The organism is Paracoccus saliphilus (assembly GCF_028553805.1).
Lineage (GTDB): Bacteria > Pseudomonadota > Alphaproteobacteria > Rhodobacterales > Rhodobacteraceae > Paracoccus > Paracoccus saliphilus.
In genome coordinates this window covers 284,627-340,940 of the sequence record NZ_CP067140.1, presented here as the reverse complement: position 1 = coordinate 340,940, position 56,314 = coordinate 284,627, and the positions used below count along the sequence as shown (strand labels likewise).

The window sequence follows — 56,314 nt, the reverse complement described above, 5'->3', positions numbered from 1 at the left end:
GCGCCTGAAGCGATAGCCTCATTCGCGCGGCCCAGGCTCGTCAGCGCATAGGCATCCTGTGCCTCGCGATCGAAACGAAACTCGGTAGCGCAGTCTTCGGCAAAGGTACCCATCAGGCGGCCCCTGTCATAAGCGTCCTCGAGCCCATCGAGAAACATGTGATCAGCCACTTCCCCATGACCCAACCTTGCGCCCGACCTCATCTTGGGCAACAGATATGGCGCATTCGTCATGCTCTCCATACCTCCGGCAACGATCAGATCGGCGCTCCCCGCCCGGATCGCATCCCCTGCCATCATCACTGCCTGCATTCCCGAGCCGCACATCTTGTTCAGCGTCGTGGCCGGTACGGATTGTGGCAGCCCGGCCCTGAACCCCGCCTGCCGTGCCGGAGCCTGTCCCTGACCTGCGGGTAATACACAGCCCATGAACAGCGCGTCAGGCCGATCCGATGCAATTCCCGCACGATCCAGTGCGGCACGGATTGCCGTGCCCCCCAGCTCCGCGGCTGTCAGGCTGGACAAAGCTCCCTGAAATCCACCCATCGGAGTGCGCGCGGCCCCCAAAATGAATACGTTTCGAACAGCCATGATCTTCCCCCTTGTTCGACAGATAGTCGCTTACTTGATCGTAACCTTTCCCGTCTAGTCAATCTGTCGGAATTATCAGATGGGGTTTCGATGGAACTTACCACCACGGAAGACGGAAAAACGACCATCATCACTACGTGCGAATCCAGGATCGACGCTGTCAATGCGACGCGTTTCAAGGACGTGGTGCGCGAGATCATTACCGACCGCGGCAAACCGGCATTGCTTGATCTGCAACATGTCGATTTCATGGACAGTTCGGGCTTGGGCGCGTTGATCGCAGTACACAAAGCCATGCCGCCCGGGCTGTCACTGACGCTTGCCAACATAACGCCCAATGTCGAACGGGTTTTCAAGCTGACACGAATGGATTCCGTGTTTCATATCCTGCCCCCTCAGCGACAGCAGGAGAACGGATAGTGAATTCGATTGACCGGCAGAAGGCCGACCCCGGCAAATTCGCCGCTTGCAAGGCATGGCCGCTATTTCATCGGGTCCTGACAGCCAACCCATTCGCTATCCGCGAAGCGCTCTCAGACGTCCGAAACCGTTTCACGAAATCAGCCAATCCCGACACCATCGGGCGGCTCGAACTTGTTCTGGCAGAGGTGTTGAACAATGTCGCGGAACACGCTGTTCCACGACATGGCAACCTTCCTGCGAAGGACGTGCCGACGATTCACCTGTCCATCGTCCGGACCGAGCGAGGGTTCGTCTGCGCTGTCGCGGATGATGGCATTTCTCTCCCGGACAAATGCCTGCAGCCGCACAGCTTGCCAAAGACCGAAAATTCGGGGCTTTCCGAAAGCGGGTTCGGCTGGTTCCTCATCCAGGATTTGACCCAAACGCTGTGCTATTACCGAGAGGAACAGAAGAACTATCTGGCCTTCAGCGTCCCTCTCACGCAGAGCGCTTAATTCAGCAATTCCTGCAGCGGATAGCGGCCATCCTCGAAATCACCGAACATCTCGATCACCTCGGGATGATCCAATGGCTCGCCCGAGGAATCAGGAACCAGGTTCTGCTCTGATACATAGGCGATATAATAGGTCGCCTCGGTTTCGGCATAGAGATGGTAGAACGGCTGATCCTTGGATGGCCGCACGTCTTCGGGAATGGAATCATACCATTCCTCGGTGTTCGCGAATTCCGGGTCGACATCGAAAATGACCCCGCGGAACGGCCGGTCCTTGTGCCGGACAACCTGTCCAAGACAATATTTCGCGACGCGGTTTTGCACCTGCATGCGTAACGATCCCTTAGTATTCATGGCATTTCGCCGAATTGGAGGGGTTCTAATGCCGCAAGTCGATTCTGTCCACCGCAGCGCCACTTGTCTCCGTCGAAAACACCAGACGCCCGGGCTGACCGCTTAACGATCAATCGGGGCTGGTGGGACGCGTTGTGTCACCAAATGCTTCTTGCGCTTCTCGTAGAATGCATTGCCGCCCGCAACGAGGACATAGTGCATGTTATTGTAGGGAAAACTGTAGCCGGCGGTATGGAAGAACCTGGCGTTGCGCACACCGGGTTGCCGCTCGCCGTTCAGCACCGCCCGCGCGGCCTCCTGCACATCGGGTAAAGCCTTGGAGTTCATCGGCCTGGTCATCACACCCGGTGCGAACTGATTTTTCTGCCCCACCACACCGCAGACGGTGTTCGGAAATTCATCCGACGCGACACGATTCATGACAACCGTACCAACGGCGATCATTCCCTGCCGGCTCGATCTGTTGGCCTCGAAGAATATGGCACGTTCCATGCATTCCACATCCTTCTTTGTGTGTCCGTGCCGACTGCGACTGCTGTCACCGCCCATTGAACAACCCGCAAGTATGGAAGCCGCCACTAAAAGGCCCGAGACGAGCCACGTCTTGGATGCACTGTCGATCATGTTCCGCCTTATCGTTTTTTTGCCCTGGCCGTGTTCGACGCAGGATCTGTTATTCACTGCCACATTCCCATTTTGCCATTTCAGCCTCTCACGCACAAGGATGACCGATGATGGCCGGCATCGGGTCGCCGTTCCCCAACAGATGCGGTGGTGTCATGGAGAGATGGCTGCATCGCAACGACAGCACATTCTCACGCGCCCGACCGAAACTAGTTGACCTTGCACCTCCCATGCGGCATCCCGGTCGATGATGGTTCCCGGGACGGTCAGGCCGCCGGGTGAAAAGGGAACGTGGTGAGGTGCGTAGCACCAATTCCGCGACTGCCCCCGCAACTGTAGGCGGAGAGCATAGCCCGACAGCCACTGGCGCAGCCGAGCGCCGGGAAGGCGGGATATGCAGCGACCCGCAAGTCAGGAGACCTGCCATCGTCATGTCAACCAACCCGGGCGGGGTGCCCCGGAAGGAGCAGCGATGACTGGATACAGCTTGTGGCGGAAATGCCGCCAAATCATCTCTTGTCAGCAAGAGCGCTGCCTTGCCGCGAGTTTGCGCGGGCTTCCTACCCCGTTCTTCTCATCCCAGAAGGACGCTTCCAGATGAACCTGCCTTTCCTTTCGCTGATCGCGATCAGCGCATTGATCACGAACGGCGCACTCGCCGCAGAGACCGAATATCCACTGACCATCGACAATTGCGGTGTCGAGATCACTTTCGATGGCCCTCCGGAGAATATCGTGTCGATCGGGCAAGCCGCCACCGAGACACTCTACGCGCTCGGTGCAGAGGACCAGATGGCAGGCACCGCGCTTTGGTTTAACGCGGTGCTGCCGGAATTCGCGGATGCCAATGCGGCAGTAGAGCGTATCTCGGACAACGCCCCGAGCTTTGAAGGGGTGGTAAACAAGCGTCCCGGCTTCGTGCCGACGATGTTCGAATGGATGATCGGCCCGAAAGGGGTCGTCGGAACGCGCGAGCAATTCGCCGATCTGGGCATTCCGGCCTATGTGATGCCCCCCGATTGCGAAGGTAAGGATAATCTTGTCGGTGCGGATGGGACGCGCTTGGCACCTTTCGACATCGCAACGCTCTACAAGAGCATTAAGCAGATGGCCGCAATCATGGATAGGCAGGATCGCGGAAGTGAGCTGATCGTGGATCTGCAGGCCCGCGAAGCGGCTGCGGTCGAGCGTGCCCGCGCAATGGACCTGCTGGACGCCTCTGCGGTGGTCTGGTTTTCCTCTGCTGAAATGGAACGCGATCCCTTCGTGGCCGGGCAAAAGGGCATTCCGGCATGGATGTTCGAGAGGTTGGGGCTACGCAACGTGATCGAATCCGACGAGGAATGGCCGACCGTGGGCTGGGAGAGCATCGCGAAGGCCGATCCCTCGGTCATCGTGATTGCCCGAATGGATCGTCGGCGCTTCCCGGCCGACGATCACGAGAAGAAGCTGGAGTTTCTCAAATCGGACCCGGTGACCAGCCGGATGACCGCCGTGAAGGAAGATCGCATCGTCATTCTTGATGCCGAGGCAATGCATGCCTCGATCCGCCTAATCGACGGCCTGGAAACCCTGACTGATGCGATGGAAGCGTTGACGAAATGACTTTGGCGCTGACCGGAACACAGACGGTTATACGCGGCCGGCAGGCGATGCGCTGGATCGGTGTCGCGGCGATTCCGGTCGCCGCGCTGTTTGCCGGAGTCTGTATCGGCGAAACGCGAATTCCGCTGAGCACGGTATTGCAAGTATTGGCCAACCGGCTGTGGGACGCGGGCTATGCCGTCGATCCCATCGACGAGGGTATCATCTGGGCCTATCGGTTGACCCGTGCTCTGGTCGCCGGGGCCTGTGGCGCGGCGCTGGCGATCTGCGGGGTGATCCTGCAATCGCTGTTGCGCAACGCGCTGGCCGATCCTTATCTGTTGGGCATATCGGCCGGAGCCTCGACAGGCGCGGTACTGATCGCCGTGGCAGGCGTGGGCGCCGGCATGGTGCCGATGTCGGCAGGTGCCCTGCTGGGAGCGTTACTGGCTTTCGGCCTCGTCACGCTGCTGGCGCAACTCTCGGGCGGCGGAACGGGACTGCGAGGAGCCGGGCAAATCATTCTGGCTGGCATTGCCGGATCACAGTTGTTCAATGCCCTGACCTCTTTCATCATCGCACGCTCGGCCAATGCCGAGCAGGCCCGCGGGATCATGTTCTGGCTGCTGGGCAATCTGTCAGGCGTGCGATGGGACGACGTGTGGCTGGCGCTCCCCGCTGCCGCGATGGTGCTGTTGATCGGGCTGTGGCATCTTCGCGCACTGGACGCCTTTACCTTCGGCTCGGAATCGGCGGCATCCCTGGGCATACCGGTCCGGCAAGTGCAGGCGGTTCTGATCCTCGGAGCGGCGATTGCAACGGCCGTGATGGTCTCGATCGTCGGCTCGATCGGCTTCGTGGGGCTTGTCGTCCCCCATGCCGCACGGTTCCTGGTCGGTGTCCGTCATTCACGGCTGGTGCCCGCCTCTGCACTGATAGGCATGGTATTCCTGATCGCCGCAGACATCCTGTCGCGCGTCATGATCCCCGGTCAGGTGTTGCCCATCGGGGTCGTCACCGCCCTGGTCGGGGCCCCTGCCTTTGCCCTGATCCTGATCCGCGGAAGGGCTTCATCGTGATGATCCGAGCGAGTGATCTGGGCTGGCGCACACGCGGCAAGACCATCCTGCAGGGCGCTACCCTGGAGGTCGAAAAAGGCGAAGTTCTGGGGCTGATCGGCCCGAACGGTTCCGGCAAATCGACATTGCTGCGTATGCTGGCAGGATTGCTGAAACCGTCCCAGGGTCATATCGAACTGGCTGGACAGGAACTCGCCCGTATGCGCCAGCGCGACATTGCCCGCATCATCGCCTTCGTCGCACAGCAGGCCGACACCTCGGACCGCATAACCGTCCGGGACGCGGTCGAACTGGGCCGCACCCCGTGGCTGGACGCGTTACGTCCATGGTCGGAGGAGGACAGCCGGCATGTCGCCAACGCGCTGGCGACGGTCGAGATGCAGGGCTTCGAAACCCGCGACTGGATCACCCTGTCGGGCGGCGAGCGTCAGCGCGTTCATATCGCCCGCGCCCTTGCGCAATCCCCGCAACTTCTGCTGCTGGACGAGCCGACCAATCACCTCGACATCCATCATCAGCTTTCGATCATGCGGCTGATCGGCCAATTGGGCCTGACCACCGTTGTCGCATTGCATGATCTCAATCAGGCGATGTCCTGCGACCGGTTAGGAGTCCTGCATCAAGGCAGGCTGATCGCGCTCGGCTCTCCGGCCGAGATCCTGACACCAGACCTGCTGCATTGCGTTTTCGCTGTGCGCGCGACCGAATTGATCGATCCTGCGGACGGGACGCGCGTGCTGCGCTTTCTGTCCATGACCTCTTGATCCGGCAAATACGCGACGGAAACCATGTCTTCACCCGCGATGCGCCGGTTTTCCTGCTCTCGGCAAGGCCGATATACAGCACGGCCCTGCTGGACCGAATTCTTTTCTGTTGCAGTAATTTCAGGGTTTGGGTATGTCCGACAGCGGGACACCCCTCCCCAACGAGGGGCTTTTAGCTGGAAGGCTGAGTTACATGACCGATCATCCGATCCCGGCCACGCGGCCGGCTAATCCGCGTTTTTCCTCTGGCCCTTGTGCCAAATTCCCCGAATATGATCTGAACCTGCTGGTGGATGCTCCGCTTGGCCGTTCGCATCGTGCCGCTGTCGGTAAGGCGAAGCTGGCCGAGGCGATCGATCTGACCCGCGAAGTTCTGAACGTGCCAGCCGATTACCGGATCGGCATCGTGCCTGCCTCGGATACCGGGGCGGTCGAAATGGCGATGTGGACCATGTTGGGTGAGCGCCCGGTCGAGATGCTGGCATGGGAAAGCTTTGGCGAAGGCTGGGTGACCGATGCCGTCAAGCAGCTCAAGCTGGATGCGACCGTGCGCAAGGCCGATTACGGCCAGATCGTCGATTTCGCGCAGGTCGATTTCTCCCGCGACGTGGTATTCACCTGGAACGGCACCACCTCGGGCGTGCGGGTTCCGAATGGCGACGCGATCCCGGCGGAGCGTGAGGGGCTGACGATCTGCGACGCAACCAGTGCCGCCTTCGCGATGGAGCTTCCCTGGGACAAGCTGGATGTGGTGACCTTCAGCTGGCAGAAGGTGCTGGGCGGCGAGGCCGCGCATGGCATGCTGATCCTCTCGCCCCGCGCCGTCGAGCGGCTGGAAGGTTTCACACCGGACCGTCCCTTGCCGAAGATTTTCCGGCTGACCAAGGGCGGCAAGCTGAACGAAGGTATTTTCCGGGGCGAGACGATCAACACCCCCTCGATGCTGGCGGTAGAGGACTATCTTGCCGCGCTGAAATGGGCGCAAAAGATCGGCGGGTTGCAGGGGCTGATCGCCCGCGCCGATGCCAATGCCGCCGCCGTGCGTGACTTCATCGCCGACAAGAACTGGATCGCCGACCTCGCCGACGACCCGGCGACGGCTTCGACGACTTCTGTCTGTCTCAAGTTCACCGATCCCGCGATCAAGGATGGTGCGAGCTTCGCAAAGGCGGTCGCGAAACGGCTGGAAAAGGAAGGTGTGGCCCTGGATGCAGGGGCATATCGCGATGCGCCTCCGGGGCTGCGGATCTGGTGCGGCTCGACCGTCGAGGCATCCGATGTCGCGGCGCTGATGCCGTGGATCGAATGGGCCTATCGTGCCGAACTGACGGCGCAGGACTGATCAACGTCGCGCGATTTCCGGAGAGGGCTTTCTGCTCTCCCCGGACCCTCCCGAAGGTATTTGTACAAAGAAGAAGATGCGACCGGCAAAGAAAACACGCGGCGCATCAACTCAAGAGGATGACAGACATGCCGAAGGTTCTCGTATCCGACAAGCTGTCGGAAACCGCCGTTCAGATTTTCCGCGATCGCGGAGTCGAGGTGGATTACATGCCCGATTTGGGCAAGGACAAGGAAAAGCTGGCCGAAGTGATCGGGCAGTATGACGGGCTGGCCATTCGTTCGGCCACAAAGGTGACAGAGAAACTGTTGGAACGCGCGACCAATCTGAAGGTCGTGGGCCGTGCCGGGATCGGGGTCGACAATGTCGATATTCCCGCTGCCTCGAAGAAGGGCGTGATCGTGATGAACACGCCTTTCGGCAACAGCGTGACGACAGCCGAGCATGCCATCGCGATGATGTTCGCCGTCGCCCGGCAACTGCCCGAGGCAAGCGCCTCGACTCATGCCGGGAAATGGGAGAAGAGCCGTTTCATGGGTGTCGAGCTGTTCAACAAGACGCTTGGCGTGATCGGTGCGGGCAATATCGGATCGATCGTCATCGACCGAGCCCTGGGGCTGCATATGAAGGTGCTGGCCTATGATCCCTTCCTGTCGGAAGAGCGGGCCAAGGAGATCGGTGTGACCAAGGTCGAGCTGGATGATCTGTTGGGACGCGCCGATTTCATCACCTTCCACGTGCCGCTGACTGACAAGACCCGCAACATCCTGTCGCGCGAGGCCATCGCCAAACTGAAGCCGGGTGTGCGGATCATCAACTGCGCGCGTGGCGGGCTGGTTGACGAAGAAGCATTGGCCGAGGCCTTGAAGGATGGCCGGGTCGCCGGGGCGGCCCTGGACGTTTTCGCGGTCGAGCCGGCCAAGGAAAGCCCGCTTTTCAACCTGCCGAATGTCGTGGTGACACCGCATCTGGGGGCCTCGACCACCGAGGCGCAGGAAAATGTCGCCCTTCAGGTGGCCGAGCAGATGTCGGACTACCTGCTGACCGGAGCGGTGCAGAACGCGCTGAACATGCCTTCGGTGACAGCCGAAGAAGCCTCTGTCATGGGACCATGGATCAAGCTAGCCGGGCATCTGGGCGCCTTTGTCGGGCAGATGACGGATGAGCCGATCCGGGCGATCAACGTGCTTTACGATGGCTGCGTTTCGGAGATGAACCTGAACGCGCTGAACGCGTCGGTGATTGCCGGAGTGATGAAGGCAACCAATCCGGATGTGAACACGGTTTCCGCCCCCGTCATCGCCAAGGATCGCGGTATCCAGGTCGCGACCACGCGGCAGGATCAGGCCGGGGTATTCGAGGGCTATATCAAACTGACCGTGGTGACTTCGGAGCGCGAAAGATCCATCGCCGGCACGGTGTTCAGCGATGGCAAGCCGCGCTTCATCCAGATCCGCGGGATCAATGTGGATGCAGAGATCGGCGAGCATATGCTTTACACCCGCAACAAGGACGTGCCCGGCGTGATCGGCGCCCTTGGGGCAACACTTGGAGATCTGGGCGTGAATATCGCGAATTTCACGCTTGGCCGTTCCGCGAATGGCGAAGATGCCATCGCGATCCTGTATCTGGACGAAGCGATCAGCGACGCGGCATTGGCGGCGCTGCAAAATACCGGTAAGTTCCTGCAGGCTCGCAGGCTGAAATTCGAGGTCTGATTGCCCTATGCGCGCCGTCCCTCGGGACGGCGCGATACATGTCCATTTCCACAGCCGCCGGGAGGCCGCATGCGATTTTATGCAATCGGGGACATTCACGGCCAGTTGGAGTTGCTGAAAAACGCACATGCGCGGATCATGCGCGATGGCGGGCAGGATGCGCTGATCATCCATGTCGGCGACCTGATCGATCGTGGTCCGGATTCCAGGGGCGTCGTGGAATACCTGTCCAGGGGACAGCGTGATGGCCGGCCATGGATCGTGACCCAAGGCAATCATGATCGCTTCCTGCCGAATTTCCTGCGCGACCCCGACTGGATCGATCCCGGACTGAGTTCGCCAGAGCATTGGGTCGATCATCCGGGCTTGGGGGCGGAGGCAACGCTTGCCTCTTACGGCGTCGATCCCACGCTACCGCGACACCGCCTCCATGCCGAGGCCGTGCAGGCGGTGCCCCCGGCCCACGCCGATTTCCTGGCATCCTTGCCGCTATGGTTCCTGCATCCCCTGGCCTTGGTCGTTCATGCCGGGATCAGGCCGGGTATCGACCTGCAGGATCAAGCCGAGCTTGACCTGGTCTGGATTCGCAAGGGCTTTCTGGAGAGCGGCGCGGATCATGGCCCGCTAATCGTCCACGGACATACGGCGATCCGCAGCGCCACCCATTACGGTAACCGCCTGAATATCGATGGGGGCGCCGCATATGGCAGGCCCCTCTGTGCTGTCGTGATCGAACCCGCGGGGACATGGCTTCTGACCGATGAGGGCCGTACTCCATTGCTGCCAGAGCAGGTCGGCGTGACGGGCTAATGCCCGTGCAAGCCGACCGAGATGCTCCGCATTTACGGCATCAGACCCATACAATGCGGTTCAGTACTCGTCATGCAGCCGTACCCAGTTCATCGTGCCACCGGTCTCGTTCCGCCCCTTGGGCGTCAGGTCGAGCCAGTTGAACGCGCCCATGAGCAATTCGGTGCCACGGTGATAGGTCGAGTAGGTGTGAAAGATGCTACCATCCTCGTCCTTCACGAAGATGCTGATGCCGAACATTTCCTCGCTGTTCTCGATCATCGTGCCGTAATTATAGATCGCACGACCGGCGGCGCGATCTTCGGCAGTGAATGACACGCCGAAATCATAGTTGAAATCGCTCTCTCCCGAGGAAACCCAGGGGAAGGTCCAGCCCATCCGGGTTTTGACCTCGTCGATCCGCCGAATCGGAGCGCGCGAAACCGCGGCGAATGCGAGATCGGCCTGTTCGAAATGCTGCCGCGCCGCATCGACGTGATCGACGGTATAGGAGCAGCCGGGGCAGATGTGATCCGAGCCCGGCGCCAGCATGAAATGATAGATCGCAAGCTGACTGCGGTCGCCGAACAGGTCGCCAAGGGAGCATTTCCCCTCGGGTCCTTCGAAAATATAGGGCTTCTCGACCCTGACCCAGGGCAGTTTTCGGCGTTCGGCGCGCAGGGCGTCAAGCTGGTGGGTCATGTCGCGCTCCCTGGCAAGCAGCGCCTTGCGGGCTTCCAGCCATTCTTCGTGTGAAACGATTGCATGAGTCATGGTTCAGTCTCCTTCCGTTGTCGGTTGACGATTTGTCCTCGACCCGTGAGGGTCGCGTCTTAACCAGGCCGGCAGGTGAAACAGGCTCATCAGCAGATACATCATGCTCATGCTGCCGATGCCCGTACCCGGCGAACACAGGGCAGCCATGCCCTCCGCCTCGACCCATGCCATGAAGGCAAAGGTCGGCGAAGCGGCGAGGGCAAGCCAGTTCCGGGCTTGCGGGGCGCGCGCAGCTGTTCTGTCTGTGACTGTAGAGCTTGTCATTTTCCGGCTCCCGATCAAATCTCGTGTAGGACCACTTCGAAGGCTACGACAAAGCGGAGGCCGGGTGAGAGTAACAAGCGTGACGGGATTCCGATGGACCCGCTGATCGCAACCGCGGCGCGGGCACTGGCAGCGGGCGATCCGCTGGCCGCGATGAAGCGGGTCGCCTTGCGCGAGGACCCGCCGGCACTCGCCTTGCGCGGTATCGCGATGGCCCAGATCGGCGATTTTCCCCATGCGCGGGATCTGCTCAGGCGTGCTGTCCGCGCCTTCGGACCGAAAGAGCCGATGGCGCGAGCCCGCTGCATCCTTGCCGAGACCGAGATCGCGCTGGTATTGCGTGATCTCGGCGGGACCCTGCAAACCCTCGACACCGCGCGAAAGGCGCTCGAAACGCATGGGGATCGGGTGAATGCCGCACATGCGGCCTATCTTGAAGCGCGCCGGTTTCTTCTGATCGGACGGCTCGACGAGGCGGAGCAGATGCTTTCCATGCTCGATTCCGACGCGCTGCCGATCGCCTCACGCTGCGGATATTGGCTGGTCGCCACCGGCATCGCCATGCGGCGCATCAGAACGGCAGACGCCCGGTCAGCCCTTGATCACGCGCGAAACGCCGCACAGGAAACCGGTATCCCCTCGCTTCTGGCCGAAACCGAGCGCGCGGCTTCAGCCCTGGCAGCGCCTGCCGCACGCCAGATCTCGGAAGGGCGGGAAAGACTGCTCGGGCTTGCGGAAGTCGAAGCGCTGATCGCCTCGGACACCCTGATTGTCGACGCGTGCCGCAATGCCCTCCGCAGACGCAACACCGTGATCCCGCTTGCCGGCAGGCCGGTGCTGTTCGCATTGGCTCGCGCACTGGCAGAGGCATGGCCACGGGACGTCTCGCGGCAAACGCTACTCGCGCACGCATTTCGCGCACGAGAGGCCGACGAATCGCACCGGGCGAGGCTGCGTGTCGAGATGGGCAGGCTTCGCAAGCTCATCGAACCGCTTGCCGGATTGAACGCAACGGATCGGGGCTTTCGGCTTGAGCCGCATGACACGACGGCAGTTGCCGTTCTGGCGCCTCCGGTCGATGGGGATCATGCCGAATTGCTGGCACTGCTTGCCGATGGCGCAGCATGGTCCAGCTCTGCACTCGCCCTCGCGCTGGATGTCAGCTCCCGCACAGTTCAGCGGGCGCTTGAAGCATTGGCCGAAGAAGGTAAGGTCGAATGGTTCGGTCGTGGGCGGGCACGCCGCTGGATCGCATCGAACGTGCCGGGTTTCCCGACGAGCTTGTTACTCCCGGCACCACTGCCGACAGGTTAGGATCAGGCCATGAAACATAGCTCTGCAGAAATCATTCGCGAATATGGTCCATTTCCGGGCACCGATACCGTGCACGGGGTCAGTTTCGACGGACGGAAAGTCTGGTTCGCCAGCAATGAAGGCTTGCGCGCCTTCGATCCCGATAACGGAGAGATTACGCAGGAACTGGCGATTGCCGCCGATGCGGGAACGGCGTTTGACGGGAAATACTTGTTCCAGATCGCCGACGCGGTGATCCGCAAGATCGACCCGGATACCGGCGACGTCCTCCACACGATTCCGGCGCCCGGCAATGGCGGGGATTCCGGTCTTGCCTGGGCAGAGGGCTCACTATGGGTTGGTCAGCATCGCGGCCGCAAGATCCACCAGGTCGATCCGGAAACCGGGACCGTGCTTCGCACGATTGAATCCGATCGCTTCGTCACTGGCGTCACCTGGGTTGACGACGAGCTTTGGCACGGCACATGGGAGGGCGAGCAAAGCGACCTTCGGCGCATCGATCCCGAAACGGGCGAGGTATTCGAGCGCATCGAGATGCCGGAAGGAACCGGCGTCTCCGGGCTTGAATCGGATGGTCGTGAAAGGCTGTTCTGCGGTGGCGGAAACAGCGGAACGATCCGGGTGATCCACCGATAGACCGAACAACCAGCCTGGAATGTTTTGTTCGGGAGAAGCCCATTTACACCCCGGCATGTCCAGTGTCCGCCATCAGGTGGCCTTTCTTTGCCGATCCATGGCCTGCCAAAGCCCCCCGATCAGCGGATATCCGCACTGAAGCCATATCCTCGGCGAGTCGCCCGAACCATTCCCCAGGGACGGTGTTAGGGCGATGTGCGCGTCACGGCACGCGCATCCAAATGACGGAAAAGGAGTTACACATGTTCCGCCAAATCGCATTCGCTCTGGGCGTTACTCTCGCCGCATCCGCCGCCTTCGCGCAGGACGCGGCCGAGACGCAGGAGGCACCGGCAGCGGGTGCTACCGATCCGGCTGTCGCCTATGAGGCGGCGCGCAACCAACTGGGCATCCTGAAATTCTGCGAAGCGCAGGGGTTCACCGGAGCCGAGGCGGTCGCCGCCCAGGAAAAGATGGTCGGCATGTTGCCCGAGGGCGATACCGAGGCCGGTGCCACAGCCGAACAGAAAGGTGGCGAAGGGATGGTTGCAGCCGGAGGCGCAGAGATATCGCTGGAAGATGCCGCAAGCCAGCAGGACACCACGGTCGAGGCCCAGTGCCAGCAGATCGAGGCTGCGGTCAATCAGGTCGCGGCGCAACTGCCCGAAGGGTAAGTCCCTCCCCTACCTCCCTGATTGAACGTAAAGGAGCGGGCCGGTGCATGCACCGGCCCGCTCGATATTCACGAGATCCTGCGGATCAGATCGCGTGATCGCCCTTGGCATCGATGACCCGCGTGGGCAGTCCCATCTCGCCCAGAAGCTCGAGGAAGGGCCGCGCGGGCAATTCCTCGACATTGGCCATCTTCTTCACGTCCCAGTCACCCCGCGCGATCAGGATCGCCGCCGCGACCGGGGGCACTCCGGCCGTATAGCTGATGCCCTGGCTACCTACCTCGGTATAGGCGTGCTTGTGATCGGCGACGTTATAGACGAAAACCTCGCCCTCCTTGCCGTTCAGGCTGCCCTTGACCAGGTCGCCGATGCAGGTATTGCCCTCGTAAGCTGGTGCAAGGCTGGCAGGATCGGGCAACACCGCCTTGACCACCTTGAGCGGCACAACCTCCTGCCCCTCGGCGGTCTTGACCGGATGCTCCGAGAGCAGACCAAGATTCTGCAGCACGGTGAACACGTTGATATAGTGATCGCCGAACCCCATCCAGAAACGGACATCCGAGTCCTTATAGCGAGCAGAGAGGCTGTGCACTTCGTCATGCCCCGACAGATAGGCGGTGCGCTTGCCGACGACGGGCAAGTCCCATTCACGACCCACCTCGAACATCCTGTTCTCTTTCCACTCGCCGCCTTGCCAGGAATAGACCGTGCCGGTGAATTCGCGGAAATTGATCTCGGGATCGAAATTTGTGGCGAACCATTTGCCGTGGCTGCCGGCATTGATATCGACGATGTCGATGGAATCGATCCTGTCGAAATATTCATCCTCGGCAAAACGGGCATAGGCGTTCACCACGCCCGGATCGAAACCGGCGCCAAGGATGGCGGTGATCCCCGCCTTGGCAACATCCTCGCGGCGCTTCCATTCGTAATTGGCATACCAGGGCGGCGTTTCGCAGACCTTGTCGGGCTCTTCATGGATGGCGGTGTCGATATAGGCTGCACCCGCGCGGATACAGCCCTCGAGCACATGCATGTTGATGAAGGCAGTCCCGACATTGATGACGATCTTGGCGTCGATCTTCTTCAGCAGCGCCTCGACATTGTCGGGGTTCATCGCGTCCAGCGCGTGGCTGGTAAAGGGCATCTCGTGACCCTTCTCGCGCAAGCTGGAGATGATCGCATCGGCCTTGGCCTTGGTGCGGTTGGCGATATGCAACTCGCCGAATTCGGGCGCCCATTGCGCAAGCTTGTGCGCGGATACCTGGGCTACGCCCCCGGCTCCGATGATGAGGATGTTCTGCTTGGCCAATTCTGTCTCCTTTTCCCGGTGGCAGAGGTTGGGTCGCCTCAGGAGAGGCTGCCTTTGTAATCGTCGTAACCGAAGCTGCGGACGCTGCGGATGCTGCCATCCTCTTCACGGATGGCAATGGCGGGCATGGCCACGCCGTTGAACCAGTTCTTCTTGACCATGGTATAGCCCGCCGCGTCGGCAATGCTGATCCGGTCACCGATCTTCAGCGGTTGCGCGAAACGCGCCTCTCCGAAGATATCGCCCGCAAGGCAGGTCTTGCCCGCGACCTGGTATTCGTGCTCGCCATGCTGCGGCAGCTTCGCGGTCTCGCGATAGATCAGCAAATCCAGCATATGCGCCTCGATACTGCTGTCCACGATAGCCACATTCTTGCCATTGTCGATCAGATCAAGGACCGAAACCTCCAGCGTGGTGGATTCGGTGATGCTGGCCTCGCCCGGCTCCAGATAAACCTGCACACCGAATTTCTGGCTGAACGCCGCCAGCCGGTCCGCAAGGCGATCCAGCGGATAACCTTCGCCAGTGAAATGGATTCCGCCACCAAGGCTGACCCATTCCAGCTTGTGCAGGATATCCCCAAACTCGGTCTCGATCCGCGAAAGCTGGTGGTCGAACAGCTCGTAATCCCCGTTCTCGCAATTGTAATGGATCATCACGCCACTGATCCGGCTCATCGCGGCCTCCAGCCGGGCGGTATCCCATTCGCCGAGACGCGAGAAGGGCCGCGCCGGGTCGGCCAGATCGAAGCCGCTGGTCGAGAAACGCGGATTCAGCCGCAAACCCGTGGTGATGCCCTTCGCCCGGTCGCCGAAACGATCAAGCTGCCCCAGACTGTTGAAGATGATCTTGTCGGCATAGCCGATCGCCTCATCGATCTCGTGATCGGCCCATGCCACGGAATAGGCATGGGTTTCCTTGCCGAATTCCTCATGCCCAAGTCGCAGCTCGTACAGCGAGGACGAGGTGGTGCCATCCATGAAGTCGCGCATGAAATCGAAGACCGACCATGTCGCGAAACATTTCAGCGCCAACAGGGCCTTCGCCCCCGACCGTTCGCGCAGGCGCACAACCTTCTCCATGTTGGCCCGCAGACGGGCCTTGTCGATCAGGTAATAGGGCGTCTGCAGTTCGGACATGGCGCAACCTCGGGTCAAAGCGAAAGCCCGATATAGCTTCCGCCCCCGCTTTTCGCAAGGAATGGTGACGCCCGGGTGACGAAGGATAGTTCCGTTCAGCCCGGTGTCGCGAGCCGACGGAATTCGCGTTTGAGCAGTTCCAGTTCGGCACGCAAAAGCTGCACCTCCGCCAACAGCGAATCGTCGAGCGGTGCCCCGGCCATCACGTTCAGCCGGTCCAACTGCGCGGCATCCGACAGCGGAGCCTCGCTCTCCTCTCCGTTATCCGCAAGCAGGATAAGAGTGTTTATCCCGTCGGCCAGCAATCCAGGCGGCACATCGACCGAAACCTGCCATTGACCTTCACCGGCTTCGGTCAAACGCGCAACTGACACAACCTCGCCCAGATGGACCAGGAAAACACGGCCGGGCGCGGTCTCGGCGGTCAGAACCCCCGACCATGCGCCAGCCTTCAACCCATGACTCTCGAATTGCGACATACCCTCTCCTACAGCTCGGCTCGCGGGTAGCGCGACAATACCATGTCGCTTACCGTTACGGCGTTCATATATGGTTCAGCGAAAATCAGATCCAGCCAGACTTTCTCGATCGGCCGTTCGGACAGATCGGCATAGGCCAGGTCATATTCCGCGACTCTCCGGCATCTTTCCTGCGAGATCGGATCTCCCAGCTGACGCAGCACCTGTTCGGTATTCGGTCCCTGCACCAGGTTCAGTCGGCCATAGACAGTGATCGACGTCTCGGCCTCCAGATCGGTTTCGAGCCGCAGGATGTGATCCTTGCCAAGCTGGTGCAGCACATCATCGGGTAAATCCAGTGACAGCGAAAGATAGCTGCCCGAAAACCCCATGACCTCCAGCCGCAATCCGAACGGAGCCTGGTTCTCGGGATGACGGTTCATCATCTGCCGCAAGAGCAATGCGCGTTTCGCGCAATCATGCCACACCGCGATCTCGTCGCCGAGTGCCTCACCAGCCTCCGGCTCGACCAGCCCCGCAGGTGCAACCGGCCCACAAAGCAGCGCGGACCGCCAACGCCAATCCGTTCCCGGCTGATTGATCAACTTGGCGAGTCCCCCGCGAGCGCGAATCGCTCGAGGGTCCGAGAGCTGCAGAAAACTTCCCAATTCACGATACAAGCTGGTCGCCTCGTCGCGCAGGCTGCGCGCGGGCGGGTGCCCGCCCTTCCTAAGCGATTCGGCCAGTGAGGCCCATTTATGCGCGGTCTTTTCGCGGGCGACAGGCTTTGGCCAGCCCTTCAGTCCAAATGCCATTCGAAATGCTTCCTCGGTCAAAAACTACTGCCGGAATAAACCGGCTCGACCGAAGGAACAAGCGTCAGGCGACCAATGCATCCAGCCTTGCGGCACAGATAAAATCGTTCTCGGTCAGCCCGCCTGCCTCATGGGTTGTAAAGACGACCTCGCAGTAACCCCAGCCAAAAGCGATATCAGGATGATGCCCCTGTTTATTGCCCAACCATGCCGCGAGATTCGCCATCTCGACGGCCTTGGCAAAACCCTTGAATTCAAAGCGCCGGTGAATGGTCGTGCCGTCATCCGACAGGTTCCATCCGTTCAGTTGCGCCAACATCTGCCGGGCATCATCCCCTGGCATCGGCGGAACTCCGCCTTTGCAGGGCTCGCAATTCTTGCTGGCCAGATCGCATGTAGTCATGGGCTCCTCCTCAGGCGGCATCTTTCGGCGGATATTTCGGCGCGTGCAGCCCTATCTCGCGAGCCTCGGCAATATCTGCCAGAAGGTCGCGTTTCGCCGCCGCGAACAGATCCTCCAGATTGTCTATCACGAAATAGACCGGCTGGTGAATGTCGATCCGGTAAGGCATGCGCAGGATGTCGATCACATCGAAGGGCCGATGCTCCGGCTTGTCCGAGATCGACCAGGGCAATTCCGTCACCGAACTCGCCAATCCCGAGCCTAGTGCCTTAAGTTGCCCATCTTCGTGCATCAGCCCGAATTCGATCGAGAACCAGTAAAGCCGGATCAGCCAGCTGTAATCGGCTTTCTCGCAGCGCGTTCCGGCTTCGCCGATGGCCTGGCTGAAAGCCGCGAAGGCCGGATCGGTCAGCAGCGGCGTATGGCCGAAGATCTCGTGAAAGATGTCAGGCTCTTCGATATAGTCGAAATCCTCACGGTTGCGGATGAAACTGGCCGCCGGAAAAGTCCGGTTCGCCAGCATCCCGAAGAATTTCCCGAATCCGATCAGCGCCGGGACCGGCTCGACCTTCCAGCCTGTCAGCGCCCGCAGCTTCTCTGATATCTCGGGGCATTGCGGCACCCGGTCGATGGGCATGTCCAGAAGCTCCAGCCCTCTCAGATAGGGCTGCGCCATATTGGCCCGGACAGCGGGAAGCTGACGGGTGATCAGGTCGTGCCAGACAGCGTCTTCCTCGATGTCATAGGCGATGAAGCCGTTCTGATCGGGGGTTTTGGCCTGATATTGGGTAGATTTTGGCATCCGGGTTTCCTCCTTGCCAATATTCTACCCAGAATAAGGAGAATTTCTTGTCAGATTCGCCTCATTTTGACATAATAGAGAAAAATATTACCCTGATTTTTCATAATTCGGAAACGACATGCCCGATCTGGACGAGACGGATCTTCGCCTGCTGCGACTGCTGCAAAAGGACGCCACCCTGTCCAACCAGGCATTGGCCGAGAAGACCGGCCTTTCGACCTCTCCGGCGTGGCGGCGGGTTCGCAGGCTGATCGAGGACGGGGTCATCGAGCGGCAGGTGGCATTGGTCCGCCCGCGCCGCGCCGGGCTGCATGCGATGGCCTATGTGCAGGTCTCCCTGCTCGACCATACTGAAGATTCGATCGCCCGGTTCGATCTGTTCGTGCAGACCGAAGACCAGATCATCGAATGCGCGACGATCACCGGCACCTCGGATTACCAGTTGAAGATCGTCGCACCCGACCCGGAGGGGTTGGAGCATTTCATCATGCGGCGAGTGCTGGCGCTCGGGATCATTCGCGACACGGTGACGCATTTCGTGCTACGGCAGACGAAATACACGACCGCGATGCCGATCTGACGGTCGTGGTCCGACTATCCCGCCCCAGCTTCAGCCCTTGGTCTTCGCGGCGAAAAGCCCGTCGAAACGTTCCAGCACCGCCTTATCGACGGTCGATGCCGACCGGTCGGCATCTACATCGACATCGGGTGGAAACAGCTCCGACCGCTCCGGGAACCATTCCTCACGCAGACGGCGGTTCGATTCGGCGTAATGATCCATCAGGGCACGCGCCAGTTCCGGTGGCAACATATCGCCCCGGCCCGCCGCCACCTCGCCGAATTCATCCATCACCTGCCGATTGGCCTTGCGCAGCGACTGCCCTCTTTCCGATGGGATAGTGTTGTAATGTGCGATCAGCTCTCCCTTGGGAGACAGGTTCTTCCGCCATTCCGCGCTGTTCGCGGGGATCAGATCGGCCCGCCCGATTGCGGTCAGAAGTGCGGCAACGCTGTCCGGCTTTTTGCCGGAGCTGGCCTCGGCATAAATATGCGGGATCAGCCCGACATCGGGGAACGCCTTTCGCCACGCCTGTAGAAAAGCGGTGTAATCAAGCTGTCTCAGCCGTCCGGGCCGGGTGAATTCCTCGATATTTCCCGTGCGGCCGCTCCATTTGACTGCCTGCTTGTACAAGGCTTCCGCGAAGCGGTCCTGACGGCGCAGCCATATCAGGATGAAAATCTCATGCCCTCGAAGGGCTTCTACCAGCGGCGCCAACGAATGAGGCCCATGATGGGAAAAGGCCTCGGACGAGATCAGCACATCATCGACCCCGTCGCCTGCCTCGTCGATCTGCCCCAGAACCTTGGCGACCAGCTTCTCGCCCTCGGGACCGCGCCGGGCCAGAGCATCCGCCATCGGCCCGCAGGCCGGCAGATGCTTGCGCACCCGCACATAAAGCAATCTCTGACGACGCAGCTCGTCCTCATGCTCGGCGCACCATTGCTGCATCGCAGTGGTTCCGGTTTTCAGCATCCCGATATGCAGCCAGATGCGCGGCACGGCGTCTCTCTCCACTTCGATCACGGCAATTTTCCGGTCCATCCGGTTACTAGCGGATCACGGGCCGGCAGCCAACGGGCTAGAGCAATGGTGAAGCCAGAGCCAGCAGGTTATTGCGCAGCCGCCTCAGCCAGCTCCAACCCCGAACCTCCTGCAACGAAATCTCGCGCGCCCGTTCGACATAGCTTTGCTGACGTTCGTCGAGTTCCGCCACGAAATCCGGATCGAACAGCGCCATGTTGACCTCGTAATTCAACTCGAAACTGCGGCGATCCAGGTTGGCACTGCCAACCATGGCCATGCGCCCGTCCACCGTCATGATCTTGGCATGCAGCAGGCCGGGCCTGAACAGGTGCAACCGGACACCAGCGGCCAGCAGCCCGTAATAGAACCCCTCGCTGGTCGCCCCTACCACCAGCGAATCGTTGCGGGCGGGCAGGATCATCGTCACCTCGACACCGCGCCGCGCCGCCGCCCGGATCGCGGCGTCCAGCGCCACGTCCGGAACGTAGTAGGGCGTGGTGATCGTCACCCGCTCCCGCGCCGAGTGGATCATCGCCGTCAGGCAATCCGAAACGCTGCCCGCCCGCCGATCCGGTCCGGTCGCCACGATCTGCGCGGCCATGCCAGGCTCGTCCACCGCCTCGACAATCTCCAGCATGTCACCCAGGTCGCGCCCGGTATAGCTCATCCAGTCGGCCAGGAAAACCGATTGCAACTGCCGCACCAGCGGCCCCTCGACCGACATCAGGATATCGACCCATGGCGCAAAACGCGGCTTGACCGCAAAGGCCATGTCCGAACAGTTCCGGCTGCCGGTAAAGGCTATCCGGTTGTCGACCACCACGATCTTGCGGTGATTACGCAGATCCAGCCGCTGGAACAGGAAGCTGATAAAGGGCAGACCCCAAGGAAAAGCGGTTACACAATCGGCCCCCGCCTCCTTCATCTGCCGCCATAGTCGCGAACGCACCAGCCCGCGTGAGCCAAGGGCATCCACGATCACCCGGCATTCGACGCCCCGCGCCTCTGCCCGGATGATCGCCTCTGCGATCTTTTCGCCGCTGCGATCCGGCAGCCAGATATAGAACAGCACGTGGACATGGTCCTGCGCCGAGTCGATCGCATCGACCATGTCGTCGATAGCCGCGTCCGATTCGTCCAGCAGACTCACCCGGTTCCCGTCCAACGCCGGCATCCCGCCCACGGCGGCATTGGCGGCGATCACCGGCCGGGCGAGGTCCGGCGGCTCACGCAGAATCCGGCTGCTGGGCCGCCGCAAACCGGTCAACCGGTCGCGCACATCGGCCATGCGCTGCACCTCGGCACGGTTCATCCTCACCTCGCCGAATAGCAGATAGGCGATGATCCCGAAGAGTGGCAGCGCCTCGATCACCATGATCCATGCCAGCCGCACCGCAGGCTCCAGCCGTGGTCGCAACAAAACCCGGCCCACCAGCGCCAGGGCGATCGCAGTATGTACGAAAACGAAAATCGAAGCCCACATGTCGACATCTATTCAGCACCACGCGACAATTGCAATTCCCGTCGTCGCCGCCTATCTGGGGCCTGCAACAGCAAAGGCCGTACGCGATGAACTGGATCACCAATTACGTCCGACCGCGCATCAACTCTCTGTTCTCGCGCCGCGAGGTGCCCGAGAACCTGTGGACGAAATGCCCCGAATGCGGAACGATGCTGTTCCACCGCGAGCTTTCGGACAATCTCAATGTCTGCACCAATTGCGACCACCACCTCGCGATCACCCCACGCGAACGCTTTGCCGCGCTTTTCGACGGTGGCCTCTTCTCCGAGGTGAAGGTCCCCGAGCCTCTGGCCGACCCGCTGCAATTCCGCGACCAGAAGAAATATCCCGACCGGATGAAGGCCGCGCAGAAATCCACCGGCGAGAAAGAGGCGATGCTGGTCGCCGAGGGCGAGATGGGCCGCACCCCGATCGTCGCGGCAGCGCAGGATTTCAGCTTCATGGGCGGCTCCATGGGCATGTATGTCGGCAACGCCATCATCGCCGCCGCCGAGCGCGCGGTGAAACTCAAGCGCCCGCTGGTGCTGTTCTCGGCGGCAGGCGGCGCCCGGATGCAAGAGGGCATCCTCAGCCTGATGCAGATGCCCCGCACCACCGTCGCGGTCGAGATGCTGCGCGAGGCCGGCCTGCCCTATATCGTCGTCCTCACCCATCCCACCACCGGCGGCGTCACCGCCAGCTACGCGATGCTGGGCGATATCCAGATATCGGAACCCGGCGCGCTGATCTGCTTTGCCGGTCCCCGCGTCATCGAACAGACCATCCGCGAGAAACTGCCCGAAGGCTTCCAGCGCGCCGAATACCTGCTGGAACACGGCATGCTCGACCGGGTGACGCATCGCACGAAACTCCGCGACGAGCTGATATCGATCCTGCGCATGCTGGGCGGCCTGCCCGCGCCGACCCGGGCCGATCTGCCCGCCCCGGCCCCCGCCGCGATCGAGCCGCCCGAGTCCGCCCCCTCGCATGAGGAATCCGCCAAGGCCGGGAAAAAATCGGCTTCCTGACTTCTTCTTCACGCAAATATCCCGGAGGTCCGGGGGCTGGCCCCCGGCTTGTACGACCATGAGCCATTCCGACGCCATCCTCGCCCGCCTCATGTCGCTGCACCCCAAGGTCATCGACCTGTCGCTCGACCGGATGCACCGCCTCCTTGCCGCCCTTGGCCATCCCGAGCGTGACATCCCCCCGGTGATCCATCTCGCCGGAACCAATGGCAAGGGTTCCACCCAGGCCATGATCCGCGCCGGGCTCGAAGCCGGGGGCGCGCGCGTCCATGCCTATACCTCGCCGCATCTGGCCCATTTCCACGAGCGCATCCGCCTTGCGGGAGAGCTGATCGTGGAATCCGAACTCGCCAGCGCCCTCGAGGAATGCGAGACCGCCAATGACGGCCACCCGATCACCTTCTTCGAGATCACCACGGCAGCCGCCTTCCTCGCCTTCTCGCGCAGCCCTGCCGATTACACGCTGCTCGAAGTGGGCCTCGGCGGGCGGCTCGACGCGACCAATGTGATCGACGCCCCGCGCCTGACGATCATCACCCCGATCAGCATCGACCACACCCAGTATCTGGGCGAGACCCTGCCCGAAATCGCCGGAGAGAAGGCCGGGATCATCAAACCCCGCGTGCCCTGCATCGTCGGCCCACAACAGGACGAGGCACTGCGGGTGATCGAGGCCCGCGCCTCGGGCCTCACCGCGCCGCTCTCAATTCATGGTCAACACTGGCAAATCGCACCCGATCGCGACGGCATCATCTGGCAGGACGATCACGGGCTCTGGGACTTGCCGCGCCCCAACCTGATCGGCGACCACCAGATCCAGAATGCCGGCACCGCACTGGCCGCCCTGCGCGAACTCGGCGCGACCGAGGCACAGGCCCGCGCCGCCGTTACCAATGCCGAATGGCCCGCCCGGATGCAGCGCCTTGCCCACGGCCCGCTGATCGACACCGCCGGTCCACAGGCCGAGCTATGGCTGGATGGCGGCCATAACCCGGCGGGAGGAGAGGCGCTCGCCGCCATCCTCACCGGCCTCCCGCCCCGCCCGACCCATCTGGTCTGCGGGATGCTGAACACCAAGGATGTCACCGGATACCTGCGCCCACTGGCCCGGCAGGCTGCCAGCCTCACCGCCATCGATATCGAGGGCGAACCGAACACCCTGCCCGCCTCGGACACCGCCAACTTTGCGAAACAGGTCGGAATGCAGGCAGACACCGCCACCAGCGCGCAGGAGGCGATCCGGCGCATCGTCGCCACCGACGCCCGTGCCCGCATCCTGGTCTGCGGCTCGCTCTACCTGGCTGGACGGATCCTGCGCGAGAACGGGTAAGTTGCCTCCTCCATCCAGTGGATTTCAGGCCGTTTCGCGCCGCTGCACGCCATGAAACAGCAGGCGAATGACATCGGAACGCGTGATGATCCCGGCTAGTCTTGGCCCCGACATGACCGGAACGAACTCGACGCCCTGAACCGCCAGACGGTTCAGAAGCTGGCCGACAGGCGTGTCCACCGTCGTCCCCCAGTCAGCCGGTCTCGCGATCTGGCCAGCGGTAGGCTGTCTGGCCCGACCGACAAGGCGCAAATCGAATTGGCTGCGGGCCATCGCATCGATGATATCGGCCTGAAGGATGATGCCGTTAAAACGCCCCTCCGCATCGATAACCGGCAGGCTTTTGATACGATGCTTGCGAAACAGCTTCGCAACTTGGTGGACGGTTGTTTCGGGCCTGACCGAGATCAGGTCGCGGGTCATGATCTCGGCACAGGAAACGCCGTCAAAGCGGTGATTGGCCGCCTCTTGCTCGGCAGCCGCCAGCAGCCGCCCCAGATCGACCACGCCGATATTCGCCGACTGATTGAATTTCCGGAGCAACACGCCAAGCTCGTCCTCTGGCAGGCCAAGGCGGATCGCGGCCTCGCGTGACGAGTCCGGTCGGGACTGCCTGAACGGGTAAACCCGCCCCGTCAGTCGGTTGAAGATGATCGCAGCCCCGATCAACGCGACCGTCATCAGCCCGACCGGAACGAATGCGAAGGCGATGCCCGCCTCCAGGACCGGCTCGGGATCAAGCGCCGCCAGAAGGGCAACCGCACCGCCCGGAGGGTGAAGCGCGCGAGCCAGCATCATGACCAGGATGGCAAGACCGACGGCAATCGCCGGGGACCACGGACTGACATGAAGGCTTAGGACCGCGACCGCCGTCAGGGCCGAGAGAACATTGCCCATGATCGCGGACCAAGGTTGAGCCAGCGGCGCGTTCGGAACCGCGAATGCCAGAACCGCAGAGGCGCCCAGAGGCGCGACCAAGGCTAACGGCAAAGCCCCCACATGAGGCAGCCACATCGCCAGCATGGAACAGGTCCCGATACCAAGCGCCGCACCAAGTGATGCGCGCAGCGCCTCCGGTCCCGATGGTTTCGGAAGTACCGGGAGAAAGGCCGACATCTGCAGGTTGCCAAGACGCATGTTTGAATTGCTCACGTTTAAGGCGAATCTGTCCGCTATTGCCTTAAATGCGGGCAAAATGGAAACTGGAACCGGCCTCCAAATGCGATCCAGCAAGGACGAATTTCCCATCCGATGGGCAAGTGGCCCGTCGAATTTCCAAGCACCGTGTCAATCTCGGGACAGACGTGGATTTATCCGGGCCAATACCAGCACAGCCTTTTTCTTTTTGAGCGGGTCGTGCTGAATCGGAAAACCTGTTTACTTGCATCCCGCGATGGCCGGGGACGCTGGCATGTCCCTCACACCAGTGGCGCGACCTCCTGGTGAACCGCTGGATATTTGTATGAAGAAGCAGCGGCCCGAGCGCATTCGGCCAGACCCGACATGCTCTGGATATGAGAAAACAAATCCGCCTGCCGAAGCAGGGTGATCGTCAGCCACGCCCCGATCACCGATCAGCCGCGATCTCCTCCCTCTCCGGCATTAACCTGAACACAAGAAAGCTTACCCGAAGCTTGGCGAATGACCTCGCGTCACCCGCGCAACGAGCGCTGCCTGTGTACGCACTGTGTACAGGTTGTGCACGCGCGGTGTACGGGTTGTGCGGCCCAAAACCCAGCATTTTCTGTGTCAAGCCGCGCCTCGGTTGCACGCTGTCCCCGATGCAACGTTCGCCCCTGTTGCACCGGCCCGCCACGCCCTAACTGCCAAGGTTCGACTGCCCCCAATTCGCATCCTGCATCTCGCGGAGCCTGCTCGCTGTACGCTCGAATTCGAAGCTGCCTTCGCCTTCGTTGTACAGCTGTTCGGGTTGTTCGGCAGCGCTGGCGATCAGCCGCACCTTCGCCTCGTAAAGCGCATCCACCAATGTCACGAAACGCTTGGCCTCGTTGTAGTTCGACATGCCAAGCCGTGGAATTTCATCGATAATCAGCGCATCCACGCGCCGCGCCAGTTCCAGGTAATCGGCCGGACCAAGGGGTTGGCCGCACAGATCCCAGAACCCCGCCCGCGCCACCGTTCCCGCGCAGGCAGGCAGTTCGAAACTGCGGCCCTTCATCTCGATTTCGCAGGGCGCGGGCTCGGCGCCATCGGTCAGATCGTCCCAAAGTGCATCCAGCCCGGCATGCGCCGTCGCATCCGCCGGCGTGAACCAGACCTGCCGGTCAGAGCTGCGATTCTGCCGGTAATCGGTATCGCTATCCAGGCAGATAACCTCCATCCGCTCCCGGATAAGATCGATAAAAGGCAAGAATAACTGACGGTTAAGCCCATTCTTGTACAGGTCTTCCGGCACCCGGTTCGAGGTCGTGACGATGCTGACGCCCTGATCGAACAAGAACTGGAACAACCGCCCGACGATCATCGCGTCGGCGATATCGGTGATCTGCATCTCGTCGAAACACAGCAACCGCACCGACGCCGCCACACCCGCCGCGACGGGGCGCACCGTATCCTGGTCACCGCGCTTGCGCGCCTCTTCCAGCCCGGCCTGGATTTCCTGCATGAATTCATGGAAATGCACCCGTCGCACGCCCTTGTCCGGGGCAGCCTCGACGATCAAATCCATCAGCATCGACTTGCCGCGCCCAACGCCGCCCCAAAGATAGAGCCCCTTCTGCGCAGCAGGCTCGGGTTCCGTCGCACCGCCACCGAACCACGCACGCCAGCCGGTCCTGCGTTTCGGCTGGATGGCAGCGGTATCGGACAACCCCTCAACCAGGCGATCAAGCTCCGGCAGAACCGCCTCCTGTGCGGGATCGGCAGTGATCCGCCCCTCTGCCACATGCCGATGATAAAGCTCTGACACATCCACCATGATTGCCAACTGCCACGCTCCCCGCCCGCCCGCAAGAGGCCGGGCACAGCCTGACTGCAACGGCAGACGGAAGTCTGGCCTTCCGGACCTCATGCTGGACCTTGCCCGGCGCAGCGCCTAAACCCGCCGACGGGGAACAATCAGAGACAGGCAGACATGGCTCGCGGCAACAGGATCATCGAAGACCGGCCCACCAGCAAGAGGGTCGGCGCGCTACGTGCGCTCTGGCCCTTCGTCCGCCCCTACAAGCGGCAGGCATTGCTGGCCCTGATCGCCTTGATCGTCACCTCGGGGATCAGCCTCATCCTGCCGCTGGCCGTGCGCCGGGTCGTGGACGGGTTCGACGACGGTGCCGGATTGCTGGACGAATATTTCGCCGCCGCGCTCGCCATCGTGGCGCTGCTGGCGGTGGGAACCGCGGCCCGTTATTACTTCGTGACAAGGCTGGGCGAACGGGTCGTCGCCGATATCCGCAAGGCGGTATTCGGTCGCGTGATCACGCTCAGCCCCGGCTTTTTCGAGCGGGTGATGACGGGGGAAATCCTGTCGCGCATCACCACCGACACGACATTGATCCAATCCGTCATCGGCTCTTCGCTTTCCATCGCACTGCGTAACATGTTGATCCTTGGAGGCGGGCTGGCAATGCTGGCGCTGACATCAACCAAGCTGACCGGGCTGGTCCTGCTCATCGTGCCGGTGATCATCCTGCCGATCATTATCTTGGGCCGTCGCCTGCGCCGCTTGTCCCGGACCAATCAGGACTGGATCGCCTCCAGCTCTGGCACGGCCTCGGAAAGCCTGCTGGCCGCGCAAACCGTGCAATCCTACACTCATGAGTCCCGCAGCGCCGCCCGTTTCGACGATGTCACCGAACAGTCCTTTCACGTCGCCCTGACCCGCATCGGCACCCGCGCATTGATGACGGCGATCGTGATTTTCCTGATCTTCGCAGGTGTTATCGGCGTGCTCTGGATCGGTGCGCGGGACGTGCGTGAAGACGTCATGACGGCCGGGCAACTGGTACAGTTCGTGATCTACGCGATCCTCGTCGCAAGCTCGACCGGAGCGTTGTCGGAAATCTGGGGAGAACTGCAACGCGCCGCCGGCGCGACCGAGCGTCTGGCCGAATTGCTGACGGCGCGGGATGAGTTGTCCGACCCAGAAAAGCCCGTCAGCCTGCCCCGTCCGGTGCAGGGCCGCATCGGGATGGAAGGTGTGGTTTTTCACTATCCAAGCCGCCCCGATGTCTCGGCCTTAGAGGATGTGCACCTGACCATTCAACCGGGCGAGACGGTCGCGCTGGTCGGCCCCTCGGGCGCGGGCAAGACCACCGTGATCCAGTTGATCCAGCGCTTCTGGGACCCGATGAAGGGCCGCGTGACGCTTGATGGAATCGACCTCAGGGACATGCGGCGCGACGATTTCCGGCAGGCGATGGCACTGGTCCCGCAGGACCCAGCAATCTTCGCTACCTCAGCGCGCGAGAATATCCGCTTGGGAGACCCCGATGCGAGCGACGCGAAGATCGAAGAGGCCGCGCGTGCCGCTCATGCCCATGACTTCATTTCGGCGCTACCACAGGGCTACGATACGCAATTGGGCGAGCGCGGGGTGATGCTGTCAGGCGGTCAGCGTCAACGTATCGCCATCGCCCGCGCCATTCTACGCGATGCTCCGGTCCTGCTGCTGGACGAGGCCACGAGCGCGCTGGACTCAGAATCCGAAGCCCTGGTGCAGGTTGCGGTGAACCGGCTATCCGAGGGGCGCACCACCCTTGTCATCGCCCATCGCCTTGCCACCGTGAAAAAGGCCGACAGGATCGTGGTCTTCGACGAGGGGCGCATCGTCGCGCAGGGCCGTCACGAAGAACTGGTGGCTGCGGACGGCTTATATGCAAGACTGGCACGCATGCAATTTACCGACGGCTCGACCGACATTCCCGACGACGTGTAACGCGATCATCGCGGCGCAGCGTAAACCGCCGCCCAGAATCTGGTTTTTCCATCCGCGCCGATCGCCTGTCCGATCCCGTAATCGCGTATATTCGGGATCAGGATATTTTCCAGGTGTCCCGGCGACCGGTTCCATTCATGTAGCACGCGCTGCAGATCGAATGGCCCGGCTGCGATGTTCTCGGCGGTCAGGGCCGGTTTATAACCCAGGACTTTCACCCGTGCACCGGGACCACTGGTCGTCGATCCGACATGGGTCATCCGGCCTCGTTTGGCCATGTCGCAGGCATGACGTGCAGCAACCATGGCCAGGATATCGTTTGGCTCCACCGACGCGAACCCGACCCGAGAGCGGACACTATTCGTTCTATGGGCACCGATCCTGTTTTGATCCCTTGTGGTCGCGAGACAGGTTGCCTCGCCCGACGCGATGACCTGAACATCATGAGGATCGGCAGCCGCAGACCCGGGCGTCCCGGTATCCTTCGCCCCGCAGGCGGCGAGGCCCAGGAACAACACCCCCACAGACAATACTTTTGCTGACACGCCCAAATCCTCCTGCTCCGTGTTCAGGTTGGGCACTGGATAGGGCGCCAAGTCATAAGATCCGGTTAACGCGAAATAGGCCGTCAGATCATTTCTGCGGTGCCACGCCTTGCCGTGTCGCGGAACCTCTGTATCGTCGACAGCGTTCAACCGAAGTTGATCCCCTTTCGAAAGGATAATCACGATGGCGATCTGGGATTTCGTTAAGGATACCGGCAAATCGATATTCGGCAAGGCAGAGGCCAGTCCGGCCGAAGCCGGCGCCGAACCATCCAAACCCGCACAGAAAGACGCAACTCAAGCCAAGGTCGAGGCGCTGAAAAAAGAGCTTCGGACACTTGGGCTGGATGCCGGTGATGTGCATCTGACGCTGAAAGGCGATACGGTGAAGGTCGAATCGCGCGGCGCGAATCGCGAAACGATGGAGAAACTGATCCTCGCCGTTGGCAATATCGAAGGAATATCCAAGGTCGAGGCCGATATGCCAGAAGATGCCAAGCCGCAATTCCATACCGTCGCAAAAGGCGAGACATTGTCGGCTATCGCCAAGGAATATCTGGGCGACGCAAGCAAGTACCATGCAATCTTCGAGGCCAACCGCCCGATGCTGTCTGATCCGGACAAGATCTATCCCGGCCAGAAGCTGCGCATCCCTCAGGCAACATGAAGCTTGACATGACGTCGCGTCCGAATCGCGGTCTGACGCGGCGTCCTGCCTACCTCCTGTAGGGTAAACCCTTGCCCACAAGGGTAACTTCATCCCATTCTGGCCAAACACGAACAGGACCCGTGGCACGGGTTCTGAAGGAGGGGGGAAGAATGGGCCGTTTTGTCAACTACGATGACCGCAACCGTATCGAAGCCGAGATGGCCTATGAGGCACGGGATCTTCCCGCAACGCTCTACGGATTTCTCGAACGCACGGCCCGCCGTTTCCCCGACCGCCCGGCCATCAGCTTTCAGCTTATGTCGGGACCACAGGACCACGCGACGACGCTGAACTGGCAAGAGCTTCTGGCGCGCGTCACCCAGACCGCCAACCTGTTTCACAGCCTTGGCGTAGGTCCAAACGATACCATCGCCTATCTGCTGCCCAACAGCATCGAGACACCAGTGGTTCTGCTGGCCGGTGCAACGGCGGGAATCGTCAATCCGATCAATCCGCTACTGGACCCCGAACAGATTGCAGGGATTCTGCGCGAAACCAATGCCAAGGTACTGGTCACACTGAAGGCCTTTCCCAAGAGCGATGTCGCCCAGAAGGCAGCAGAGGCCGTCGCCTCGGCCCCCAATGTCTCGCATGTCGTCGAAATCGACCTGAACCGGCATCTGCGGGGATTGAAACGCTTCATCGTGCCGCTGCTCCGGCCAAAGGTGGCAGCACAGCACGATGCCAAGGTACTGGATTTCGAGGCTGCAACCAGCGGGCAAGACCGTGATCGCCTGCGATTCGACGACCCGCAACAGGACCGCATCGCCGCCTATTTCCATACTGGCGGCACAACGGGCATGCCCAAGCTTGCGCAGCATAAATATTCCGGCATGATCTATAATGGCTGGTTGGGCGGCACCTTGTTGTTCGACGAAACCGACGTGCTGATGTGCCCCCTGCCAATGTTCCACGTCTTCGCCGCCTATCCGGTGCTGATGTCCTGCATTGCCTCCGGGGCACATATCATCATGCCCACACCTGCCGGTTACCGGGGTGAAGGCGTCTTCGACAATTTCTGGAAGCTGATCGAGCGCTGGCAATGCACTTTCCTGATCACCGTACCGACCGCTATCTCGGCGCTCATGCAGCGACCGGTGGATGCAGATGTCTCGTCCCTGCGAACGGCAATCTCCGGCTCGGCCCCTCTGCCGCTGGAACTGTATAACCGCTTCAAACAGGCCACCGGGGTCGAGATCGCCGAAGGCTACGGACTGACCGAGGCCACCTGCCTGGTCAGCTGCAACCCCATCGACGGGCTGAAGAAGGTCGGCTCGGTCGGGGTCCCCCTTCCCTATACCCATGTTCGCATCCTCAATCACGACGATGCGGGCAATGTGCATGAATGCGGCGTGGATGAAGTGGGCGAGATCTGTGTGGCCAATCCCGGCGTCATTCCCGGCTCGACCTATACCGAGGCCGAAAAGAACCACCGGCTATTCACCGAGGACGTGTATCTGCGCACAGGCGATCTGGGCCGGATCGATGCGGATGGCTATCTGTGGATCACCGGCCGGGCGAAGGATCTGATCATCCGGGGCGGTCACAATATCGACCCCGCAGAGATCGAGGACGGGCTGCTCAGTCATCCGCAAGTTGCGTTCGCAGGCGCAATCGGACAGCCCGACAGCTTTGCGGGCGAACTGCCCTGCGTCTATGTCGAGCTGACCTCGAACGCTACGGTGACGGTCGAGGAACTGATGGAACACGCGAGCAACAATATTCACGAACGCGCAGCTATCCCCAAACATGTCGAGATCCTGCCCGAACTGCCCAAGACGGCGGTCGGCAAGATCTTCAAGCCCGACCTGCGCAAGCTGGCAATCGCCCGAATCTATAACGAGGTGCTGGAGGGAACCGGTGCCAGCGTGACCGAGGTTGTCGACGACAAGAAACGCGGTCTGGTGGCCCGTTTGACACGCAATGGCGAGGTGGACGAAGCCGAGGTCAAGCGCAGGCTTGGGGAGCATACCCGGCCATGGGAATGGCTCGCTTGAAGCCACCGCTGCGGGATTGGACATGGACGGCACCGACACCGATCCGACCTGCCCGCTTTGCGGACGCCCGATCCCGCCCGAGGTGCCGCAGAGCCGACATCACCTGATCCCACGCCTGCGCGGCGGCAAGGGCGGTGCGACCGTGCTGTTGCACCAGGTATGCCACTCGACCATCCACAAGACGCTGTCGGAAACCGAACTGGCCCGCCACTACAACACGGTCGAAGCCCTGCGCAGCCACCCGGAACTCGCCCGGTTCTTCGCATGGGTGGCCAAGCGCCCGCCCGGCTGGAAAGGCAAGATACGTTAACCGAGGGTCTTGCGCCCACGGGCGACCAGGCCCTGTATTTCCTCAAGACTCATTTCGCCGAAAACGCCCTCATCCCCCGCGATGAAGGTCGGCGTGCCCATCAGGCCCATATGCTCGGCGAGATTGCTGCTCATCTGGATATGTTCTTCCACGCGAGGCGATTCCATGTCGGCGCGCAGCTTGTCTTCATCCAGCCCGACTTTACGCGCCACGCGCATCACAGTCGCTTCGACCGCGCGATCCTTCATCCCCAACAGAGCGGCATGAAACGGCCAGTATTTGCCCTGATCCAGCGACGCCAGAGAAGCCCGCGCCGCAAAGACCGAGCCTTCCCCGAAAACCGGCCATTCACGGTAAACCACCCGCAGCTGTGGATCGGAGGAAATCAGCTTCTGCACGGTGCCGACCATCTCGCGGCAGAAGGGGCAGTTGTAATCGAAGAACTCGGTCAGGGTGATATCGCCATCCGGATTGCCCAGAACCGGTGAGGTCGGATCACGCTCCATCGCCTTGCGCAGTTCCTCCGGCATCGGGTTGGGGCGGTCGGCATCCTGCGCAAAGGCGGGCATGACTGCCCCTACCCCAAGAGCGGCTCCGCTGACGAGGATATGACGGCGTGTCGGCATGGGCGGTCCTTTCGAGGCTGCGATCGGGCAATTTTTCCATGATTAGGACGCGCGACCGGCGAAAGCCAGTCACGTTCCGGTGGGATTCATGACCTGCGATTACCTAGTGAATTTCTTGTATTTCACCCGCTTAGGCTCGATCGAGTCCGGGCCAAGACGACGGACCTTGTCTTCTTCATAAGCCTCGAAATTGCCCTCGAACCATTCGACATGGGCATCGCCCTCGAAGGCCAGGATATGCGTGCAAAGACGGTCGAGGAAGAAACGGTCGTGCGAAATGATCACCGCGCAGCCCGCAAAATCCTCTAACGCGCCTTCCAGAGCCTGCAGGGTCTCGACATCCAGATCGTTGGTCGGTTCGTCCAGCAACAGGACATTGCCGCCGGATTTCAGCAGCTTGGCCATGTGCACGCGGTTGCGTTCACCGCCCGAGAGCTGGCCGACCTTCTTTTGCTGGTCACCACCCTTGAAGTTGAAGGCAGAGCAATAGGCGCGGCTGTTCATCTGCGCGTCGCCTAGCTCGATCTGTTCGGCCCCGCCGCTGATTTCCTCCCATACAGTCTTCCCTGCCTCCAAGGCATCACGAGACTGATCGACATAGGAAAGCTGCACCGTGTCGCCGAAACTGATCTCTCCGGCATCGGGCTGCTCCTGCCCGGTCAGCATGCGGAACAGCGTCGATTTACCGGCACCGTTCGGGCCGATCACGCCGACGATGCCACCCGGAGGCAAGCTGAAATCCAGGTCCTCGACCAGCAACTTGTCGCCCATGGCTTTCTTGAGGCCGCTCACCTCGATCACCTTGCTTCCAAGGCGCTCACCATTCGGGACGATGATCTGCGCGCGGGAAAGCTTCTCGCGCTCGGACTGGTTGGCCATTTCGTTATAGGAGTTGATCCGGGCCTTCTGCTTGGCCTGCCGCGCCTTGGCACCTGCGCGAATCCATTCCAGTTCGCGCTCCAGCGTCTTTTGCTTGGCCTTGTCCTCGCGGGCCTCCTGAGCAAGCCGCTTGGCCTTCTGTTCCAGCCAAGCCGAATAGTTACCCTCGTAGGGAACACCCCGGCCACGATCCAGCTCGAGTATCCAGCTGGTGATATCGTCAAGGAAATACCGGTCATGGGTGACGATCAGGATCGTGCCGGGATATTCGATCAGGTGCTTTTGCAGCCATGCGATCGTCTCGGCGTCCAGGTGGTTGGTCGGTTCGTCCAGCAGCAGCATGTCGGGCGCCTCAAGCAGCAGCTTGCACAGAGCCACACGCCGGCGTTCACCACCCGAGAGCGTTTCGACATCGGCATCGTCGGGCGGGCAACGCAGGGCTTCCATCGCGACATCGATCTGGCTGTCCAGGTCCCAGAGGTTCTCGGCGTCGATTTCATCCTGCAGCTTGGCCATCTCCTCGGCGGTCTCATCCGAGTAATTCATCGCCAACTCGTTATAGCGCTCCAGCTTGGCCTGTTTGGCCGCAACGCCCAGCATGACATTTTCACGCACGTTCAGCGATGAATCGAGCTGGGGTTCCTGCGGCAGATAGCCCACGGTCGCGCCCTTGGCTGCCCATGCCTCGCCGGTGAAATCCTTGTCGAGACCGGCCATGACGCGCAGCAGCGTCGATTTACCGGCGCCGTTCACGCCGACAACACCGATCTTGACGCCGGGAAGGAAGTTCAGACGGATGTTTTCAAAGACCTTCTTGCCACCGGGATAGGTCTTGGACACACCGTCCATGTGATACACGAACTGATAGGACGCCATCGAATTCTCCTGCAAACTTTGCGGCTATGTAGGCCAAAGCGGCCGGTCATGAAAGGGCAGCCGCAAATGCCTAGCGAGTTTCGTCCACGAATTCCGATCCGAACTCCGCCTTAAGGAACTCTATCTGCGGCGCCATGTGTTCGGTCAGGGCCGAAATCGCTTCGGCCGGGGGTTTCAGCCCCGACGGATTCGCGAAAACCTTCTGTCCAAGATTGCCATAGGGATAAGGGCCGAGGCCCAAATATTCCTCGACCTCGTCCATCAACTCACCGGGTGCGCGGGCGATTCGACCGAAGGGGATCACCATCATCTCCGGGAAATGCCGCTGCCAGCGAGGCAGGTATGTCGCGTAATCCCCCCTGTCGTAAAGAACCGGATTCTCGATCTCTTTCAGCCAGTCGTCCAATGTCTCGGGTGTCCGTTTCTCGCGGCGCAGGTTCATTCGCAGTTGCGAGATAGCCCGGTCGACCGGGTGACGAATCAGGTAGAGAACCCTCACCTTGCGCAGGAAACTGGCAATGAATTCGACCCCTTTTTCGGGCAGGGTCGAATACTCGGGGGTAAAATCCATCGGCACCGCACCTTCCGGGGCAGGCGCGAAGACGCGCTTGTACCAATGGTTATGGAACATCTTCCCCGTGGTCAGCCCGTCGAGATAGCGATCAAGTTCGGGCGGCATCGGCACTTCGCGCTTGATATGCCGGTCACGGATTTCCTTGGGCTTGTTGCGGTAGTGCCAGCCGATCCAGCGTTGATGCTCGGGAATATAGCGGTGATTGAAGAACTGGACTTCCTTGAAGGGCGGAATCCAGATCTGCGGATGCTGGCCCAGCATCTGGGCAAGCCATGACGTGCCTGCCTTTTGCGCGCCGATGCAAAGAGCGCCGGGTTTGCGCGGCTTGCCCTCGGGATCGAAGGCGGGGCTGATGGTGATCATTGGTGGCAGCATGGAAAAATGACTGTCAAATGGCAGAGGTTACTTTGAACGCAGCTTAACAACATTACTTTGCGAGTGATTGGCATAGGTCGGCCAGTTCGGCTCGTATTCCTCCGACTGATTTCCCCAAACGGTCCAGCCCTCGCGCGCACCGCGTGCAAACATTTCCAGACGAGGCCCCCAGCTGCAAGCCTCGATCACGTCATATTGTTCATCCGGCTTGCGGCTATGCTCGCGTTTACGCGAGACGAATACGTTCTCCTGCGAGCGTCCGGGGTCGAGCGTCCGGACATCCTTGCCCCGAACCCCGAACAGCAGCACTTCGGTCACGTTGCGAAAATAGAACCCCACGCCGCGCCGGTCGGGACCGCCATCCTTGCGGACCTTGTACCAGATCAGGTTGCTCTTGTACTTGAAGCCCCATTGATCCATGACGCGCAGCCCCTCGGGTAGCAGCGCATTTGGCACCCACAGATACAGATGCGCGCGCGCCGCCGCGATGGCCTCGACCGGCAGATCGCAGATATCGTCCAGCGTCATGGTCGGATAGCGCGACAGGCGCTTGTGCTCGGGCGCCATCTTGCCGGTGCGGTTCTGGAACTGCCAAGGCGGATCAGCGAGGATCGTGCCAAAGCGGGTATCACCGGCGACAGCCAGCAGGTCGTCAGATGCACTGTTCATGGCTGCCCTCCGTCAACATATAGTTTCTTGGTTATCCCGAACACCAATAGAGGACATCCGGCCCCACCGCCACCTTCAATTCGCGGTAGCAGCTTGGACATATGCGTGGTCGATGCCCCGAAGGACGATTTTCGCCCCAGATCGTTGAAGATATCCTGAAGCTCGTCCGATCTGGTTATGATGACACCAACACTCAGCGCGCGCAAATCGAACAGCAGGCGAAAATTGTTCAGATCGCGGTCGTAGAAAGGATCCTTGTTGTTCCATTCGATCTCGAGCCCGATCTTGTTGCGATAGCAGTCGATCTTGTGGGTCGGACTGTCGAGCCGGTTGCCATCGACCAGCATCGCCGTCTGGAACTGCTTTTCCTCCCATCCGCGACGCATCAGGAAACCGTCGATCCGGTCGGCAACCTGTGATTTCCGGCCACCACCGACCTCGATCCATTCGCGACGCAGGCGGAACGCGGTCAGCACATCCAGGATATCGCGCCATTCGTCCTGAAAATCGTGGGCGAGGATGGCACTGGCATGCCGCCATTCATGCACCTCGTAATGGGTCCGCACGAATTCGGGCAGACGTTCCTGCAGGCTCACAGCCTGCCCCAGAGATCGTATTCGCCCGCCTCATCCACTGTCACGGTCACGATATCGCCCGGTTTCAGCGCCTCGAAGCCCTCGTCTACGAACAGGTTGCCATCGATCTCGGGTGCATCGGCCTTGGTGCGGCAAGTCGCGCCTTCTTCGTCAACGGCATCGACGATCACCTCCAGCTTGCGCCCGATCTTGGCCGCAAGCTTTGCCTCGGATATCGCCTGCGCCTTCTGCATGAACCGGTCGAACCGATCCTGTTTAACCTCGTCCGCCACGTGATCGGGCAGGTCATTGGCCCGCGCACCCTCGACATTTTCATATTGGAAGCAGCCGACCCGGTCCAGTTGCGCCTCGTCCAGCCAGTCCAATAGGGTCTGGAACTCTGCCTCGGTCTCGCCGGGATAGCCGACGATGAAGGTCGAACGAAGGGTGATATCGGGACAGACCGAACGCCACGCTGCGATCTCGTCCAGCGTTTTCGCCGCCGCCGCGGGGCGGGCCATGCGTTTGAGCGTATCGGGATGGGCATGCTGGAAGGGAATATCCAGATAGGGCAGCACCAAGCCTTCGGCCATCAGCGGGATCAATTCACGCACATACGGATAGGGATAGACGTAATGCAGCCGCACCCATGCGCCCAATTCCCCGAGATCGCGGGCCAGGTCGGTGATATGAGCGCGATGGCCACGTTCTTCGGCGAATTTGCGGTCAACGCCATAGGCGCTGGTGTCCTGAGAGATGACCAGCAGTTCCTTCACCCCGGCCTCGACCAGCTTCTCGGCCTCGCGGATCACGGCGTGGGCGGGACGGCTGACCAGCTTTCCGCGCATGTCGGGAATGATGCAGAACTTGCATTTGTGATTACAGCCCTCGGAAATCTTGAGATAGCTGTAATGGCGCGGGGTCAGCGTAACACCGCTGGCAGGCAGCAGATCGACAAAGGGATCCGGCGAGGGCGGCACCACCCCGTGCACCGCATCCAGAACGGATTCATATTGATGCGGCCCGGTGACGGCCAGCACCTTGGGATGCGCGCCGGTGATATATTCCGGTTCGGCCCCTAGGCAGCCGGTGACGATCACCCGGCCGTTTTCCTGCAACGCCTCGCCGATCGCCTCCAGCGATTCCGCCTTGGCGCTGTCGAGAAAGCCGCAGGTGTTGACGATCACCACATCCGCACCGCCGTAATCGGGGCTGATCGCGTAACCCTCTGCCCGCAGCCGCGTCAGGATACGCTCGCTGTCGACCAGCGCCTTGGGGCAGCCAAGGCTGACCATGCCGATGGTCGGCTGACCCGCTCGCCGCTCATCGGGAACGGTGGCACGGGCTAGATCGGGGCGAAGATCGGGCGGGTTCTGATGCATCTGCCGCACATAAGCGATTCGGAGGCACCTGAAAAGAGAGCATCGCAGGCCGTGTTCGCCGGAACGTGACTTCCCCTTCCACAGCGTTTCACGGCATATGCATCCCATGTTTACGAGAATGCGCAGATATGCCCCGCTGATCGGCACCGTCTTGATGCTGTCTCTGGCACCGTATGCGGGAATTGCAGAGATACGTGAGCGTCCGAAGCTCATCGATGTCGTGAACGACAAGGGCGGCAATGTGCTGGAGATGGTCCAGCAGCGCGAACGACTTGCCCGGTCGGGAAAAACCGTCCGTATCCGGGGCTATTGCCGTTCGGCCTGTACGATGCTGATCACCATGCCCAATGCCTGCCTCGGCCCCTATGCCCGAATCGGGTTTCACGCGCCTCGTATCCCGAACACCTCGATCATTCCACCCTATGTCGATCAGATCATGGGCAGCTATTACCGGAACGGCATCCGCCAGCGATGGTTCGGAGGCTGGAACCAGTCTTTGGGCATGAACGTGATCTCGGCCCGAGAGTACGTCCGCCTCGACCCGCAAACGCGCATTTGCAAAGGCCTGATCAAATCGAAAAAACGCTAGAGGCGCATCTGGCTGCGCCGGATCGAACCGGCACAGCCATTTGAATGACTTACTCCCTTTTCGCAGGCGCTGAGTTTGAGATTGCAATCATCGACACACCGTTCGAAATCAGCTCTATCGCCAGCAGCACGCCCAGAATCGTCGCGGCAGAAGCCGGGAAATTCGCAAGGATCATCAGGGCAAGAACAACCGACAGCGCACCGCTCAGCAGGATCAGCCAGAAACCATTGCCGCGTTCGAGCGAGAACGCCATGGCCACTTTCACCGCACCCGCCACGAGGAACAGGATGGCGACGATCAGGGTCAGCGACAAGACACCTGCGAGGGGCCGGGTCAACAGCATGACACCAAGGATGGCAAAGGCCAGCCCAGCCAATATCGCCCAGATCCGGCCACGCCAGCTTTTCTGCTGAAACACCGCGACGATCTCGAGCACGCCGATGAAAAGAAAGCTCCAGCCGGCAAGCCGCTCGGCGGTCAGGGTCGCAGCGAGGGGATTGGCCAATGCCAAGCCGCCCGCCACAATCGAAAGCCCGCCAAGGATAATCCAGAATACACGCATGATAAAAACTCCATCTGTACTTACAGACCCAAGATTATCCTGTCGGTTGTCGAAAGGCCTCCTCGATCATCTGGTTACCGATAGAAACATAGCGAGATGTTGCAATTCTGCTGTTTCAGGGTCGATCGGTCCCGGCGGTCACTCGCGCAGCCGCCAGCCCGTGGCAAATATCCAGCGGATGATGGCGAAGCAGATGCCGATGAAGATCGCCACCGCAACCAGGGATACCCCTACCGGCACATCGGCCAGTCCGAAGAACGACCAGCGGAACCCCGAGATCAGGTAAAGCACCGGATTCAACTTGGCGACCGCTTCCCAGAACGGCGGCAACATGCTGGCCGAGTAGAAGGCCCCGCCCAGGAACACCAGTGGTGTGATCACCATCATCGGGATGATCTGCAATTGCTCGAATGACTTGGCCCAAAGTCCCAAAATGAAGCCAAGCAGGCTGAAGCCCAGTGCCGTCAGGAACAGGAAAGCCAACATCCAGAACGGGTGCAGGATATGGACACCGACAAAAGCGAAACTGGTCAGCAGGATGATCAGCGCGATCAGAATCGCCTTGGCCGCTGCGGCTCCGACGAAACCCATCGTGACCTCGACCCAACCGACGGGCGAGACGAGATATTCATAGATCGTGCCACTGAATTTCGGGAAATAGATCCCGAAACTGGCATTGCTGACCGCTTGCTGCAGCACTGTCAGCATCATCAGCCCCGGCACGATGAACGCGCCGTAGGGCACGCCCTCGACCGACTGGATGCGCCCGCCGATGGCCGCGCCGAAGACGACGAAATACAGCACCGTCGACACGACAGGCGAGGCCAGCGATTGCCAGATGGTGCGGAAGAAACGCATCATCTCGTGATGGAATATTGCCCAGACACCGGGCCAGTTGATTTCCGCCATCATGCTGCGTCCTCCGCTTTGTCTTCCTGGACCAGGGAAATGAACACTTCTTCGAGACTGGATTGCCGAGTCGAAACGTCGCGCACGGTGATCCCCTGCGCGGCCAGATCGCCCAACAAGCGGGCAATACCGGTCCGTTCGGCCCGCGTGTCGTAGTCATAGCTGATCTCGCGCCCGTCCGGAGCAAGGACCAACCCGCGGCCAGCCAGTTCGGACGGAATCGCCTGCAGGGGTTCGTCCAGTTCGATCTTCAGGGTCTTGCCACCGAATTCGCCCATCAACTCGTCCTTGGGCTTGATCAGCAGAAGCTGGCCCTTGTTGATGACCCCGATCCGGTCGGCCATCTCTTCGGCCTCTTCCAGGTAATGCGTGGTAAGGATAATGGTCACGCCATCGCGGCGCAGCCCTTCGACCACCTGCCACATCTCGCGCCGCAGGGCGACATCGACCCCGGCGGTGGGCTCGTCAAGAAACAGCACCTTGGGGCGATGGGCCAGCGCCTTGGCGATCAGCACCCGGCGCTTCATGCCGCCCGAGAGTTCCTTGGTGGCGGCATCGCGCTTGTCCCACAGGGCGAGGCTGCGCAACACCTGCTCGATATAGGCTTCATCCGGCCCCTCGCCGTAAAGGCCACGGGTGAAGCGGACGCAATTGAGCACCGTCTCGAACGGCTCCAGCGCGATCTCCTGCGGCACCAGCCCGATCAGCTTGCGAGCCGCCCGCCAGTCCGTGCGGATATCATGGCCGCCCACGCGGACAGTGCCACCGGTCGGCACGACCAGCCCACAGATGATCGAGATGAGCGTCGTCTTGCCCGCCCCGTTCGGCCCCAGCAGCGCGATGATCTCGCCCTCTTCGATGGACATCGACACATCGGTAAGCGCCTTTGTGCCACCGCCATATTCTTTCGACAGATTGTCGATCTCGATGATTCCGGTCATGCCCGGCTCCCTCGTTTGCTGATCCGCATGGCGCTAATGCGCGCTCAGCGGCTTGGTGTTTCTCGGCGTCTGCCGACGCAGCGTGACGGTCAGGATGATCGCCAGGGCGACGAAAGCAAAACTCCCGATACGGAAGGCGCCGGAATAGCCCAGATGGGTAACCAGCGGCTGACTTGCCAGAGGTGAAAGGAATTGTCCCAGAAAAATTGCCGAGGTGATCAGGCCGGTGACCAGCCCCCGGCGCCGTGCCGGGGCAACATTCAGCGCCGTGGTGATGAATGTCGGCATGCATAATCCCAACCCCGCACCGATCATGGCCGTCGAGAACATGGCGAAGGGAAGAGAATGTCCGATGGACAATCCGGCAAAGCCCGCACCAAGCGCCAGGTAACCGGAAACCGGCGTACCGATCCGCCCGAGCCTGGGCCGGATCAGCCCCGAGACCACCGACATGATCGCAGCAGCGAACATCAGCGCGCCCATAACCATCCCGGCATTACGCGGATCGGTCAGACCCAGTTCCTGCAGATGATAGGGCACCTGCGTCGGGACCGCATAGAAGATCACGAAGGTCAGCCCCGCTGCCGTCGCCATGATCGCAACGGTCAATTGCCAGCCGGCCTCGCCCGGATCGCCCGATCGCACCTCCTCCGATGTGGAAGAAAAGCGCGGCGGCTCTGGCAGGATCGCCGACAGGATCGGCAGCAGAATCGCCGCCAGCCCATAGATCGCGAAGGGCAAACGGGCATCGGCAGAGGCCAGCACCCCGGCCAAAGTTACAAAGACCAGACCGCCGATATTTGTCGCGGCCATCTGATAGCCCATCAGACGTCCCCGCGCCGGGCCTTCGAAGTAATCCCCGACCAGCGCCGCCTGCGACGTCATGATCGCGGCCACTCCCAGCCCCAGGGCCAGACGGCTGGCCAATATCGCCTCGAGCGAGTTCAGATACAGCCCCGCCGTTCCTGCGGCCGCATAGACGATCAAGCCGATCAGCAAGGGCCGCCTGCGCCCCAGCCTGTCGGTAAGCGCTCCGGCAAAGGGCGCGGTAAGGGCGACCAAAAGGGACGGCGCGGTAATCAGCAGCCGTGTAAGCATCGGGGCCAGCGGATCGTCGGCGAACATCGCCTCCAGCCCCGGCAGTGAGGGCGTGATTGTGGCGTTCGACATGATCGTCAGCATCGCCGCGAACATCAGCCCCCATGCACGCGGATCTTTCAGCAAGCGGTCCATCTAGCTGTCCTCCGGGTCATAGGCGCGCGCCGCGCGCGCATCCGCCAATGCATCGGCCCACCAGTGCAGGCGATGGGCGAAGACCGCCATCGCCGCCTCGGCCGCCTCGGCGGCTTCGGGATCGGTGATCCGCCCCGCCTCGTCGAAACGCCGCCACGGCGAGGCAAAGCTTACCGTATCGCGCAGGGTGACGCTGTGCAGTTCGGCCAGAACGATGCGCAGCGACTCGGTGGCGCGCAGCCCACCGGAAATTCCACCATAACTGACCAGCCCCACCGGGCGGGCGCGCCATTCGGCATTGACCGCATCGATCAGCGTTTTCAGCGGTCCCGGAGCGGCATGATTGTATTCCGGCGTCACGATCACGAAGCCGTCCGCCCCCGCCATGCGTTGCCGCAACCGCTGAACGGCTTGCTTGTCGCCGGTCTGCACCGGCAAAATCTCGGGATCGATAGGGTCCAGTATCTCGGGCGCAAATCCATGCGCTTTCAACTGCCCAACGACCCAAGTCGCGATCCGGTCATTGATTCGTCCTTCACGGATCGATCCAAGGATCACCACGATCCGATTGCCCTGCGTCATAAGTCTTTTCCTTGCAATTTCGGTCATGGTTCGCCACCCTAAGACCTCAACCATAGTTTAGGACAAGTAAAAAATGTCCAGAGAAATCAATATGTGTACACCTTCGACTCCAGTCATGTCGGTCGGCGCACTCTCCCGTCGTAGCGGTATTTCCGTTTCGGCCATCCATTTCTACGAACGCGAAGGGCTGATTCGTTCGACGCGCAACGCTGCCAATCACCGGCGCTATTCGCGGGCCAGTCTGCGCATTCTGGCCATCATCAAGGCGGGTCAGCAAGCAGGTATTCCGCTGGCGGAAATCCGCACCGCCCTCAAACCCGCCCTATCGGGCCAACCGCTCGGACGCGAGGACTGGGCGCGCATCTCGGAAGGCTGGCGCGACGATCTGGATCATCGCATCCATATGTTGCAGCGGGTTCGCGACCGGTTGAGCGGCTGCATCCGCTGCGGCTGCCTGTCGCACGAGCTGTGCGAGATGTTCAACCCCGACGACCGCGCTGCCGCTCAGGGTCCCGGTGCCCCGGGCCTCGGTGTCTGACGCCGCCGCGCCTCGGCCCGGATGTTCAAGTAGTTGCCGCAAAGGATCAGTGCCGCCCCGGCGATAACCAGCAAACCGACCGGCTCATCGTAAAATATCAGCCCGACTACCGCAATCACCGGCAATCGCAGGAAATCGAAAGGCATCACCAGCGTCGCAGGCGCGACCCGCAAGGCACTGGCGATACAGAAATGCGCGGCCAGCCCCGCAGCCCCTATCACCGCGATCCACGGAAACGCTGCGGCAGATGGCAGCGCGATATCTCCGTCAAAACCGGCGCAGACAAAGCCGAAAACGGTTTGCGACAGGGTCATCCAGAACAGGATACAGGCGGTATGGGCGACCACGGTCAGCTTCTTGGTAAAGACATAGGTCAGCGCGAACCCCACCGCGCAGGCCGCTGCCGAGATCAGCCCGGGCGTGATCGGCGCCGAACCGGGACGGGTCACCAGCAGGATACCGGCAAACCCCAGGATCGCGGCCACGGTTCGTGGTCCGGTCAACTTCTCGCCCAGGAACAGCCGCGACAGGACCAGCGCCCAGAGCGGCGCGGTGAATTCCAGCGCAAAGACCTGTGCCAGCGGGATCGAGAAGATCGCGTAGAACCACAGGTTCTGCGCGGTGAAATGACAGATGTTGCGGGCCAGATGCAGTTCGGGCCGGTGCAGGTTGATTGCCCCCCACAATCCGCGCGAACTGATCACCAGAACCATGATCGCCACGCCGAAGATCGAACGCCAGCCCATGATCTCGAACGTATCGAGTTCCAGCGACACGGCCCGCCCGGCAATCGCCATCGAGGTGAAAGACGCCACCGCCCCCATCATCCAAGCAGCGGCAAGAAGCGGCTTCGCCTCGAGCGAGGAGGCGGGATCGGTTGCGGTGGTCATCCTCTGTCTCCCGGCATCTGCCTCGCCCTCTATCCGCGCATATCGCTATCCGATAGTTGCACATAGCGCAACGCGGCAAAGATTGCGTCCGGGCAGGTGCCGCGTTATGGCGTCGGAACCCAACCTGGAACCCTGCCCATGCCGACATTCACCGCCCTGACCCATCTTGCCGGGCGCGCGCCCGCCGAAGCCCTCGCCGAAGCCTGCGAAGATCTGACCCCTGAACCCGTCGGTTCCGGCGTGTTCGAGATCGAGGACGGCTCGGACCGTTGGGAAGTCGGGGTCTATTTCCTCGAACAACCCGACGAGGTGGCGCTGGCGCTGCTGGCGGCAGCTTATGGGGCCGATCCTTTCGTCATCTCGGAACTGCCCGAAGTCGATTGGGTCGCGCATGTCCGGCGCGAATTGTCCCCGGTCGAGGCCGGACGGTTCTATGTCCATGGCAGCCATGATGCCGACCGGGTGCCCGAGGGTGTCGAGGCCCTGTGCATCGAGGCCGCGATGGCTTTCGGAACCGGCCACCACGGCACCACCAAGGGCTGTCTCGAAGCCCTGGACCGGCTGGCGGGTGACGGTTACGAGCCACAACGCATCGCCGATATCGGCTGCGGCACCGCTGTTCTGGCGATGGGGGCGGCACGGATCTGGCCGATGACGGTATTGGCCAGCGATATCGACAAGGTCGCGGTGGATACCGCCAGCGCCAATGTCATCGCAAACGGGCTGGACGGCCGGGTCATCTGCATCGAGGCGACCGGCTTCGATCATCCGATGCTGGAAGAGGCCGCGCCCTTCGATCTGGTTCTTGCCAATATCCTGAAACAACCGCTGATCGATCTGTCACCCGAAATGGCCCGCCATGTCGGGACGGGCGGCAAGATCATCCTTTCCGGCATCCTGACCGATCAGGGCCAAGAGGTGATCGAGGCCTATCAGACCGCCGGATTCACACTGGATCGCCGCGATGATCTGGGTGAATGGGTCACACTGACCATGACCCGGTCGAACTGATCAATCGGTTTACCGCCCGGCTCCGTCGGCATCACCGGCTGCCAGTCATGCCCCCCCCCCCGTTCTTCTTCATGAAAATATCCTCGGGGGGCGACGGTTGGGGCGCCACTGGTTCGAGAACCAGCCGGCGACGGGGCAGGCAGCAGCCCCGGCCATCGCGGGACGCAACTCCGCTCAGCCCCGCCTTTCGGCCAACCCACGCGGGCGCGCCCCCCCGGTCGCCCAGTCTAACAGTTCCGCAGTGTGAACGACCGGCACAGCGGTTCCCGAACCGATCTGCATCATGCAGCCGATATTCCCGGCGCTGATGACCTGAGGCTCCAGCGCCTCCAGCGTCTCGATCTTGCGGGTTTTCAGTTCACCGGAGATCTCGGGCTGCATCAGGTTATAGGTCCCGGCGGAACCGCAGCAGATATGGCTGTCACGGGGCTCAAGCACCGTAAAGCCTGCCTGCGTCAACAACTCCTTGGGCGCGGCCCGGATTTGCTGGCCATGCTGCAATGAACAGGCAGCGTGATAGCCCACCCGAAGCGGCTCGGCATGACCGGCGTCTTTCAAACCCAAATCGGCCATCACCTCGGTGACATCCCTCGCGAGCTTCGCCACCCGCGCCGCATCCCCGGCCAGCGGATCGTTTCGGAACATATGCCCGTAATCCTTGACGGTGGTGCCGCAGCCCGAGGTGTTGATCACCACCGCATCAAGGCCGTCTCCGTCAAGCTCGGCAGCCAGCGCGCGGATATTCGCGGCGGCCATGGCATGGCTTTCGGTGGTCTTGCCCATATGATGGGTCAAAGCGCCACAGCACCCGATGCCGTCGGGGATCACCACCTCACAGCCATGACGGCGCAAGAGGCGAATGGTGGCATCGTTGATATCGGTATTCAGTGCCCGCTGAGCGCAACCGATTAGCAGCGCCACGCGCTTCCGCCTCGGTTCCTGAGCCCGGAAAACCTGAGGTGCATCATTGCGGCTGACCGGCGGGATCGTCTCTGGTGCCATGTCCAGCATCGCACGAAGCCGGACATCGGGCATGAAACGGCGTAATGGCCGGACAATTCGCGCGGCATTCAGCACCAGCCGAAACCGCCCCGGATAAGGCAGGACCTTCGCCAAAACCGACCGCAAGACCCGCTCGAATAGCGGGCGGCGGTAGTTCTCTTCGATATATTCGCGGGCATGATCGACCAGGTGCATATAGTGCACACCCGAGGGACAGGTGGTCATGCAGGACAGGCATGACAGGCAGCGGTCGATATGCTTGACGGTCTTGTCGTCGGGAACCTTGCTGTTTTCCAGCATATCCTTGATCAAGTAGATGCGGCCGCGCGGGCTGTCCAACTCGTCACCCAACAGCTTGTAAGTCGGGCAAGTTGCGGTGCAAAAGCCGCAATGCACGCAGGAACGCAGGATCTCGTTGGAACGCGCGGTGGCGGGATCGACAAGCTGGTCGGGCGTGAAAATCGTCTGCATGTCAGCCCCCCATCAGGCCAGGATTGAGAATCCCCGCAGGATCGAATTTCCGGCGCAATTCCTGTGACAGCCGCTCCACCGCCGCGGACTGCCTCGGGAAGGCCGAGCCTTCCACTCCACCCCGCCGGACCAACATCGCATGGGGAGCGATGTCCCGAACGGCGCTGGCCTCTCCCGGTCCGCAATACCAGATCAGCCCGCCGCCCCAATCCAGCGACGTCTGCCCACCCAAGGCGCGCAGCGATGCCGTGAGCGCAGGCGCGTCACTCGGTTTGACCGGCACACGCCACAGCGGAGTATCCGTCCCGGCAAAATGTGCCACATCCCGCAAGTCGCGCCAGAGCGTGACGGTAGCCTCGGCGTCCAGAAACGTGATTTCATAAGCACCGAACAACTCTTGCAGGCGTTTCTGCCGATAGGCGAGCTGCGGTGGCAGGCCCTCGATCCGCAACCACGCGGTGCCGTCATGAAACGCGGCACCGGATATCTCGAACGGAGTGGCCAGCGCGGTTGTGAAGGTCCTGAGCGCCTCGGCATCGTCAACGCCGCGAATGGCCAGCGTGCCACGGGCCTGTGCATGAGGGAGCGTCTTCATCGCCACCTCAGTCAAAATCCCAAGAGTTCCGAAAGAGCCGCAAAGCAATTTGGACAAATCCAGCCCGGTGACGTTCTTCATCACCCGCCCACCATTCTTCAGGACGCGCCCCTGCCCATCGACGAACCGCACGCCCAGCAAGTGATCGCGGCAGGCGCCGGCCATGATCCCTCGCGGCCCCGAGGCATTTGCCGCGACCATCCCGCCGATTGTCGGTGTGCCGTCGCTGCCAAGAACGCCGCGCAGGTCGGGCGGCTCGAACGCAAGGGCCTGCCCTTCCGAGACCAGCATCGCCTCGATCTCCCACAAGGGCGTGCCAGCGCGGGCGATCAGCGTCATCTCTCCGGGTTCATAGGTCACAACACCTGACATGGCGCGGGTAGTCAGCGTATCCCCCGCAATATGATCGGCCTGCACACGGGTTCCTCCGCCCATAGTCCGCAGCGGCTGACAACCCGCGAAATGCCCCGCGACGATCTCGGCCAACTCGGCCTCGGTCTTCGGGGTGTTGGTCGTCCGGCTGATGGTTTCAGAAGTCATTGGACTGCCTTCAGGCGGTGGGCGGCACTGGCTTGAAGCGGAAAGACCTTTGCCGGGTTCAGGATCCACGTGGGGTCGAAGACATCCTTCACCTCCATTTGCATCGCCAGATCCGGCGCATCATACTGCACATCCATGAGGTCGCGCTTCTCAACCCCCACGCCGTGCTCTCCGGTGAGGCAACCGCCGACCTCGACACAAAGCCGCAGAATATCAGCCCCAAATGCCTCGGCGCGCTCCAACTGCCCCGGCTCATTGGCGTTGAACAGGATCAGCGGATGCATGTTGCCGTCACCTGCATGGAAGACATTGGCGACCTCCAGCCCGTGCTGTTTCGACAATTCCCCGATCCGGCGCAGGGTATGTGGCAGTTGCCCGACCGGCACCGTCCCGTCGAGGCAGATGTAATCCCCCAACCGCCCCATCGCGCCGAAGGCGGATTTCCGCCCTTTCCAGATCGCCAACGCATCATCGGCGTTGCGGCTTTCACGGAACTCGACCGGTTCCAGCTCATCCGCAATCGCCCGGATGCGGGCGATCTGATCGGCGATCTCATCCGGTGAGCCCTCGACCTCGACGATCAGCACAGCGGCGCATTTGGGGTATCCTGCTTGAGCAAAATCCTCGACGGCCCGCAGGCACGGCTCGTCCATATATTCAATCGCGACCGGCAGCACGCCCGAGCGGATGATGCGTGCCACGCATTCTCCGGCGACCTCGGGACTGTCGAAGCCAATCAGCATCGGACGGGCTCCTTCGGGGCGGGGGAGGATACGCAAAAACGCCTCGGTCACGATCCCGAGCTGTCCCTCTGATCCACACAACAGGCCAAGTAAGTCCAAACCTGACGATGCCAGCTCTGCCCCGCCCAATTCGACGATCTCGCCCGTGGTCAAGACCACCGTCGCGCCCATCAGGTTATTCGTCGTCACCCCGTATTTCAGGCAATGCGCCCCGCCCGAATTCATCGCGATATTCCCCGCGATGGTGCAGGCCAATTGCGAGGACGGATCGGGCGCATAGAAAAACCCATGCGGCTCCAGCACCTCGCTAACCGACAGATTTGTGACACCGGTCTGCACCCGGATGAAACGGTTATCTGTGTCGATCTCCAGCACCTGGTTCAGCCGAGCCGTGCCGATCACGACACAATCGGCTGTCGGCAGCGCCCCGCCCGCCAACGAAGTTCCCGCGCCCCTCGGCACCACCGGCACCCCCATGACGCCGCAGACCCGCATCGCTTCGGCGACCTCTGCCGTCGTGCGCGGCAGGACCACTGCAAGCGGCGCACAACGATAGGCCGTCAGCGCATCGCATTCATAAGCGAGCGTCTCCTGCGGATCATCGATCACCGCATCCTCGGGCAAGACCCCGCGCAGCGCCGTCACGATCTGCGGGGCACGTTCCAGGATACGCTCATCTGGCTGGGGCATGGCGATGCCGGCCATGGGACGCCTCTTCCTTGCAATATGTTCTTGGTAAAATAATTTGACCAAACCTGTCAAATGGGATTGTGTGGGTGCAAAGCAGGAGGCGCGATGACCGGGACCGCCATCAAACCCGAAAAGGCCGCCGAGAGCGTGGCACGCCATATCGAAGCCCTGATCCTCGAAGGCACGTTGCGCCCCGATGAACCGCTGCTGCCCGAACGGGAACTCGCACGGCGGCTGAACGTCTCTCGCCCGACCCTGCGCGACGGGCTGAAGATGCTGCAAGACAAGGGGCTGCTGCAAACCGGCGATGGCAAGGGGCTCCGCGTGGCTCAACTGGGGGCCGCGGCCATCTCGGATCCGCTGCTGATGCTGCTGTCCGGGCGGGCGGAACTGGCGGATGATTACCTGGAATTCAGGGATATCGTCGAATGCCAGGCCGCGGCATTGGCGGCAAAGCGCGCCAATGAGGTCGATCTGCGCCGCATCCAGACCTGCCTGGAACGGATCGAGCAGGCCCATGCCGCAGCCGAACCGGACAGGGAGGCCGAAGCCGATACCGAGTTGCATCTGCTGATATACGAAGCCAGCCATAACCTTGTGCTGCTTCAGATCATGCGGGCACTATCGGGCAATCTGCGCCGCGACGTGATCTATAATCGCGGCCGGCTTTTTTCAGTGCCGGGCACCCGCGACCGACTGCGCGACCAGCACCACGCCATCGCGCTTGCGATCATCGAACGGAATGCCGAGGCCGCGCATGACGCGGCGCACCGGCACCTGACATACATCCACCGGACCCTGCGCGAAATCCGCCAATCCGAGGCTACGCTGGACGTCTCCCGGCGACGGGATGCCGGGGGCGGTCTGACGGCCCGATCATCCTGACCCGCGCGCGGCCCGGCTCATGTCAACCGGAACCCGCCCGGAATCGCGTCGACCCCGTCCAGCATCAGATCGGCCATGATCGCGGCGATCTTCGGCGCCATGCCAAAGCCGATCTTGAACCCGCCATTCGCGACAAAATGCCCATGCCGACCAGGCCACCGCCCAAGCAAAGGGGCACGGCTTTTCGCGCGGGGCCGAAGCCCCGACCAGCGATCGATGACCGGTGCTTCGGCAAGCTGCGGGCATATCTCGCGGGCTCGGGCGACAATCTCGTCAAGCCGAGCATCGACGCGATCATGCGCAAATTCGTTCTCGGAGGTCGAACCAACTGCCACGCTGCCATCGCCATGCGGCACAATATGGATACCCTCGGCAAATAGCTGCGGCGCGTCCGATGCGTCAAACCGCAGCAAAGCCGACTGCCCCTTCACCCCTTTCCCAACGGCTCGCTCCAGGTCTTGCGACAGGCTCTCCAGCCCCTTGGCCCCGGTTGCCCAAAGGACGGGACCGGAGATGTCCTGCAATCGTGCCGCAGAACCCTCGATAACCTCTCCGCCCCTGGCCCGAATCGCTTCGGCAAGCGCGGCAAGCGCGGCGCGCGGATTGATCCGGGCCGTCAGGCGATCCTCCAGCCAAATCCCCGAAGGACTTTGCGGCAACAAGGGCGCGTCGGGTCGATCCGTCAACCGCATTGCCATCTCGGCAGGCCATTGCCGGGCAGAGGCGGCAATGCGATCCCGCAGATTTTCCGCAGCCTCCGCATCGGCGACGGGCTGCAACCGACCCGAGCGGGCATAGCCCGTCGACGATCCGGATACCGCCTCGACCTCGGCCCAGAAATCCACAGCCATCAGCAAGCTGTCCAGTTGAAATGCCTTCTTCTCGTTCCAGTTCTCGGGCGCATGCGGCGCCAGTGCTCCGACATGACCACCCGACGAACCCGCCCCGATGCGTTTTCCCTCGATCACCCGAACCCGAGCGCCACGGCGGATCATCTCCCATGCACAGCACAGGCCAAGGATACCGCCGCCGATAACGGTTATATCGGCGCTGACTGATCTGTTGGGATTGGGCAAGACGATCACGACCTTTCGTTGGAAAACGGCAAGGGCCGAATATATCGCCTCGCATTCACGGCGCAAGTCAGCCGCATCGCATCCCTCGGCGATAGTTGCCACGGATGCGGCTTGACCTCTATAGCTGTCCGGATCACGCAAACATCGCCAGCGAATATGCCCCCCACTTCAAAATCACCCACCCCTTCTTCTTCATGCAAATATCCCGGGGGCCCGGGGGCAGAGCCCCCGGCTGTTGCGGGACGCCATGAGCCCGCCCTGGAATGGCGCGAGGGCGGAGTGCCGGTGGCAACGCGCTTCGACGACCCCTATTTCAGCCTCGCCGACGGGCTGGCAGAGACCCGGCATGTCTTCCTGACCGGAAACGACCTGCCCGCGCGGCTTGTCCCCGGTTTCCACGTCGCGGAACTCGGCTTCGGCACCGGGCTGAACTGCCTGGCCCTGGCGGCAATAACAGAGATGCCGGTCAGGATGACCAGCTTCGAAGCCTTTCCCATGAGCCTGCCGCAACTCGAACAGGCCCATGCCGCCTTCCCCGAATTGGCTGATCTGGCGGCAGAATTGCGTGCCGGTTGGGACCGCGAGGTGATCGCGGTGGGACAGGTGGAGCTGCGGCTGATCAAGGGCAATGTCCGTGAGACGCTGCCGCAATGGCAGGGCCGGGCGGATGCATGGTTCCTGGACGGCTTTTCACCCGCAAAGAATCCCGAGATGTGGTCGGACGAGTTGCTGGCCGAGGTCAGACGCCATACCGCGCCCGGCGGCAGCTTCGCGACCTATACCGCCGCCGGGCATGTGCGGCGGGCGCTGGAAGCGGCAGGCTTTTCCGTCGAGCGACGTCCCGGCTTCGGACGCAAGCGTCATATGAGTACCGGGCGAATGCCGCTCTGACGGATCGGCCTCAGCGCCGCACGCGTGGAATGCGGCTTGGCGCATAGACCGCATCGGCATGAGGCGGCTTGCCATGGGTCCGGTTCCAGAATGCGGGGCCTCCACGACGCAGGAACAGAGGCAGGGTCAGGACGAGCCCGGCAACGAAACCTCCGGCATGGGCCCAATAGGCGACGCCGCCCTCTGATCCGACCGAGGCAAACCCGCCAAAAAGCTGGATTGCGAACCACAGGATCAGCATGATCCATGCGGGAACGGTAAAAATCTTGAAAAAGATGATGAATATGAACAGGATATCGATCCGCGCCTTCGGAAACAGCAGCAGATATCCGCCCATCACGCCCGCAATGGCACCCGAGGCACCGACCATCGGAACGGGCGAGAACGGATCGGCGGCGATCTGCCCGGCAGCGGCGGCAAGCCCGCAGGCCAGATAGAAGGCCAGGAAGCCTACCCTCCCCATCTGGTCCTCGAGGTTATCCCCGAATATCCACAGAAACAGCATGTTGCCCGCGATATGCATGAAACCCGCATGCAGGAACATATGCGTCAGCAACCCCCACAGCATCTCTCCGTTCGAGATCGCCAGCGGATACAGCGCCAGCCGCGCCCACAGCATTTCTCCGCCATCCAGCATGGGCAGGGTCAACAGATACATGACCACATTCGCCGCGATCAGCACATAGGTGACGATCGGCCGGCATTGGGACGGATTATGGTCGCGGATCGGGAACATCGGCTTACCCTTCTGCGCTTGCAGGTGGTTCGGGCAGAATCAATCGGCCGTCGCTCCGCGCGAGATCGGCGGCCCAACCCGCCTCGGCACTGAAATCATGCGGCACCTGCTCGGCGGTGCGACGCCCCGAAAGGCTCTGACTGGCGAAAAAGTCGAAACCGTAAAGCGTCAGCCGGGACAGGGCGGAACGCATCAGCAGGTCGATCATCATCGCGCCGGTGGTGGGCGGTGCGGCCAGCCGATCCTTCAACGCCCGGTAATCACTTAGCGGATGCAGGTAGAACCCGGCGCTGTCCGCACTGCGCCAGTCCAGTCTCTTACGCTTGGGCGACATCCACAGGATACGGTCCGGGGCGATACGCGTACGATCCTGATCCGACAGGCGGACGGCAAGGGCCAGCCAATCTGTCCGGCTGCCATGGCTCTGCGCCGAGGGGATGGGCGCGCGATTGATCCGGATGACCAGATCGGCGGCGTCGATCTCGGCACCGTGATCCGTCTCGGCCAAAGACCGGGCATTGCCGATCAGCGCTACCTTCTTGCCCTCCAATGCGGCCAGCAGATTGCCCTGCGGAACCGACAACCGCGCAAGCGCCGCCTCGTCGCGCAGCAGCCGGGCGATATGGAAGCGCAGCTGGGTCATGACCACGCCAGCAATTCGCGATAGATGTCGACCAGCGCACGTGCCTCGACCTCGATCCCGTGGTTCCGCACGGCATGATCGCGCGCGGCAAGAGCCGCCGCGGCCAATGCTTCGGGATGATCCAACCACGCCGCCACCGCCTTTTGCATCGCGGCCCCGTCTTGTGGTGCGATCAACGTTCCGGTCTCTGGCACGATCAACTCCTCGAAAGCACCGACGCGAGTGGCCACGACCGGCACGCCACAGGCCATCGCCTCCAGCGGTGTCAGGCCGAATCCTTCCCATCTCTGCGGCGCCACGTAAAGATCCAGCGCACCATACCAGTCGGCCATCCGATCGACCGTCACCTCTGGCAGGAAACGGATTCGCCCGCCCAGCCCGGCCTCTTCGACCTGCCGCTTCAGATCGGCAAGGTAGCCCTGATATTTCTCGGTCGCCCGGCCCATGACCAGCGCGGTGACATCCGGACGCGCGGGCAAGAGCGCGATCATCGCCTGCACGAAATCGCCGGTCCCCTTTTGCGCCCGTATACGGCCATAACAACCGACCAGCAGATCGCCCGCAGGCAATCCCAGCCTTTCGCGCAACGCCCGGCGATCCCCCGGCGGGGCGAAGCCTTTGGTATCGATACCGTGATGGATGACCTGCGCGGGATGGTCCAGATAACCCGCCCCCTTGGCCGAGGTCGCCACCAGCGCGTCCATCCGGCCGATCAGCCACTTGGTATAGCCGCTATGTTTTCTCTGCGACGCCGAGGTGAACAACAGCCGGTATTTGCGGCGCAACAGCCGTGTCAGCACCAGCCCCAACAGCATCTCGGTATTGCGCCGGGCATGCCAGACCCGCCATCGGTCGCGCGGCATCATGGCGGTGCGGATCAGCGGAATATGCGGCAATCCGGGCGGCAGGCCGGGACCGGTGGCACAGATCTCGATCATCCGGGCCTGCACCGGGATCAGCCGCACCACCGTTGCGGTCACGCCCGACAGGCGGCGCTTGAGATTGGGGGCGATGACCAGCGGGTTGTCTGCCATATCAGGGCACCTCGAGCTTGCCGACCAGCGGAACGTCATCCTGCAAACTTACCGAATGACGCTCGATCATGCGATGCACCGCCGGATCGCCCTCGCCGATATGCAGGGCTCGCAATTCGGCAGTGACTTCGGCATCGGATTTGGTGCGGCGCAGATTGTGGCGCACATATTCGTCCCAGGTCGCGATGTGATAGCTCTCCGACCACAGGTCGGGATGTTCCAGATCGCGCAGCAGAGCCCAGTTCCGGGCGCCATCGCGGCGTCGAATATTGCGCCTTTGCTGCATCAGGCGCAGGAACTCGGGAACGTCCTCCTGCGCGATCCGGTAATCGACCATGACCATGATCGGGCCGGACCGCCCCCGCAGATCCAGCCGCAGGGCGGGCTCCTGGAAACGGTTGGCGGGATCGAGATCGGCCTTGCCGAATTCCGGCGCGCGGAACCATAGCCCGATCAATGCGCCCACCGCCAGCAACGCCCCCGCCGTGGTGAGGGCTGTGCCAAGCCCCTGTGCACCGGCCACGCCGCCCCAAACCCACGAGCCAGCAGCCATGCCGCCGAAAGTCGCCGTCTGGTAAAGCGCCAGCGCGCGCGCCACGACCCAACGCGGTGTCGAAAGCTGCACGGTCACGTTGAACAGCGACAGTGCCAGCACCCATGACGCCCCCGCCGGCAGCATCGCCAGCGCATGAAGCCAAACCGATTGGGTCTGCCCCAGGATTCCCGCCGCAAGGCCAAAGCCGAGAAAGGCGAAGCGGATCACGATCTCGTTGTCGAAGCTCGCCCTGATGCGCGGGTTGAGCATCGCCCCCGCGATTGCTCCGACCCCGAAACAGCCAAGCAGCCCCCCGAACAGCAGCGATCCGCCCTCGGGGTGGCTCTTGGCGACCAGCGGCAACAGTGCCAGCACCGATACACCGGCAAAACCGAACAGCGCGCCCCGCAGGATCACCCGCAGCAAATTGGGTGACAGCGCCACGTAACGCAGCCCCGCCCCCACCGCAGGGATAAAATGTTCCCGCGGGGCGGTTCGGGGCGCGATATCCGGTTTCCATCGCGCCAGCGCACCGATCAGCGGCAGGTAACTCGCGGCATTCACGGTAAAGGCCGCCGCGGCCCCGAATGCTGCGACGATGAAACCACCTGCGGCCGGGCCAACACTGCGCATCAGGTTGAAGCCGACCGAATTCAGCGTCACCGCCGCGGGCAAATCCTCTCGCGGGACCAGATCTCCCATGCTGGCCTGCCAGGGCGGGTTGTACAGCGCCTGCCCCGCTCCGATCAGGAAGGTGAAGCTCAGCAGCATCCAGGGTGTCAGCCATCCCTGCCACGCCACGAAAGCGAGCAGGGCCGATGCCAGCAGCATCAGGCTCTGCGCGGTCACCAGCAGCAACTTGCGGTCGAACAGATCCGCCAGTGCCCCCGAGATAAGCGCCAACAGCATGATCGGCAAAGTGTTCGAGGCCTGAACCAGCGCGATCAGCGTCGCGCTCTCGGTCAGTTGGGTCATCAGCCACGCGGCGCCGACCGCCTGCACCAGCCCGCCGAAATTCGACGCCAGCGTT

At 61.8% G+C, this 56,314-nt stretch carries 57 protein-coding genes, 1 pseudogene and 1 riboswitch (2 of these 59 cut by a window edge); of the genes and pseudogenes, 23 read left to right on the top strand and 35 right to left on the bottom strand.

All coding sequences use genetic code 11. The features are described 5' to 3' along the window. Positions 1–590 carry the 5' portion of an acetyl-CoA C-acyltransferase gene (locus JHX88_RS01610; RefSeq protein WP_076522492.1) on the bottom strand. It extends 577 nt beyond the left edge of the window, so the window shows 590 of its 1,167 coding nt (coding positions 1–590); the start codon lies at positions 588–590; its stop codon lies beyond the left edge, outside the window. A gap of 90 nt (positions 591–680) precedes the next feature. Here JHX88_RS01610 and JHX88_RS01605 point away from each other — a divergent pair, with 90 nt between their 5' ends. Together JHX88_RS01605 and JHX88_RS01600 are read left to right on the top strand one after the other, a co-directional pair. Further along, entirely contained in the window at positions 681–1,010 is a 330-nt protein-coding gene (locus JHX88_RS01605; protein WP_076522491.1) for an STAS domain-containing protein, read from the top strand. Continuing rightward, entirely contained in the window at positions 1,010–1,507 is a 498-nt protein-coding gene (locus tag JHX88_RS01600; RefSeq protein WP_076522490.1) for an ATP-binding protein, read from the top strand. The genes JHX88_RS01605 and JHX88_RS01600 overlap by 1 nt, the downstream gene beginning before the upstream one ends. Here the strand turns inward: JHX88_RS01600 and hspQ are convergent. Beyond that, the gene (gene hspQ / locus JHX88_RS01595; protein WP_076522489.1) at positions 1,504–1,836 is read right to left on the bottom strand and encodes a heat shock protein HspQ; all 333 of its coding nucleotides are present in this window, start codon (positions 1,834–1,836) and stop codon (positions 1,504–1,506) included. The genes JHX88_RS01600 and hspQ overlap by 4 nt on opposite strands. 126 nt (positions 1,837–1,962) lie before the next feature. Further along, complete coding sequence (locus tag JHX88_RS01590; protein WP_084202724.1) at positions 1,963–2,484, bottom strand: cell wall hydrolase; 522 nt, start codon at positions 2,482–2,484, stop codon at positions 1,963–1,965. 234 nt (positions 2,485–2,718) lie between these two features. Further along, positions 2,719–2,926: riboswitch (cobalamin riboswitch) on the top strand. 155 nt (positions 2,927–3,081) lie between these two features. Here JHX88_RS01590 and JHX88_RS01585 point away from each other — a divergent pair. The 6 genes and pseudogenes from JHX88_RS01585 to JHX88_RS01560 all read left to right on the top strand — a co-directional run bounded on the left by JHX88_RS01585 (position 3,082) and on the right by JHX88_RS01560 (position 9,781). Next, positions 3,082–4,089, top strand: coding sequence for an ABC transporter substrate-binding protein (locus JHX88_RS01585; protein WP_076522487.1), 1,008 nt, complete (start codon positions 3,082–3,084; stop codon positions 4,087–4,089). After that, on the top strand, positions 4,086–5,147 hold the full coding sequence (locus tag JHX88_RS01580) for a FecCD family ABC transporter permease (protein WP_419182352.1): 1,062 nt from the start codon (positions 4,086–4,088) through the stop codon (positions 5,145–5,147). The genes JHX88_RS01585 and JHX88_RS01580 overlap by 4 nt, the downstream gene beginning before the upstream one ends. Further along, positions 5,147–5,653 (top strand): annotated as a pseudogene (locus JHX88_RS01575) (ABC transporter ATP-binding protein); the annotation flags it as partial. The gene JHX88_RS01580 and the pseudogene JHX88_RS01575, both read left to right, overlap by 1 nt. Positions 5,654–6,104: 451 nt before the next feature. Continuing rightward, positions 6,105–7,253: a phosphoserine transaminase gene (locus tag JHX88_RS01570; RefSeq protein ID WP_076522485.1), complete on the top strand. Its 1,149-nt coding sequence runs from the start codon at positions 6,105–6,107 to the stop codon at positions 7,251–7,253. Positions 7,254–7,381: 128 nt separating this feature from the next. Continuing rightward, a complete protein-coding gene (serA, locus tag JHX88_RS01565) occupies positions 7,382–8,971 on the top strand; it encodes a phosphoglycerate dehydrogenase (RefSeq protein WP_076522484.1) in 1,590 nt (529 codons plus the stop codon). Positions 8,972–9,040: 69 nt separating this feature from the next. Then, positions 9,041–9,781 carry a metallophosphoesterase gene (locus tag JHX88_RS01560; protein WP_076522483.1) on the top strand — a complete coding sequence of 247 codons (741 nt, stop codon included), beginning with the start codon at positions 9,041–9,043 and terminating at the stop codon, positions 9,779–9,781. Between the two features lie 60 nt (positions 9,782–9,841). On the opposite strand, the gene JHX88_RS01555 is transcribed toward JHX88_RS01560, so the two are convergent. Next, positions 9,842–10,534, bottom strand: a complete 693-nt coding sequence (locus JHX88_RS01555) for a DUF899 domain-containing protein (RefSeq protein ID WP_076522482.1) — start codon at positions 10,532–10,534, stop codon at positions 9,842–9,844. 360 nt (positions 10,535–10,894) lie between these two features. Between JHX88_RS01555 and JHX88_RS01550 the strand changes: the two genes are divergently transcribed. The 3 genes from JHX88_RS01550 (at position 10,895) to JHX88_RS01540 (ending at position 13,404) form a co-directional block, all read left to right on the top strand. Continuing rightward, the gene (locus JHX88_RS01550; RefSeq protein ID WP_076522480.1) at positions 10,895–12,115 is read left to right on the top strand and encodes an HTH domain-containing protein; all 1,221 of its coding nucleotides are present in this window, start codon (positions 10,895–10,897) and stop codon (positions 12,113–12,115) included. 9 nt (positions 12,116–12,124) lie between these two features. Beyond that, the gene (locus JHX88_RS01545) at positions 12,125–12,751 is read left to right on the top strand and encodes a Vgb family protein (protein ID WP_076522479.1); all 627 of its coding nucleotides are present in this window, start codon (positions 12,125–12,127) and stop codon (positions 12,749–12,751) included. A 242-nt stretch (positions 12,752–12,993) separates the two neighbouring features. Continuing rightward, the gene (locus JHX88_RS01540; RefSeq protein WP_076522478.1) at positions 12,994–13,404 is read left to right on the top strand and encodes a pore-forming ESAT-6 family protein; all 411 of its coding nucleotides are present in this window, start codon (positions 12,994–12,996) and stop codon (positions 13,402–13,404) included. Between the two features lie 85 nt (positions 13,405–13,489). Here JHX88_RS01540 and JHX88_RS01535 read toward each other — a convergent pair whose 3' ends face one another. From JHX88_RS01535 to phhA, 6 genes are all read right to left on the bottom strand, one after another. After that, positions 13,490–14,716 carry a saccharopine dehydrogenase family protein gene (locus JHX88_RS01535; RefSeq protein WP_076522477.1) on the bottom strand — a complete coding sequence of 409 codons (1,227 nt, stop codon included), beginning with the start codon at positions 14,714–14,716 and terminating at the stop codon, positions 13,490–13,492. A 38-nt stretch (positions 14,717–14,754) separates the two neighbouring features. Further along, complete coding sequence (locus JHX88_RS01530; RefSeq protein ID WP_076522476.1) at positions 14,755–15,855, bottom strand: carboxynorspermidine decarboxylase; 1,101 nt, start codon at positions 15,853–15,855, stop codon at positions 14,755–14,757. A 95-nt stretch (positions 15,856–15,950) separates the two neighbouring features. Beyond that, positions 15,951–16,334, bottom strand: a complete 384-nt coding sequence (locus tag JHX88_RS01525; RefSeq protein WP_076522475.1) for a hypothetical protein — start codon at positions 16,332–16,334, stop codon at positions 15,951–15,953. A gap of 8 nt (positions 16,335–16,342) precedes the next feature. Then, positions 16,343–17,128, bottom strand: a complete 786-nt coding sequence (locus JHX88_RS01520; RefSeq protein ID WP_076522474.1) for a DUF6478 family protein — start codon at positions 17,126–17,128, stop codon at positions 16,343–16,345. A gap of 64 nt (positions 17,129–17,192) precedes the next feature. Next, complete coding sequence (locus tag JHX88_RS01515) at positions 17,193–17,531, bottom strand: 4a-hydroxytetrahydrobiopterin dehydratase (protein WP_076522473.1); 339 nt, start codon at positions 17,529–17,531, stop codon at positions 17,193–17,195. Positions 17,532–17,541: 10 nt separating this feature from the next. Further along, on the bottom strand, positions 17,542–18,333 hold the full coding sequence (phhA, locus tag JHX88_RS01510) for a phenylalanine 4-monooxygenase (RefSeq protein WP_076522472.1): 792 nt from the start codon (positions 18,331–18,333) through the stop codon (positions 17,542–17,544). A gap of 118 nt (positions 18,334–18,451) precedes the next feature. On the opposite strand from phhA, the gene JHX88_RS01505 reads away from it, so the two are divergent. Continuing rightward, positions 18,452–18,913, top strand: a complete 462-nt coding sequence (locus JHX88_RS01505) for an Lrp/AsnC family transcriptional regulator (protein WP_084202722.1) — start codon at positions 18,452–18,454, stop codon at positions 18,911–18,913. Between the two features lie 30 nt (positions 18,914–18,943). Here JHX88_RS01505 and JHX88_RS01500 read toward each other — a convergent pair whose 3' ends face one another. Continuing rightward, the gene (locus tag JHX88_RS01500; protein WP_176011378.1) at positions 18,944–19,918 is read right to left on the bottom strand and encodes a hypothetical protein; all 975 of its coding nucleotides are present in this window, start codon (positions 19,916–19,918) and stop codon (positions 18,944–18,946) included. Positions 19,919–19,973: 55 nt separating this feature from the next. Beyond that, on the bottom strand, positions 19,974–21,401 hold the full coding sequence (cls, locus tag JHX88_RS01495) for a cardiolipin synthase (RefSeq protein ID WP_076522470.1): 1,428 nt from the start codon (positions 21,399–21,401) through the stop codon (positions 19,974–19,976). 86 nt (positions 21,402–21,487) lie between these two features. Here cls and accD point away from each other — a divergent pair, with 86 nt between their 5' ends. After that, positions 21,488–22,447 carry an acetyl-CoA carboxylase, carboxyltransferase subunit beta gene (gene accD, locus JHX88_RS01490; RefSeq protein WP_076522469.1) on the top strand — a complete coding sequence of 320 codons (960 nt, stop codon included), beginning with the start codon at positions 21,488–21,490 and terminating at the stop codon, positions 22,445–22,447. 58 nt (positions 22,448–22,505) lie between these two features. Continuing rightward, positions 22,506–23,777, top strand: a complete 1,272-nt coding sequence (locus tag JHX88_RS01485; RefSeq protein WP_076522468.1) for a bifunctional folylpolyglutamate synthase/dihydrofolate synthase — start codon at positions 22,506–22,508, stop codon at positions 23,775–23,777. 24 nt (positions 23,778–23,801) lie between these two features. Here JHX88_RS01485 and JHX88_RS01480 read toward each other — a convergent pair whose 3' ends face one another. Next, positions 23,802–24,914 carry an HPP family protein gene (locus tag JHX88_RS01480; protein ID WP_272848158.1) on the bottom strand — a complete coding sequence of 371 codons (1,113 nt, stop codon included), beginning with the start codon at positions 24,912–24,914 and terminating at the stop codon, positions 23,802–23,804. Between the two features lie 682 nt (positions 24,915–25,596). Next, positions 25,597–26,715, bottom strand: a complete 1,119-nt coding sequence (gene zapE, locus JHX88_RS01475) for a cell division protein ZapE (RefSeq protein WP_076522914.1) — start codon at positions 26,713–26,715, stop codon at positions 25,597–25,599. A 156-nt stretch (positions 26,716–26,871) separates the two neighbouring features. Here zapE and JHX88_RS01470 point away from each other — a divergent pair, with 156 nt between their 5' ends. Further along, positions 26,872–28,671: an ABC transporter transmembrane domain-containing protein gene (locus JHX88_RS01470; protein WP_076522467.1), complete on the top strand. Its 1,800-nt coding sequence runs from the start codon at positions 26,872–26,874 to the stop codon at positions 28,669–28,671. 5 nt (positions 28,672–28,676) lie between these two features. Here JHX88_RS01470 and JHX88_RS01465 read toward each other — a convergent pair whose 3' ends face one another. Continuing rightward, positions 28,677–29,216, bottom strand: a complete 540-nt coding sequence (locus JHX88_RS01465) for a CAP domain-containing protein (protein WP_272848157.1) — start codon at positions 29,214–29,216, stop codon at positions 28,677–28,679. A gap of 184 nt (positions 29,217–29,400) precedes the next feature. On the opposite strand from JHX88_RS01465, the gene lysM reads away from it, so the two are divergent. The 3 genes from lysM (at position 29,401) to JHX88_RS01450 (ending at position 32,232) form a co-directional block, all read left to right on the top strand. After that, entirely contained in the window at positions 29,401–29,883 is a 483-nt protein-coding gene (gene lysM / locus JHX88_RS01460) for a peptidoglycan-binding protein LysM (protein ID WP_076522466.1), read from the top strand. Positions 29,884–30,035: 152 nt separating this feature from the next. Next, positions 30,036–31,922, top strand: coding sequence for an acyl-CoA synthetase (locus JHX88_RS01455; RefSeq protein WP_076522465.1), 1,887 nt, complete (start codon positions 30,036–30,038; stop codon positions 31,920–31,922). 22 nt (positions 31,923–31,944) lie between these two features. Beyond that, on the top strand, positions 31,945–32,232 hold the full coding sequence (locus tag JHX88_RS01450) for an HNH endonuclease (RefSeq protein WP_076522464.1): 288 nt from the start codon (positions 31,945–31,947) through the stop codon (positions 32,230–32,232). Here the strand turns inward: JHX88_RS01450 and JHX88_RS01445 are convergent. The 6 genes from JHX88_RS01445 to rimO all read right to left on the bottom strand — a co-directional run bounded on the left by JHX88_RS01445 (position 32,229) and on the right by rimO (position 38,188). Then, the gene (locus JHX88_RS01445) at positions 32,229–32,858 is read right to left on the bottom strand and encodes a DsbA family protein (protein ID WP_076522463.1); all 630 of its coding nucleotides are present in this window, start codon (positions 32,856–32,858) and stop codon (positions 32,229–32,231) included. The genes JHX88_RS01450 and JHX88_RS01445 overlap by 4 nt on opposite strands. A 99-nt stretch (positions 32,859–32,957) precedes the next feature. Beyond that, complete coding sequence (gene ettA, locus JHX88_RS01440) at positions 32,958–34,613, bottom strand: energy-dependent translational throttle protein EttA (protein WP_076522462.1); 1,656 nt, start codon at positions 34,611–34,613, stop codon at positions 32,958–32,960. 70 nt (positions 34,614–34,683) lie between these two features. Then, positions 34,684–35,550: a sulfotransferase family protein gene (locus tag JHX88_RS01435; protein WP_076522910.1), complete on the bottom strand. Its 867-nt coding sequence runs from the start codon at positions 35,548–35,550 to the stop codon at positions 34,684–34,686. 39 nt (positions 35,551–35,589) lie between these two features. Next, entirely contained in the window at positions 35,590–36,231 is a 642-nt protein-coding gene (locus JHX88_RS01430) for an MT-A70 family methyltransferase (RefSeq protein ID WP_076522461.1), read from the bottom strand. Next, entirely contained in the window at positions 36,228–36,827 is a 600-nt protein-coding gene (locus tag JHX88_RS01425) for a BglII/BstYI family type II restriction endonuclease (RefSeq protein ID WP_272848156.1), read from the bottom strand. The genes JHX88_RS01430 and JHX88_RS01425 overlap by 4 nt, the downstream gene beginning before the upstream one ends. After that, the gene (rimO, locus tag JHX88_RS01420) at positions 36,824–38,188 is read right to left on the bottom strand and encodes a 30S ribosomal protein S12 methylthiotransferase RimO (RefSeq protein WP_076522460.1); all 1,365 of its coding nucleotides are present in this window, start codon (positions 38,186–38,188) and stop codon (positions 36,824–36,826) included. Before rimO ends, JHX88_RS01425 begins: the two co-directional genes overlap by 4 nt. A 118-nt stretch (positions 38,189–38,306) precedes the next feature. On the opposite strand from rimO, the gene JHX88_RS01415 reads away from it, so the two are divergent. Continuing rightward, on the top strand, positions 38,307–38,777 hold the full coding sequence (locus JHX88_RS01415) for a hypothetical protein (RefSeq protein ID WP_076522459.1): 471 nt from the start codon (positions 38,307–38,309) through the stop codon (positions 38,775–38,777). Between the two features lie 49 nt (positions 38,778–38,826). Here the strand turns inward: JHX88_RS01415 and JHX88_RS01410 are convergent, their stop codons facing one another. From JHX88_RS01410 to JHX88_RS01390, 5 genes are all read right to left on the bottom strand, one after another. Then, on the bottom strand, positions 38,827–39,339 hold the full coding sequence (locus JHX88_RS01410; protein WP_076522458.1) for an HdeD family acid-resistance protein: 513 nt from the start codon (positions 39,337–39,339) through the stop codon (positions 38,827–38,829). A gap of 138 nt (positions 39,340–39,477) precedes the next feature. Then, positions 39,478–40,248, bottom strand: a complete 771-nt coding sequence (locus tag JHX88_RS01405) for an ABC transporter permease (protein ID WP_141225735.1) — start codon at positions 40,246–40,248, stop codon at positions 39,478–39,480. Beyond that, positions 40,248–41,189, bottom strand: a complete 942-nt coding sequence (locus tag JHX88_RS01400) for an ABC transporter ATP-binding protein (protein ID WP_076522457.1) — start codon at positions 41,187–41,189, stop codon at positions 40,248–40,250. The genes JHX88_RS01405 and JHX88_RS01400 overlap by 1 nt, the downstream gene beginning before the upstream one ends. A 33-nt stretch (positions 41,190–41,222) precedes the next feature. Beyond that, positions 41,223–42,422, bottom strand: a complete 1,200-nt coding sequence (locus tag JHX88_RS01395) for an MFS transporter (RefSeq protein WP_076522456.1) — start codon at positions 42,420–42,422, stop codon at positions 41,223–41,225. Beyond that, a complete protein-coding gene (locus JHX88_RS01390; RefSeq protein WP_076522455.1) occupies positions 42,423–43,004 on the bottom strand; it encodes an NADPH-dependent FMN reductase in 582 nt (193 codons plus the stop codon). 73 nt (positions 43,005–43,077) lie between these two features. On the opposite strand from JHX88_RS01390, the gene soxR reads away from it, so the two are divergent. After that, positions 43,078–43,542, top strand: a complete 465-nt coding sequence (soxR, locus tag JHX88_RS01385) for a redox-sensitive transcriptional activator SoxR (RefSeq protein WP_076522454.1) — start codon at positions 43,078–43,080, stop codon at positions 43,540–43,542. On the opposite strand, the gene JHX88_RS01380 is transcribed toward soxR, so the two are convergent. After that, a complete protein-coding gene (locus JHX88_RS01380; protein ID WP_076522453.1) occupies positions 43,509–44,432 on the bottom strand; it encodes a DMT family transporter in 924 nt (307 codons plus the stop codon). The two genes, soxR and JHX88_RS01380, sit on opposite strands and share 34 nt — an antisense overlap. Before the next feature lie 138 nt (positions 44,433–44,570). On the opposite strand from JHX88_RS01380, the gene JHX88_RS01375 reads away from it, so the two are divergent. Next, the gene (locus JHX88_RS01375; protein WP_076522452.1) at positions 44,571–45,443 is read left to right on the top strand and encodes a 50S ribosomal protein L11 methyltransferase; all 873 of its coding nucleotides are present in this window, start codon (positions 44,571–44,573) and stop codon (positions 45,441–45,443) included. A 174-nt stretch (positions 45,444–45,617) separates the two neighbouring features. Here JHX88_RS01375 and glcF read toward each other — a convergent pair whose 3' ends face one another. Genes glcF through JHX88_RS01360 form a run of 3 tightly spaced genes read right to left on the bottom strand, consistent with a single transcriptional unit; the run spans position 45,618 to position 49,490 of the window. Beyond that, positions 45,618–46,916: a glycolate oxidase subunit GlcF gene (glcF, locus tag JHX88_RS01370; protein ID WP_076522451.1), complete on the bottom strand. Its 1,299-nt coding sequence runs from the start codon at positions 46,914–46,916 to the stop codon at positions 45,618–45,620. Position 46,917: 1 nt separating this feature from the next. Then, positions 46,918–48,051, bottom strand: a complete 1,134-nt coding sequence (glcE, locus tag JHX88_RS01365) for a glycolate oxidase subunit GlcE (RefSeq protein WP_076522450.1) — start codon at positions 48,049–48,051, stop codon at positions 46,918–46,920. Then, positions 48,048–49,490 carry an FAD-linked oxidase C-terminal domain-containing protein gene (locus tag JHX88_RS01360; protein WP_272848247.1) on the bottom strand — a complete coding sequence of 481 codons (1,443 nt, stop codon included), beginning with the start codon at positions 49,488–49,490 and terminating at the stop codon, positions 48,048–48,050. Before JHX88_RS01360 ends, glcE begins: the two co-directional genes overlap by 4 nt. A 99-nt stretch (positions 49,491–49,589) precedes the next feature. On the opposite strand from JHX88_RS01360, the gene JHX88_RS01355 reads away from it, so the two are divergent. Next, positions 49,590–50,369, top strand: a complete 780-nt coding sequence (locus JHX88_RS01355) for a FadR/GntR family transcriptional regulator (protein ID WP_076522448.1) — start codon at positions 49,590–49,592, stop codon at positions 50,367–50,369. Positions 50,370–50,386: 17 nt separating this feature from the next. Here JHX88_RS01355 and JHX88_RS01350 read toward each other — a convergent pair whose 3' ends face one another. Then, positions 50,387–51,445, bottom strand: coding sequence for an NAD(P)/FAD-dependent oxidoreductase (locus tag JHX88_RS01350; protein WP_076522903.1), 1,059 nt, complete (start codon positions 51,443–51,445; stop codon positions 50,387–50,389). 156 nt (positions 51,446–51,601) lie between these two features. Between JHX88_RS01350 and mnmC2 the strand changes: the two genes are divergently transcribed. Further along, positions 51,602–52,336 (top strand): tRNA (5-methylaminomethyl-2-thiouridine)(34)-methyltransferase MnmC2, encoded by a 735-nt coding sequence (gene mnmC2 / locus JHX88_RS01345; RefSeq protein ID WP_076522447.1) that lies wholly within the window; start codon positions 51,602–51,604, stop codon positions 52,334–52,336. A 10-nt stretch (positions 52,337–52,346) separates the two neighbouring features. On the opposite strand, the gene JHX88_RS01340 is transcribed toward mnmC2, so the two are convergent. The 4 genes in view from JHX88_RS01340 to JHX88_RS01325 are tightly spaced (at most 4 nt apart) and all read right to left on the bottom strand, a layout consistent with a single transcriptional unit that may run on beyond the window. Next, a complete protein-coding gene (locus JHX88_RS01340) occupies positions 52,347–53,072 on the bottom strand; it encodes a rhomboid family intramembrane serine protease (RefSeq protein WP_076522446.1) in 726 nt (241 codons plus the stop codon). A gap of 4 nt (positions 53,073–53,076) precedes the next feature. Then, positions 53,077–53,715, bottom strand: a complete 639-nt coding sequence (locus JHX88_RS01335; RefSeq protein ID WP_076522445.1) for a glycosyltransferase family 29 protein — start codon at positions 53,713–53,715, stop codon at positions 53,077–53,079. Continuing rightward, the gene (locus JHX88_RS01330) at positions 53,712–54,749 is read right to left on the bottom strand and encodes a glycosyltransferase family 4 protein (RefSeq protein ID WP_076522444.1); all 1,038 of its coding nucleotides are present in this window, start codon (positions 54,747–54,749) and stop codon (positions 53,712–53,714) included. The genes JHX88_RS01335 and JHX88_RS01330 overlap by 4 nt, the downstream gene beginning before the upstream one ends. Position 54,750: 1 nt before the next feature. Beyond that, on the bottom strand, positions 54,751–56,314 hold the 3' portion of the coding sequence (locus JHX88_RS01325) for an MFS transporter (protein ID WP_272848155.1). 77 nt of this gene lie beyond the right edge of the window; the window shows 1,564 of its 1,641 coding nt (coding positions 78–1,641); its start codon lies off the right edge, out of view; it ends in the stop codon at positions 54,751–54,753.

Coding starts and splice junctions, on each gene's coding strand:
- serA (WP_076522484.1), top strand. CDS start 7,382: ATGCCGAAGGTTCTCGTATCCGACAAGCTGTCGGAAACCGCCGTTCAG.
- JHX88_RS01340 (WP_076522446.1), bottom strand. CDS start 53,072: ATGTTCCCGATCCGCGACCATAATCCGTCCCAATGCCGGCCGATCGTC.
- JHX88_RS01530 (WP_076522476.1), bottom strand. CDS start 15,855: ATGTCCGAACTGCAGACGCCCTATTACCTGATCGACAAGGCCCGTCTG.
- JHX88_RS01555 (WP_076522482.1), bottom strand. CDS start 10,534: ATGACTCATGCAATCGTTTCACACGAAGAATGGCTGGAAGCCCGCAAG.
- JHX88_RS01570 (WP_076522485.1), top strand. CDS start 6,105: ATGACCGATCATCCGATCCCGGCCACGCGGCCGGCTAATCCGCGTTTT.
- JHX88_RS01355 (WP_076522448.1), top strand. CDS start 49,590: ATGACCGGGACCGCCATCAAACCCGAAAAGGCCGCCGAGAGCGTGGCA.
- soxR (WP_076522454.1), top strand. CDS start 43,078: ATGTCCAGAGAAATCAATATGTGTACACCTTCGACTCCAGTCATGTCG.
- JHX88_RS01455 (WP_076522465.1), top strand. CDS start 30,036: ATGGGCCGTTTTGTCAACTACGATGACCGCAACCGTATCGAAGCCGAG.
- ettA (WP_076522462.1), bottom strand. CDS start 34,613: ATGGCGTCCTATCAGTTCGTGTATCACATGGACGGTGTGTCCAAGACC.
- JHX88_RS01580 (WP_419182352.1), top strand. CDS start 4,086: ATGACTTTGGCGCTGACCGGAACACAGACGGTTATACGCGGCCGGCAG.
- JHX88_RS01515 (WP_076522473.1), bottom strand. CDS start 17,531: ATGACTACATGCGATCTGGCCAGCAAGAATTGCGAGCCCTGCAAAGGC.
- JHX88_RS01470 (WP_076522467.1), top strand. CDS start 26,872: ATGGCTCGCGGCAACAGGATCATCGAAGACCGGCCCACCAGCAAGAGG.
- cls (WP_076522470.1), bottom strand. CDS start 21,401: ATGTGGGCTTCGATTTTCGTTTTCGTACATACTGCGATCGCCCTGGCG.
- JHX88_RS01445 (WP_076522463.1), bottom strand. CDS start 32,858: ATGCCGACACGCCGTCATATCCTCGTCAGCGGAGCCGCTCTTGGGGTA.
- JHX88_RS01335 (WP_076522445.1), bottom strand. CDS start 53,715: ATGACCCAGCTGCGCTTCCATATCGCCCGGCTGCTGCGCGACGAGGCG.
- JHX88_RS01375 (WP_076522452.1), top strand. CDS start 44,571: ATGCCGACATTCACCGCCCTGACCCATCTTGCCGGGCGCGCGCCCGCC.
- JHX88_RS01330 (WP_076522444.1), bottom strand. CDS start 54,749: ATGGCAGACAACCCGCTGGTCATCGCCCCCAATCTCAAGCGCCGCCTG.
- JHX88_RS01390 (WP_076522455.1), bottom strand. CDS start 43,004: ATGACGCAGGGCAATCGGATCGTGGTGATCCTTGGATCGATCCGTGAA.
- JHX88_RS01480 (WP_272848158.1), bottom strand. CDS start 24,914: ATGCGTCTTGGCAACCTGCAGATGTCGGCCTTTCTCCCGGTACTTCCG.
- JHX88_RS01450 (WP_076522464.1), top strand. CDS start 31,945: ATGGACGGCACCGACACCGATCCGACCTGCCCGCTTTGCGGACGCCCG.
- JHX88_RS01410 (WP_076522458.1), bottom strand. CDS start 39,339: ATGCGTGTATTCTGGATTATCCTTGGCGGGCTTTCGATTGTGGCGGGC.
- JHX88_RS01560 (WP_076522483.1), top strand. CDS start 9,041: ATGCGATTTTATGCAATCGGGGACATTCACGGCCAGTTGGAGTTGCTG.
- phhA (WP_076522472.1), bottom strand. CDS start 18,333: ATGCCAAAATCTACCCAATATCAGGCCAAAACCCCCGATCAGAACGGC.
- JHX88_RS01590 (WP_084202724.1), bottom strand. CDS start 2,484: ATGATCGACAGTGCATCCAAGACGTGGCTCGTCTCGGGCCTTTTAGTG.
- JHX88_RS01485 (WP_076522468.1), top strand. CDS start 22,506: ATGAGCCATTCCGACGCCATCCTCGCCCGCCTCATGTCGCTGCACCCC.
- JHX88_RS01430 (WP_076522461.1), bottom strand. CDS start 36,231: ATGAACAGTGCATCTGACGACCTGCTGGCTGTCGCCGGTGATACCCGC.
- JHX88_RS01415 (WP_076522459.1), top strand. CDS start 38,307: ATGCGCAGATATGCCCCGCTGATCGGCACCGTCTTGATGCTGTCTCTG.
- JHX88_RS01585 (WP_076522487.1), top strand. CDS start 3,082: ATGAACCTGCCTTTCCTTTCGCTGATCGCGATCAGCGCATTGATCACG.
- glcE (WP_076522450.1), bottom strand. CDS start 48,051: ATGACTTCTGAAACCATCAGCCGGACGACCAACACCCCGAAGACCGAG.
- JHX88_RS01525 (WP_076522475.1), bottom strand. CDS start 16,334: ATGTCGCAATTCGAGAGTCATGGGTTGAAGGCTGGCGCATGGTCGGGG.
- accD (WP_076522469.1), top strand. CDS start 21,488: ATGAACTGGATCACCAATTACGTCCGACCGCGCATCAACTCTCTGTTC.
- JHX88_RS01435 (WP_076522910.1), bottom strand. CDS start 35,550: ATGATCACCATCAGCCCCGCCTTCGATCCCGAGGGCAAGCCGCGCAAA.
- hspQ (WP_076522489.1), bottom strand. CDS start 1,836: ATGCAGGTGCAAAACCGCGTCGCGAAATATTGTCTTGGACAGGTTGTC.
- JHX88_RS01395 (WP_076522456.1), bottom strand. CDS start 42,422: ATGGACCGCTTGCTGAAAGATCCGCGTGCATGGGGGCTGATGTTCGCG.
- JHX88_RS01550 (WP_076522480.1), top strand. CDS start 10,895: ATGGACCCGCTGATCGCAACCGCGGCGCGGGCACTGGCAGCGGGCGAT.
- lysM (WP_076522466.1), top strand. CDS start 29,401: ATGGCGATCTGGGATTTCGTTAAGGATACCGGCAAATCGATATTCGGC.
- JHX88_RS01380 (WP_076522453.1), bottom strand. CDS start 44,432: ATGACCACCGCAACCGATCCCGCCTCCTCGCTCGAGGCGAAGCCGCTT.
- rimO (WP_076522460.1), bottom strand. CDS start 38,188: ATGCATCAGAACCCGCCCGATCTTCGCCCCGATCTAGCCCGTGCCACC.
- JHX88_RS01505 (WP_084202722.1), top strand. CDS start 18,452: ATGCCCGATCTGGACGAGACGGATCTTCGCCTGCTGCGACTGCTGCAA.
- JHX88_RS01605 (WP_076522491.1), top strand. CDS start 681: ATGGAACTTACCACCACGGAAGACGGAAAAACGACCATCATCACTACG.
- JHX88_RS01405 (WP_141225735.1), bottom strand. CDS start 40,248: ATGGCGGAAATCAACTGGCCCGGTGTCTGGGCAATATTCCATCACGAG.
- glcF (WP_076522451.1), bottom strand. CDS start 46,916: ATGCAGACGATTTTCACGCCCGACCAGCTTGTCGATCCCGCCACCGCG.
- JHX88_RS01520 (WP_076522474.1), bottom strand. CDS start 17,128: ATGGCATTTGGACTGAAGGGCTGGCCAAAGCCTGTCGCCCGCGAAAAG.
- JHX88_RS01540 (WP_076522478.1), top strand. CDS start 12,994: ATGTTCCGCCAAATCGCATTCGCTCTGGGCGTTACTCTCGCCGCATCC.
- mnmC2 (WP_076522447.1), top strand. CDS start 51,602: ATGCCCCCCACTTCAAAATCACCCACCCCTTCTTCTTCATGCAAATAT.
- zapE (WP_076522914.1), bottom strand. CDS start 26,715: ATGGTGGATGTGTCAGAGCTTTATCATCGGCATGTGGCAGAGGGGCGG.
- JHX88_RS01400 (WP_076522457.1), bottom strand. CDS start 41,189: ATGACCGGAATCATCGAGATCGACAATCTGTCGAAAGAATATGGCGGT.
- JHX88_RS01545 (WP_076522479.1), top strand. CDS start 12,125: ATGAAACATAGCTCTGCAGAAATCATTCGCGAATATGGTCCATTTCCG.